The organism is Type-E symbiont of Plautia stali (assembly GCF_059731115.1).
Genome location: NZ_AP035906.1, coordinates 3,509,940 through 3,566,661, shown reverse-complemented (window position 1 = coordinate 3,566,661; position 56,722 = coordinate 3,509,940). Strand labels below are relative to the sequence as shown.

Below are 56,722 nucleotides of genomic sequence, written 5' to 3'. Positions count from 1 at the left end.
ACGCAGCTGGCTCTTTTCGGCAATTATCCGCGCGTAGGCGAGGATGTTGGCGGCGCTCGGCGTGTTTTTGCTCAGCTCGGCGAGGTAAGCAAATCCACCACACTGATCGATGAGGTTGTGACGCTCCAGAAGTTCGCTGAGCGTGATCAGGTCGAACGGGCTGTTGGTTTTGGCCAGCTCGTCGATGCCTTTAAAAATCGAGCGATGCGGACCGGAGAAGAAGTCTTCGCGTTGAATCAGCGTAACCACATCATCCCAGCGATCGTTATCGAGCATTAGCGCGCCCAACACTGCCTGCTCAGCATCGATGGAATGCGGCAATTCGATTGGATAATTGTTGGACTTAGACATGATTCACCTCCTTCACTGAGCGTGAAAGTAGCGCACCAAACTGATTGCGCCATTCCGGGAACAATTCACACGCTAGGTTGTGCATGGTTTGCAGCGCCGAATCGCTTTTGCGGCGGGTCTGCGTTTCAAGCCGGTGCGCAGGCTCGCCAGCAAAGTGGCCCGCCTTATAGATGTCGAGATCGTAGATTTGAGTGTTCAGCAACGACACGGGGATCTCGTCAGCGTAGGGACTATATTTCCCTTCGCTGACAATCGTCTCCAGTTGCCCGAGTGTGGTTTTGGCCAGCGAGGTGTAATCCATGCAATTCACCAGAATGCGAATCGCCGGTAGCGCTATGCCGTAAGAGGAGAGTGAGCGTAGCTGTTCGAACATCGCGATAGCACCGCGCAGAAACTCGCGGATGTCGGGCAGCACCGGCTTCACTATGCCGATGGTTGTGTCAGTGGCGGCGAGCGCAATAAGCTCCAACATCACCGAACGCGCGCCCTGTGAATCAATGATGATGACGTCGTACTCATTGAACAGCGGATGCTGCAGCACGTTACGCATGCGTAACCGACCATCTGGGGCGTGCAGCATGGCAGTCAGCAAGTGGGCTTGCGGGTCGTTGGAGATGATGACGTCGAGATTAGGGATGAAACTGTTGGAAATTATGTTGGTTGAATCACCGAGATCTACCGACTGCATTAGCAGTTCATATATGCCGCACGGCGCTTCATAGGTGAGTTGATAGATGCTGCTGGCAGTGGGCTGGCCGAAGTCACCATCGATTAAAAGCGTCTTCAGTCCTGCATCAGCGAGGAAGCCACAGAGGTTTGCGGCTTGCGTAGATTTGCCTTCTCCACCTTTGGTGGAAATTACGGGAAGTATTTTCATTTTGCACATCCGAAGTAAGTTCGAATATGCATCTCGTCAATTCTGTAAAACCCGTTTAAAGACTCATTTTCCCGCAGGGAATCAACCTGAAATTCTCAGCAAGGGGATTGAAAATCCCCGTGTCCGTGGTTCGATTCCGCGTCCGGGCACCAACATTCTGAAAACCCAGCCTTTATGGCTGGGTTTTTGCTTTTGTGGGTTTCTAAAACACCTTTACGTCTTCAGCGCCATCAAAAGCATTAATCTTGATGCCTGCGCTTTAACGGTATGCTCAGCAGTAGCTCACCAGATACAGAGCGCTTGCCGGGTGCCGTTTCAAACGCGTTGATTTACGTGGCAGTAATCTCCACGGTGGATGGCCTCGCATGTCGTCACCACGTGTCTTACCTTGATCCAGCAGCAGCACTCGCAAAGCCAGCGTTAAGCTGTAGGACGTTCGTTCCACGCATCGGCGTATTGAATGTTGCCATCCACAATGCGCCAGGTGATTTTCTCATACTGCATGCTGACGCTTTCCGAGTGATTCATCTTGTCGTTACCAGACAATTTCACATTGGGTACGCCACAATGAACGCTGGTGATCTTCACGTTTTCCAGCAGAACCGTGTAATAGCAGACCTCTTGCCCAGCATCGCTAATATTGTAAAAACGAATTTCAGCACTTTTCAGCGTCTGCCCGGTAGCTGAAGCTTTATAAAGATAGGGCGTTGAACTATCAACTTCCTTTTCAATACGCATTGATGAGTGCTGGCGTGTGCCGGTTATTTTTCCAGCGGCGGTATCAACCGGAAGGCTAATACCGTGGCTTAATCCGATGATTTCAATACTACCTTCACGGTCATGCACATCAACAGAGCCTCTAATATCTGCGCCGCCATCGTCTTTGAGCCACATGTACGGAGGGATTGGCATTTAACTACTCCTTATTTTTCGTAGTAACTTCATTGTTAAAATATAAATTGCCGTAGTGATAGAAAATACTGAGAACACGGAGATGTAGAAATATAAATCATAAAAGTTGTCTGCTCCAATCTCACCATCTCCGTAAAAAAAATGTGCAATACGGGTTGCCCATGCATAATTAAACCATATTTCAGGACTACCTAATGTTCGCCCGACGATCAACGATAAAGCGAAATAGAAGATGACTTTACATATCTTACGGGCAAGTGTTGTTATTGCCACTGGCAATTACCTCAATCCAACCGCGTGCCATCAATGATTTCATGCAGGGAACGCGTATTGGTGAAGTCTGCATTAATGCATTACGGATTAATGCATAATCGGAGTTATGAACTAAAGTGATGCATCCTTCCGATACACGCCCCGGATGTAGCCTGAATAATCCACGTTTGACCCCATCAATCCAGCTGTGATCATCAATAGTCCAGTCATCTCTGAACAAAGCAAACCATTCATCACGGTCAAACTCAGCACCTTCGTACATTCTGTTATAGAAATCCTGGGACTTTGCTTTTAACCTTGATAAGAGGCCGCCACTGCCACGCTCTACAATCCAGTACTTACCCGGTGGTATTGGACCTTCATTCGGAATTGCACCACATGCAGCGTTGTTCATGTAAACGCCTTTGCCTGAGAACGGCATAAAAACGCCAACGCCGTAAAGATTGAAAGGCACATAATCTGCGCCATTTAGAATCAATGTTCCCTGAAGTGCCATTACCTGTCCCTAATTAACAATCATGTAATAACTGTGGGTTATGTTACGTAGGATGAATTTTCAGGGCTAGTAATAATAATGGCATGCTTTCAATTTTGCGTAGTTGCCCACATTATATGATGGCCTGGGGGCTATATTCCTTCTGGATGCCAGTCTTTCTTGAATGACCAAATGGGTCGATTAAACACCTTCGTGACCGTTTGTCTAATGTGGTAATTAATTCTTTAAATGATAATTAAGGTTGTCATTCTGAAAGATACCCTGACATTTATAAAACCTGTAAGGCTTTCACTACAAAAATTTAATCTAATAATGATAATAAACAGATAATTCGTAATGTTGTCTTTAGTTATGTTTTTAATTAATAATTTATCGCATAAGCGCTGTAAGGTACTTATGTTCTGCTAAGTGCTATTCTCTGTGATTTATTAATTTGTTAAGTGCACGAGAACAGCAATTAAACATCTTCAAAAACACTTTTAACAAATGGATGCGTTATTATGAATAAGCTCATTAAGTTTTCAATTGCCGCTGCGGTAGTGGCTCTGCTGTCTGGATGTACTGGAAGCGTGTATAACAAAGAAAAAAACTGTGATTACGATTATTTGCTTCATCCGGCTGTTTCTATCTCGAAAATTATTGGCGGTTGTGGACCAGTAGATAAATAGTCTGCATTGATGATTAGCGGCCAGTCACGGCAGTTAACTGGCCGCAACACCTCTAAAACCCCTGAAAAATCCGAAAGATAAAATTACATCGTGTTGTTTTAAATGGTTTTTATTTAATGTTGAGAGTGTTAATCCTAAGAATGGAAAGTTTATTTTTCTTTTGTCTTGCAATGTTGCATTAGACATGCGTAAATGACCTCCAGTCTGATTTGCAGACAGTTTCAAAGTTAGTTCACAGTTTATCTCTCATCTACGTCAGTGCCGAAAATAAGCCTTTCTCTTTGAGTTTTATCTCAGTCCTGATTTTTCTCTGCGATTCAGTTCACTCAGCCTCACGGCAAAAGAAAAGGTATTAATTATGTCTAATAAAATTCTCGGTACAGTAAAGTGGTTTAATTCTGAAAAAGGTTTCGGTTTTATTACCCCTGAAAATGGCAGCAAAGATGTCTTCGTACATTTCTCTGCTATCACCGGTAGTGATTTCCGCTCCCTTGAAGAGGGTCAGCATGTTGAATTCTCAGTACAAGATGGACCGAAAGGCCCTTCAGCAACCAATGTTACAGGTCTCTAATATTAATTTGTTCACTACTTTTATGAAATGCCCTCAGTGTCAGGGTTCTCAATATCGCAAGTCGGTATTTGATGTCAGCCAAAAAAATCCGCATGGTGCGACCTGCATTTTCTGCAAGTCCATGATGATTGAGAATAAAAATATCGCTGCATAAACGCAGGTTTGCACTACTTTTCGTGTAACGTCCTTACGCTGTATCTGAACGACAATCCCGCGTTATAACTCGAGCTGAATCGGCTCGATATCGCCATTCTGCTGTGCCGGCTGCGCACAGCAGATTAATATCTCCCCCTCTGCCACACTGGCACTCGGCGCAGTCGGGTAGGTTACCGCTCCCTTTAAAATCCTCGTTTTGCACGATCCGCAATGTCCTTCACGACAGCTGTATTCCGGGCTAAGACCGCGTGCTTCGGCCAGTTCCAGCAGCGATCCGCTATTCGGCGTCCAGCGCGCCTCTTTGGCTGAGTTCATGAACATCACGGGTATGGATTGCGTCGAAATCGGGAGTAAGCTTTGTTCTGTTTGCTGCACATCCATGCTGCGCTGCAGCGAGGACGGGCCAAAGGCTTCGGCGTGAATGCGTTTATCGGCGATATTGTAGCTGCGCAGCCCGTCATATAACGCCTGCGTAAACTGCGGCGGGCCACACAGGTAAAAGTCGTAGTCGTTAAATGGCAGCACCTGTGAAAGCAGCGCCATATCGATGCGTCCGGAGACATCGTAATCGAATCCCTGTTCGGCACCGTCCGGCTGGCTCAACACGCGCACCAGTTTGAATGCGCCTTGTGAGGCCGCCAGCAATGCATCCAGTTCACGTACAAACGGGCGTTCCGCTTTGTTGCGCGCGGACTGGATAAAGTAAGTAGGGCGCATACGCTGTTTGCGGCGTCCTTCATAAACCAGATGGCGCAGCATCGCCAGCATCGGGGTGATGCCGACGCCCGCCGCAATTAAAACCGCTGGGCGTGTCTCTTGCGCATTGATAGTGAAATCACCGGCTGGCGCTCGCGTTTCAAGACTGTCGCCAACCTGTAGATGATCGTGCAGATAGCGCGAGACCACGCCATCGCGTTTGACGCTGATGCGATAAAAACCGTCCGACGGCGCAACCGACAGGGTGTAGTGACGAATCAGCGGTTTGTCTGTACCAGGCAACTGCACGCGAATCGGCAAGTGCTGTCCTGCCTGATACGCCAGCAAACCGGCGCCATCATCTGGCATCAGATGAAACGAGCGAATCGATGCGCTCTCATCGACAATCTTCGTCACCCTAAAAGGCCGCCAGCGTCGCGCCAGTTCGTTAGCGCGCAGGCGTTCGGCAGCCGATTGCCAGTCACCCGTCATTTCTGACGCCAGTGAGATACCGCCTGCTTCCGTTTCCCAGCGCAAGGCGAGAGCGGCATGACGTCGCACGATGCGGCGCGGGCGGAATGTCCACAGCCGTTCGGCGCCCTGGAATGCAGCGATCTCCGGCGAGTCGAGGATCACGCTGGCATCGCCGGTCATTTGCAGCGTATCGCCGCTGCGGTAATCGACAAACAGCAGCCCGGATTTCCCGTTCTGGTGGATGTTGCCGAGCGTGGAAAAGAAGAGGTTGCCGTTAAAATCGGGAATGGTCAGCAGGCCATCGTCATCCACACGCACAAAACCGGGTTTGCCGCCGCGATGCGAAGCATCAACCTGATGCTCGGCATAAGTCGCGACATAAAACGTATCGGCGGTGGCGATGGTGTTGCGGGCCGCCTCATCGAGCGTGCTGAGCACTTCAACCTCACCAATAGCCGGCTCATCGGGCGAACGAGCAAAGCGGAAATCGCGCAGCTGGATATAGCGCGGGCAGTTGCCGAAACTCTGCTCCACCTGCACCCGAAAGCCGCCACCAATGGCGCTCAGCACGCCATTCATACGGTTGCGGCGACGGGTGTGTAACTCAATGCCGAGCAGGCCAACCGATGCGCCGTCAGTGAACCCGGCAGCAGCGGGATCGCGGGGATCCGGCTGGGCGGCAATATCCAGCGTGGTGGCATTGGGCGAGAAGATAAAACCGGGTTGGCCTTCCAGCAGCGTGGCCCAGGCATCGCCTTGCCCATCCACGCTGCCCACTACGATAAACGGTAGCTGTGCGTAGAAGTCACGGTGCTGATCGGGCATGTAGTCGCGAATCACGCGCTGGCCGACTTCCGCCATGCGTTCGGCTACGCCCGCCTGTTGTTGCAGGGCTATTTCACCTGCATGCCATACCGGAAGTTTCTCGCCCATGATAGTTAACTCACGCGATGCTGCGCAGACCGGCAGCGGTTTGCGGGAAGGGAACAAAGCCCGGCAACGCTTCAATACGGCGTAACAGCGCATTGACCGCCGGATAGCCAGAGAGATCCACATTGCCTTCCGGCGCGCCGATCAGGTAGCTGTACTGCGCGATATCCGCGATGGTCGGGCGATCGCCGACCAGCCATTCACGCCCGGTAAGATGTTTATCCATTAACGCCAAAATGGTGTGCGCACGGGCGATCACTTCGTCAGAGTTGAACGGGCGGCCAAACACGGTAATCAAGCGTGCCGCACAAGGGCCATAAGCCAGTTCACCTGCCGCGACAGACAACCAGCGCTGCACCTGCGCCGCACCCAGTGCATCTTCAGGCAACCACTCACTGCGACCTGATTTTTTCGCCAGATAAATTAGGATGGCGTTGGAGTCGGAGATATACACGCCGTCATCCTCCAGCACCGGCACTTGGCCGAATGGATTGATGGCGAGAAACGCCGGGGTTTTGTGCTCGCCGTTGGCGAGGTCCACATCAATTACCTCGTGCGGCAGGTCGAGCAGTGACAGGAACAGACGAGCACGATGCGCATGGCCAGAAAGCGGGAAGTGGTAGAGTTTCATCATTAGTGTCCTTTAGTGGTGGCCGGGATGATCCCGAACCCTGTCTAAAGGTTGGCACAGCCTGGGGTGCGGCAGAATAGCCGGGTTTGCGAAGTCATTATTGCGGAAAATGGAAGAATGGGGGCGGGGTTGATGTACGGCGGTCCTGCAAAAGCGTTGAAACTCTTTTGCAGCGCCGCCGCGCATGGGTTAGCCGGGAACTATGAAACCACTGCACTTCCTGTCACAGCCTGAGCTTGCTGCTCGCTTTGCTGCTCTTCGCGATGTTTCAAGCGATCCCAGATGCGGAAGAACGGATAGTAAATCACCATCGAGATCGCCAGGTTAACCACCTGTAACACCGTGCCGGAAATGTGCCCCCCAGTTGCCAGATAGCCGCTGACAAATATCGGCGTGGTAAACGGTAATGCGATCCCGGCGGGCGGCGCGACGAATCCGGTCGTCATGGCCGCCCAGGAGACAATCACCAGCACCACCGGGGTGAGAATAAACGGCAGGAACAGGTACGGGTTCATCACCAGCGGAATGCCAAACACCAACGGCTCGCTGATGTTGAACAGCGCGGCAGGTCCGGCAATCTTACCCAGCTGTTTCATCTGGCGGCTGCGAGAGCGGATCAGCATAAAGATCACCAGACCCAGCAAAGCACCGGTGCCGCCAGGCGCTATCCACAGATCATAAAACTGCTGCGTAAAGATGTGCGGGATCGGCTGGTTATGCTGGAACGCTTCGAGGTTTTCACTCATGTTGGAGAGCCAGACCGGCTGGATGAACACCAGTACAATGGCATCGCCGTGCAACCCCAGCGTCCAGAGAATGCCAATCAGTAGCACCGAGAAGATCATGCCCGGCAGCGTGCCGCCGACGTGGTGCATCGGCAATCCAATCACGGTGGCGATCAGGTTGTTGATGTCGCCAAACGGCGAGGCTTCCACTGCCAGACGGATGATCAGCACCACCGCCAGCACGCAGAAGCCCGGCACCAGTGCGAGGAAGGATTTTGCCACCGCAGGCGGCACGCCTTCCGGCATCTTGATCACCAGATTGCGGCTATGGACGAAGCGATAAATCTCCGTCGACATCAGCGCAATCACAATGGCCACGAACAAGCCCTGGCTGCCAATCATCGAGATCGGCAGGACGCCGGTTACCAGCTGTGCGGGTGCATTTTCGACTGGGGCAAACAGGGTCTGCTGCGGAATGGTCATCACAAAAGCCACTAACGCCATGGCGCCGCTGGTAAGCGGATCCAGCGTGCGGTATTTCTCCGCCAGACGATAGGCGATGCCGAAGCTGGAGATCAGCGCCATGATGTCGTAGGTGGCGCGCACCGGATAGAGCAGTTTGTTGCGCCAGGTGTCGCCAAACAGATCCGCCATCAAATGGCCCCACGCCGGAATCGGCAGGTAGGCGAAGATCAGGAAGAAACTGCCAATCAGCATAAACGGCATGTTGAGAATGATGCCGTCACGCACCGAGAGCACATGCTTTTGTCCGGCGACTTTCAGCGCTGCGGGCAACACATAACGTTCAATAAGAGTACGGTTGGACACAGGGCCTCCTCAGGCTCAATGGCGCAACAAAATGATAATAAGCGGTCCATTTGCACCAACGCTAGCGGCGGATAATTCGCGCTGTTAGCGTTGGTGCAGGTGACCTGACATTGCCAGATGCCCTCAATTGCGCAGCGGCACGGTTTATCGGGCATATCTGGAGCCGCATTCTCGCGATTGCACCGTTACGGCGCTATTGAGCCGATGAGAACTGCGGCAACCACGGCTTGTTCAGCGTTAACACTTCTTCCAACAGGGCTTCTGCTGTCGCGACATCGCCGACCAGCGGATTGCCCAGCAGCGCCAGCAATGCCTGATTACGATCGCCGTGTACCGCAGCTTCGATGGTTAAGCGCTCGAAAGCTTTAATCTGCTGTGTCAGGCCGTTCATCAACGGTGGCAACTCGCCAAACACTAACGGGTGCGCGCCCTGAGCATCTACCAGGCAGTTCACTTCCACCACCGCGTCATCGGGCAGGCCGTGAATCGCGCCGTTATTGCGGCAGTTCACCACCAGATTCTTGCCACTGTTGTTGTGAATCGCGCTGATCAGCTCGACCGCCACTTCAGAGTAATAGGCGCCACCGCGGAAACTCAGTTGCTCCGGTTTGTGCGCCAGATGCGGATCGGCATACAGCGCGAACAGCTCCGCTTCAACCTTCATCACTTGCTCAGCGCGGGTGCCTTCATGACCGTTTTTAGCTTTCTCCTGCTCTTCGGCCAGCATCTGCGGCGTCTGCCAGTAATAGCGATGATACGGGCAGGGAATGGCGTTGAGCGCACGCAGGAACTGCGGAGACCATGGCATATCTTTGATGTTGTTCATGGTTAGCGACTGGCCATCGCACAGCTGTTCAATCACCTGTTTGGTGACATCTTCGCCACGGCAAGTCACCTGATGCACCCACACCAGATGATTGAGCCCGGCAAAGCGCAACTGCACATCATCCCATGGCGCGTCGAGCATACCGGCAATCATATGATGCATATTCACCGGCACGTTACACAGGCCGATGATTTTGGCGTTGCTGTAACGCGATACCGCTTCAGTGACGATCCCGGCGGGATTGGTGAAGTTAATGATAAAGGCATCGGGCGCCAGTTCTTCCACTTTACGCGCCACGTTCAGCATCACCGGAATGGTGCGCAGCGCTTTGGCAAAACCGCCGACGCCGGTGGTTTCCTGGCCGAGACGACCGTATTTCAGGCCAAGGCGTTCATCGGCTGCGCGCGCCGCCAGTTGGCCGACACGTAGCTGGGTTAGCACAAAGCTGGCACCACGGATGGCATCATCCAGCTCAAAGTGCACGCTGACTTTGACCTGTTCTAAGCCATTCTGCTGCAGCATACGGCGGGTGAGATCGGCAATGACATTCACTTTCTCACGACCCGATTCCACATCCACCAGGGCCAGTTCAGTCACCGGCAACTGCGCGTAACGGTTGATAATCCCTTCGACCAGTTCCGGTGAGTAGCTGCTGCCACCACCAATAATGGCTATCTTAAGCATCGGTTCCTCCTGCCGCAGTGCGGCGGTAGAGTTCAATGATTTCGCCCGCCAGATCCTGCACCAGCATGGCGTTCATCAGGTGATCCTGGGCATGTACCAAAATCAGGGTGACGGGCAGTTTGCCGCTGCCTTCATCGAGACTGATCAATGCCGTTTGCTGCTGATGAGCGCCATTGACGCTCTCTTTGGCAGCCATAAGCTGTTGCTCGGCAGCAGCAAACTGGCCTTCACGCGCTAATCGCAGGGCGCTCAGTGCTGCACTGCGAGCGGCACCGGCCTGTACCAGCAGCAGCATGATTTGTTCTTCAAACTCGATAACCACTTCTTCGGACATGCAGAATCCCCCACAGCACAAGGCCGTGTTTATTTCGGTCAGTTTGGGTAAAACGGAGGTATTACGAGGTGTGCAACGCTAGGGCGGTATCCAGCACCTGTTCGCCACGCATCATGCCGTAATCCATCATGTCGATGACGGCGACAGCTTTGCCTTGTGGCGCGGCGATGGCAGTCAGGCGGGCGGCTTCAAACTTCACTTGTGGACCGAGCAACACCACGTCGGCATCCGGCAGGATGCGTTCGAATTCCGCTACCGGCACCGCTTTGATATCAATGGTCAGCCCGCGCCCCTGAGCAGCGCTTTGCATTTTGTTGACCAGCATGCTGGTGGACATCCCTGCAGCACAGCAAAGTACGATACGCATATGATTTCCTCCTGTGATTTGTCGGGGCCATTTAAGACCTGTGTTGTAGGTGGTGTAAATACCCTCCGGACAGACGATTTTCTGATGAATGGATAATTAAATATTTTAAATCAATTGGTTATACTGTGTTGTTTGTGAAAATATTTTTCATGACTGTGATCGGTGCTGTAATTTATCGTTAACATAAGTGGTTTTTGACGTCGCTAGCGCTGAAATCGCTGAAAAAAAACTCACACTGAAAAATATTTTCATGCATGATGGGCGTTCGCAACGAGAGGATGTGGTGAGCGGATGGATATTGTCTGGCAATTGCGGCAGCAGTCGGCACGCGCGGATGCGCCGGAATCTAAGCTGGCGCGTTTTATTCTGGAAAACCTGCATGTCAGCGCGCAGGCGACAATGGAAAGTCTGGCAACGCAGGCAGGGGTGAGTCCTGAAGTCCTGCGCCGCTTTGCGGTATCGGCAGGCTGTCGCGATCTGGATGATTTCCTGCATCAGGTGCGCAAAGCAGGACAGCAGGAAGGGACATTTCTCGATGTCATCCGGCAGCGCCAGTCATCGCTGAGCCAGCAGGAAAATCGTGTGGCGCTGGCAATTCTTAACGATATCGCGTTTGCCGCCTCGGCCACCATCGAGCAATTAGCCGGGCGCGCCGAAGTCAGTGCGGCCACCATTACCCGCTTTGCCCGTTCTGTGGGTTGTGAAGATATTCGCGAATTGCGTATGCGGTTGGCCAGGGCCAGTTCGGTGCCTTCAACCCCAACCGCCCAGGGTATTCCGCAGCTGGAGGCGATTCATCAGGCGCTAGCCCAGCAGTGGACACTGGCTGAAACCGAGACCTGGGAGCGGGCGGCGCGAATGCTAGTTAAAGCTCGCAGCGTGCTGTTAATTGGTGCGGCAGGGCAGACCACGCCACTGGTGGCTGAAGTACACCAACGATTAACGGCGACAGGTCTGGCGCTGGCATGGATCCAGGACGATAACCTGTTGCGTATGACGTTAAGCCGATTGCAGCCGGATGATTTACTGCTGATCCTCGCGCCGGATGCGGTGAACAGCAGCGTGCTCAGCGCTGTGCATCATGCGCATATCCAAAAAACGCCGGTGATTGCCATCTGCCCGACTAAGCTGGATCTGGCGAGTCAGGCTGATATTTGGTTACCGTTGCCGGATGAACAGCAGGCGCGCAGCTATGGCATTCTCTGCGCGCTGGATCGGCTGGAAATGGCGCTTAGGTCATTTTAGCGCGTAGATTTCTGATATCAGGGTGCTGCCATCTTGCAGCATCACTTCAACTGGCACACGCTGATAGCCTTCGCCCTCAAACTCATCAAGCATCGACCAGTGCGCGGAAAGGTTATCCGAACTGAAGACAAAGCCGTTAACCTGCGTGCCTTCGGCAGTGAGTTCAATGCCGGGAAAACCCATCGCTGCGCCCCAGCCCGCTTCATGCAGATTGCCCAGCACATAACCTTGCTGCCAGCTTCCGCCAATATTTTCCATGATATGCGCATTAGGACGGCCTGGACCGAGCGTGCCGTAAACGAAAAGACTGTGCATTAACTACCTCAGTAATAAGGGAAAGGCTTTGAATTTAGCGCGAGAGGTGAGGTTAGCCAATGGTGATGATTGAGATGAAAAGTAGTGTCTAAGTAAACTGGACGTTACAGAAGCAGGGGTTAATTAAACATTAGAGAAATGCCCTAATGTGCTAGCAGCGGCCAATAAGTTTTTTAACCGCTGCTATTTTTAACGTTAAAGAACATCCAAAATAACGGTAGAGCTGCCGGTAAAATCACCTAATGATGGTGTGCCACTTAAAGTGGCATCCACTGTGACCGAATTGTTACCTGCTCTCATGTAGAAATTGCTGCCTTGTGAAACGCCATTGAATTTTAATGTTGCGCTCGTTCCATTATTCAGTGAAACATTATTACCTGATCTGAAGCGGATTGTGGCTGCGCCAGAACAATAAATATTAATCGAGGTGTTTTTTCCAACACCACTGTATTTATCTTGCTGAAGGCTGCCAAAATCAATAGTGCCGGCACTTCCGGAGCAAGTTGGAGGAGGTGGTGGTGGGCGAACTGGGGTTGAAAGACACTGCGACTCCACAAATCCTCCTCCAAGTCGTCTATACCCAAAACAAAGTACAGGGTCAGACCCTCCTGCCGGCAAAGTTATTCTGACTGGCACACTACTCCCATATCTTCTTAGCCAGGCTTGTCGAGCATCTTCTGAGGTTTTATAAGGAGTGACTAACCCAGATGCTGCGATTGCAGTCCTTACGCCACCATAATAGTAGAACAATGCCACGCCATAATCGCAGCTGAAATATCCCCCCATGCCATTATCGCCACAGTTACTGGCTGCAGAATAGGGAATACCATTATCCTGTGCAGTTCCTGATATGCTACTTCCAATTTGGGTGAAGTTTTGCACTAATATGACAGCGCTGGCTGGACAGGTAAATAATCCAGCCAGTATTAATAAGGGTTTAATTTTGATAATTTTTTTAATCATAAGTAATCCAGAATAAAAGTGGTAGTGGCCGTAAATTGACCATGACCAATGCGTCTGTTAATTAATGCATCTGGCTCACCCTGAACATAGGCTTGGAACCCGAGTGCCATATCGCCCGCTTGTAATGCCACCGTTGGGCTTGCCACATTAACTTTTAGCGGGCTGCCATCCTGATTTTCCAGGCCCACAGCCACGCCTTTTGCCATACTTCCGGCATCAAGCTTCAACATGCCGGGTAGTGCTGTATTTTCAATGCCTTGAAACGTCACCTTCACCCCTTTGAACACGCTGATATCACAATCTTCGAGATGAATACGTAGCGGTCGGCTGGGTGTACGTTTGTAGCGATAAAGGAATTTGTCGATCACCTCTTCAAAATCCAGTTTAATCAGGTCATCACCAGGGCGAATAAAACAAGGTGCTGCCACTAATGTACCACGCATAATTAAGTTTTCTGCTGCTTTGGCCGGCAGTGTAAAAAACAAAAGGCCAGCAAGCATAACTATATATCCCAAGGGAAGTATTCTGTATTTCATTACGCTCGCCTATTGGTAATCCGATATGATGGTGGCCCGGGCAACAAAAGCACCCTCATCCGGAAGTGAAGCGGGATTCGCCACAGGAACCACGGTTAATGTGGGCGGTCGGGTTAAATTGATGGGAATGAACTGGTTCAACCGCATTGGTGTACCATTTTGTTCAATGCGTATGCCTAATCCACTTTTATTAGTTACCACGGCAGTATTATCAAAGCTAACGGCCGTGGCTTGTATACTGAGCCTGACACTACCCGTACCGCTGCAATGAACAGAATAGGGCACTGGGCGGCGATATTTATCACCGTCAATTCCTCTAATAATCACGTTGTCAAAATCGACTTCGATCAATCCACCGCTATTGATTTCACAAGGGATAGACTCAACCAATCTCCCCTGGAAGTTAACATTTACTGCTGAAGCAGCAGGCAGGTTTAACCAGAGATAGCATAGATTTATCGCTAAATATTTAAGTGTTGGTGTCCTTTTCTTCATTTCCAACCTCTCACTGATATTCAACTAATAAAGTCGAGGTCGCAGTGAAGTTACCTCCCGTTACCGTACCGCTACCATTTTTCACCAACATAGCGCTTAGAGCAGGTCGGGCAGGGTTGGTGAAATTTTTCCAGCTATTCAAGGTTAATTTTCCACCATCACTCTTTAGCATTATGCCCAGATTAGATTTACTCGTGCTTAATAGCGTGCCATCAAATGAGGCTCCCGTACCTCTAAGCTGCATTTTCAGCGCGTTGGACGTTGCCGCTGAACAATCTAAGACATATGGAATTGGCTTTTCGTAAATCTGACTGTCGATTCGTCCTATAATAATGTCGCTGCCGAAATCTATTGGAATGTCTCGCTTACCGTTAATGATACAAGGTGGAGCGAATACTTTACCTTTTACTGTGATACCAACAGAAAACGCCCGGGCTGAATGGTTAACACACATCATTGCAATGAATACAGCCACGCACTTCCAGGTGAAACCTGGTCTTGGATAATTCAATGCGTTTTTATTAATCATAATTCAACCTGAAGTTGACGTTAGCCCAATAACTTCCCGCACGCAGCGCGTCGCGGGTACGTTCAGCGGCAATGTAATAAATCACGACATTGTTGGCCGGGGTTAATAAAAGCGGCTTTCCTTTTTGTCCCAGCACAACGTTGTTGCGGTGCGCGTCTTTTAAACGCAGCCCCATACCCTCAACACCCTGAGCTTTAATTAATTGCGGATTCACGGGATCTTCAATCGCGGTGAAGGTGAATGACACCGCAGGCTGACTGGCACTCCATGCAAGATTGCCTCTGACATCGTGATTTGCAGAAGAAGTGCGTAAACAGTCATGTAAGTACAGCGCAACAGGGATCAAATTGCCGTTATCACCTGAACGCTGTAAGTCACCCGTGGCGACATTGCCTAAAGAAACAGATTGGTCAGCCGACCGCATATCCAACCGACATGCACTTTCAGTTAACGTCCCATGAGCACGGATAACGCCGTAATTGCCATCCACCAGACCATCAGTAAATCCTGCCTGTGCCAGAGATGAGAATAACAGTGTGCCAGTCAGGAGCACTGGGCCTTGTAACTTCCTGATTACCGAAGTTGTGCGCGCCCTAAAAACTATTTTTTTCATGAGTTCATTTCCTGATTATTTTGGCGTTGCGCGCTTGCTGGTATCGACACTGCAAACATTGCCGCTGCATTTAAAGGTCAGTGCTGTCTGGCCGCCGTAATCATTGACGTAGACCAATACTGGCGTAGCACCCAGTGCTGCTGCGCTGCCGCCCAATAAAGCCTGGTTTTTAGGTAAAATCATCAGTGCATCAAATCCTTTAATGACATCACCCTCTTTTTTGGCGCTGGCACCAATCAACGTGATGTAATAAGGCGTGGGGTTGATGACGGTATATTTATCACCGCTTTTACTCAGCGTAATTTTCTCCTGAAAAGGCAACGCATGCTGTGCAGCCGCTGCCTCTGCTAGTGAGGCCGGGCGATAAAAAAGTTTGATGCGTGTTTGTAGTGCAATCTGTAACACATTCGGCTTATCGCTTTTAGGCGGAATTTCGCGCAGATTAAAATAAAACAGTGATTCCCGATCTTGTGGCAATTTTTTAAATGCGTCAGAGGATGATAGTGCCTGAACTTTTACCTGGCTTTCGGCTTTAGGTTCGATGCGTTGTACCGGCGGCACAACCGTGAGCGGGCTATTCGCATTCAGCTTTTCACCTTGTTCGTCTTCAAGCCAGCCTTGTGCTAAATAAGGCAATTCAGTGTTCTGATTACTCACTGTTAAACTGACGGACTTCTCTGATCCGGGGAATATCACGCGTGTCCTGTCCAGTGAAATAGCCGCAGAGACGGAATGAGCAACAAGAGTCAATGTAGTTGCAGTTATAATGTTAAACCATTTTTTTGCTTTCATTTTTTTTCCGATAAGTAATTTTGCTGGCGCATACGTGTTTATGATCGCGATATTTTTTCGCAAGGAAGTAAAATATTGTTCATCATGTTTGAGGGCAGAATTTCAGGTAAAGATATCTTGCACTGCTCTTCATCATTCCAGCGCACCATCATTGTTTCACCTGAGTTGATTCCACTTAGGTAGACATTGCCATCGTCATTGACGATACCCGCTTCCTGATTCTTCATATTTAAAACGGTGGCGCCGAAAGGCGGAGCGGAACCATCGGACAGCCGTATCATTGCCATTGCTTTCTCACCAGCAATGACATTGAATTTTCGATAACCAATTGCCCCTTCAGTTAACGTTCCCTGAACCACGGATTGTGGAACTTCTACGTTATCCGCCAACTTATCGACATTAATGCGCACACTGTTGCGATAATAGCTGCTGATATCGCTCACCACGGCTTTGCCAGAATTATTGGTATAGACGGGATTGCTGTATCCGCCGACAGGCACGCCTGCAATTCCATCGGTATCAACCAGCATACGAGTCCCTCCTAAAATACCGCCGCGATGGAGTGCACCACCTTGTGGGGTAAGTGTGGCACCACCCTGAACTGAAACCCCGAGTGCGCTGTATTGGCCCTCGCGATAGCTCGCCGAGCCATTCATTTGTGCGAGAGTGCCGTTATGGGTGTAATAGCCGCTCAGATCGGCACCCTGGCGTGCAACACCTGTACTCACCTGATAAGAATCGGCCTCGCCCACACGGCTGTAATAACTGACACTCTGACGGTTATCGCCTTTGGCATACGACCCGTTGTAACTCACTGTGCCAGACTCACCCCACGGCAGTGACAGCGACATATACATACCGTCGTCATTGGTGTTATTAAATTTGTTACGGTACGCCGTCAGTGAAAGGCTGAGATTTCGAAATCGGCCCAGATCGAAATAGCGTGAGAGTGACAGGTCATAACGATCGTTAGCAGCCTGATTCCAATAGGTCTGATGGTTGTAATTCAAATACGCTGTAAGATTCAGCGATTCAAATTGCTGGTTAAGCGAGATGGTGTACATCTCTTTGCTGCGGCCAGCACTGATTTCGCCGTCCAGGGAATCCAGATATTCGGCCATTGAGCGAAAACCACTGTCTGAGAAACGGTAGCCGGCAAATGTGACCTGGCTGCCTGTATTTTCGAAGCGTTTGGCATAACTCAGGCGATAAGAACCACCACGTTGAACGTCCTGATTAGGGGCTTTAGCCCGCGACATCGTGACATCCGTTGACAGCGCGCCTAATGACAGGAGATCTCGACCAATCCCCATCGATAGCGCGTTATATTCCTCGCCACCCATTCCTCCGCCATAAAGCGACCAGCCGTTGCTGATCCCCCAGGAAAATTCTCCGGCAGCGAACAGAGGGCCTTCCACTCGGTGCTTCCAGTCGCTGGGTTTTCCGATGGTTGTTTTGTAGCGTATCTGGCCAGGGCGGGTCAGATAGGGGATGGTTGCGGTACTCACCTGATACTGTGTGATGCTGCCATCCTGCTCTTCCACACGAACATCAAGAGTGCCGGAAACGGCGCTATCAAGATCCTGAATACGATAGGGACCGGCCGCGACCTGCACTTCTTTAATGATGCGGCCCAGCTGGCTGATGATGATCTTCGCATTGCTTTTTGCCACACCGCTGACTTCTGGAGCATAGCCGCGCAGATTGGGTGGCAACATATTGTCATCTGATACCAGACTTAGACCTGTGTAACGGAAGCTATCGAAAAGAGAAGAGCTGAGATAATCTTCACCCAAACTGAATTTCGCGCCGATTTTACTCAGGGCGCGATAGGCATAGAAGCGGCTCCAGTCCCAGTTATGGGTATCTGCCTCATGATTCTTGCCGCTGCGACGGTCATAACGCGCCTGCCAATCTGCGCGCAAACGCCATGCCTCGAAATTCGCACCGCTGGTACCGTTGCCTGACAAATTGGTGCCACTTCCACCGCCCGCGCCGTTTTGTTGCAAGCTTTGCAGGTTGAGGTTGTAGTCAAACAGGGCACCGGAAATCCCCTCTTCCCAGCGAGCGGGGGGATCCCAATAAGGGCTGCTGTACTCGAGGTAAGCTTGCGGAATGCTTATGAACAGCGTCGATTTGCCTAAATCACCGCGCACCTCCATCCCTGGAATGCTTTCCAGCGCAAGGCACTGTCCATCCCGCCACCATGTGAGTTTGGCTAAAGAAGATTCCTTGAGTCCAAATTGCGGCAACATTTCGGGGGTCACACAGGCAACCGTTTCATTGGCATCCTGTTCGGAAGGATAGAAATGAATTTGTCTCTCGGAAAGAGGGATGGCATTCAGGTTGATAGACAGGGAATAAGTTCCAGGCAGAATAAAACCTTTACGTGAAAACTGGCTGAGATCGATATTGCTGCGATCTTTAAGATCGAGAACATCCGTATTGAACTGCACTTCGCTAGCTGCATTCGATGATGTCAGTTTTCCAATGAATAAGAGCGTCCCAACGGCGGTAAGACAAAAGAGTGAAGCCGCTTGACGCGGAAGGCATAACAGCATGATCGCGAGCCTCATTAGTTATAATCTATTCTGAATCGAATCGTTAATTGGTGATCGCCAGCTTGTAATATTTCCTGATTGCCGACTAAGTTCAGTGTGTATTTAAGGTGCATGTTATCTGCCATGAGATCTCTTTCAGGCAGATGTACGCCCGGGGATGCTATGTTGCCCACATGGTCACTGATTCTTACCGCGACACCGCTGGCCATGCCTGAAGTTTTGAAATGGCCTTTATCTTCCTCACCATCGAACATGACTTTAAAATTTTTCCAGTCGGGTTTACTGGGGTCTAATTGGGTGAGGGTGCAACCAAATAAACGAATGGAAAATTCTTTCTTTGGTCCTTGTCCTTCCCGAATGATTTTGCTGACAGGATGGTTTCCCATAAAAAGGGTCTGGTCACGATCGCCGACTTCAATTGCGCATGGTGTCTCAACTATTGAACCTGTCATGTTCACGCGACCCAATCCTTCAGTGTTTGCAACTGATATTTTTGTTATTAGCAAAACACCTAAAAATAAAAAAAAGGCGGCCGAATATCGTGAAAGTAATGACTTAAAAAACATCGACGCACTCCGGAATAGAGGAGAGAAAAAACCTGCGGCAGATAAACCGCAGGTTAGTAAAAGCGTTATTGATTAGTTGTAGTTCAGTACGAAGTTCGCTGGCACCTGGAAGGTACCCGGCACGATGGTCGCTGCTGCACCACCGCCCTGAACGCGAGCAGCGAAGGTCAGGGTGTTATTGCCGTTGATAACGGTCTGGCCAGTGGACGCAGTGTTCAGTTTGACTTTCACACCATCACCATCAGTCAGGACGATAGATGCACCACTGGCATCACCACCGACCAGAGCAAGGCTATCAGAGTCGTGTGGAGAGGCAGCTCCGGTAAAGGTGACGCTGACTTTATCTTTGGTACCTGGTGTGGTGATGACGCAATCTTCCAATTCAATATGGAAAGACTTGGGACTGGATGAACCGGTATTTCCGTTCGCGGCCAGTGCCACATTGGAAATGGCACCCAGCGGAACGGTTTGATCTAATGAACCCGGTGCAATAGAGCAAGGTGCATCAATAATAGAACCAGTGAAGGTCACTTTACCGGTGCCACCTGCAGCGTAGACAGAGGATGCGGTAAACAGGCTTAATACAGACAGGGCGATAATACACTTTTTCATTTAATATCTTCCATTTGGTTTGTACCCATATTTCTTCTTTTGTAAGAAATATGCTTAAAATGAAATCCCACCAGGCGTTAAAGTAATTAATTTCGCCTCTGATCTGAAGAGATTTCATTATTTACACACTGCTATCAGGTGCTCCTGGAATATGCAGGTTCAAAACTGCATGATTCATTATCGCTTCGCCTTTTGATTCTTTTTATTAGCGTTGTTGGGAAACATTATGAATACCGAGCGGTTTTATGAAAATAAGATTTGTTTTCTGATGGTGTAGTGAGTGAATGGGCTGTTTGTCAGGGATGCATTACAAAGGAAGTGATAAGAGGTAGGGGGGGCAGGTTGTCAACGATTTAATCTAAATGACCTATTATTCCAATTGATAAAAACTATAACATCGCAAGATAACGGTTAATGTGAGCCGCGTTGGAAATATTACGAGAACAGTTAACAATATTTATTAATAATCTATGACTCTCATGACCAGCTAGCCATGAATAAAGTCGCCCACGCCATTATCCGCGCGGACAGTTTTATTGTTATCGGTTCAGCACCTGCGCACCGGCATTTTTTTCCAGCCGGCATACATCAAACAGCGACATCAACACCAATAAAGCCACACCCGCAAATGCGATGTGAATGTCATTCTGTTCAATGGCGGCATGTTCGTGCCACAGCATTGCTCCGCGCAAGAACAGGGCGGCCAGCGCAATACCGGCACTCATGCTGAACTGGAAGAAGATACTGAACACCACGGAGGCATCACTCATTTTGGTCTGTGGTACATCGGCAAAACCTAAACTGTTGTAGCAGCTGAACTGCAGCGACCGCGACAATCCGCCAATAAACAGAATGGCGGCAATCGCGAAGTAGCCGAGTGAAGGGCTGAGCAGCAAGCACCCTAACATTGCTGCCAGGCTGATGACGCCGTTCACCATCAATACTCGTCGGAAGCCAAAGCGTTTCATCAACCAGGTAGTCGCGGGTTTCATTGCCAGATTGCCGGCAAATACCCACAGCACCATGGCACCTGCCTGCGCAGCACTCCAGCCAAAGCCAAGTTGGAATAGCAGAGGAAGCAGAAATGGCACGGCGTTTATCGAAGCACGAAACAGTGAACCGCCGACAACAGCATTTCGGAAGGTATTAATGGTCATCGCACTGAACGGCAGCAGCGGTTGTGGATGGCTGAAGCTATGGCGATAGGCCAGAACGCTGCACAGAACTCCAGGTAACAGTAATGGAATGCCAAGGCTAAGATGCATTTGTCCGAGCGCTTCCAGGGAGATAATCAGTGCGGTGCAGGCGGTAGCGGTTAGCACAAACCCGCGCACATCAAATCGACGTGTTTGCTCAGCTTTGAACTGGGGTACCAAATAAACGGTGGCGATAATGGCGATAATCCCGAGCGGGATATTGAGCCAGAAGATCCATGGCCAGTGGCCGTAAGTGACAATCAAACCTCCAAGCGGCGGACCAAGCACGGGCGCGATCAAACCCGGCCAGGTAATAAAGGCGATGGTTTTCACCATGTCTTTTTTTTCGGTCACACGTAACACCACCATGCGGCCCACCGGGACCATCATGGCACCGCCAATGCCCTGCAATACCCGACTTAACGCAAACATCGGTAGAGTATCGCTGAGCCCACATAGTATTGATGCGACAGTAAAAATCAGGATGGCACAGGCAAACACGTTGCGCGCACCGTAGCGCTCCGCTAGCCAGCCGCTCATGGGAATGCCTACCGCCACGGCTAACAAATAAGCGCTGACACCCACGTTAAGCGCCACCGGGCTGGCGGCGAAATCGTGTGCCATTTGGGGAATGGCGGTGGTGATGACGGTGGCGTCGAGATTTTCCATAAAGAAGGTAACTGCGACCAGCAGTGCGAGCAGCAAAGTGCGGTTGCCTGAGATGCCATTTTGCGTCATAGCGCCATTCCTTTCTCTTCCGTGCGAATCAGGATTAGGGAGAGAATAGTTTCGGGCGCAATCGTTTTCTATGCAAGTTTAGCCTTATAAAATCCAGTCGTTACGGATTTGATATTACTGTCTCCGCAGTAGCGAATTAGGCAGACTCTCTCTATGATGGATTTTTTCCCGGATGATTGTCGGGAACGATCAATGACTTAGGAAAGAAACCACGCGATGACTCTGTTAAACGACCTCGATCTGCGTCAGCTGGAAGCCTTCTCGGCAGTGATTTCAGCCGGCAGCGTGACGGCGGCCGCCAAAGCGCTCAATCGCTCGCAGCCCGCCGTCTCCCGCCTGATTCAGGAGCTGGAGCAGTCGCTGGGTTATCCGCTGTTTATCCGCAATGGTCCGCGTATTCATCCCTCGGAAGAAGCGCTGCAGCTGCATCAGTATGTGCAGAAAGCGCTGCTGTCGCTGCAACAGATTCGACTGCGCGCACAAGAGATCGCGCATCAGCAGCATCGCCCGCTAAGCATTGCCGCCACGCCTGCGCTGGCCGCCGGATTATTGCCGCAGGCACTGGCCGCACTCAATTTACAGAACAAAGTGCAAATCATCAGTGAGTCCGCCGTGCAGACGGCACATGCAGTGATCACCGCTGAAGCAGACATCGGTTTGTGCAGCTTGCCGCTGGAGCATCATGCGGTGGAGTTGCACTGGATTGGGCAATCACAGTGCGTAATTGCGCTGCCGGAAGAGGATGAGCTGGCGGCACATAGCGCGCTATCGCTGAGCCAGCTGGCAGGCCGCCGTTTAATCGCGCCATGGAGTCCGCAACGTCTGCGCGGCCGCTATGAAAAAGCATTGAAGAAGGTCAAAGCGCCGCTGCTGGAAACCATTGAAACTAACTCATCGGCAAATATTCTGGGCTGCGTGCGTGCCGGATTGGGCGTGGCGATCCTCGAACCGGTCACCGGCTGGGGCATGCCGCTGGCCGGTGTGGCGATTCGTCCGATTCAGGAAGACATCCCTTACTTCTTTGGCGTGATCACGCCGCAAGGCCGGCAGATTTCCAGCGCCGCCCAGGCACTGGTGGAAGCGCTGGCAGACGCCGCTGCTCAGCTGCTGCCAGGGTTTGAACGTCTGCCTGCCAGTGAACATCCGCGCATCATGCGAGTGATAAACCAGGAGTCATAGCGGGGCAATTGAGTTCATCCAACAGCATTAGCGCTTCAATTAGAAATGAAGCGCATCGCTACGCATCTGAACCGAATGCATTAAGGCACGCAATAGCCCTATTACGCTACAGCGGCAGGATATAGCACAGCGGCTTCCTTATTTATCAGGCGCGGCGAATCCCTTCATTTTCAACGCTTATAACTTTTTCGGCATAAGATATAAGAAATCCATTGGTCAAATCCTGAGCGCAATTCTTGACTCCGATTTAGGGCAAGAGGATTATGCGAAAACTTAGCTCTTATTATGCGTATTGATGATTGTTAGCTACCTATTATGCGTTTTATAGATAATTAAAAAGGTAGAGTCATCGGCGTGTTTTAACCGTTTTCGCTCGCTCTTAAAGCGATCGCTGACACCAGGGAAATCTCTCTATGACGTATGCCGCCAACGGTCTTGCCGCACTGGAAGCTCAGCTTCAGCAGGATCTGGAATATCTGGAACTGCCCGCCAAATCCTGGGTACCGGAACGCACCTTTCAGAGTGCGCCGGTACGCGATGTGGTGGTGATTGGTGCGGGCATGTGCGGTCTGGCGGCACTGGCCAAATTACAATTCACCGGCATCCGCAATGTGGTGGCTTATGACGCCGCACCCGCTGGGCTGGAGGGGCCGTGGATCACTTTTGCGCGTATGGAAACCCTGCGCTCACCAAAAACGCTGCACGGCCCGGCTCTTGGCCTCGCGCAACTGACCTTCCGCGCCTGGTTCACGGCGCAGTGGGGCAAAGAGGCGTGGCAGGCGCTGGACAAAATCCCTAAAGCGCAGTGGATGGATTACCTGATTTGGTACCGCAAGGTGCTGAATCTGCCGGTGCACAACAACGTGCGTGTCACCAGCATTGCACAGGCCGGGGATTTGATTGCGCTGGATTTGGAGGGTGCCGAAACCGAGCGTGTTTATACGCGCCGTTTGGTGCTGGCCACCGGACGTTCTGGCCTCGGTGGCTTCGCCTTGCCGGATTTCCTGCAGGGCATTGATCGCAAGTTCTGGGCACACTCCGCTGATGACATCGATTTCGCCGCCTTACAAGGCAAGCGCATTGCGGTGATTGGTGCCGGCGCCTCGTCGATGGATAACGCGGCTACTGCGCTGGAGCAGGGCGCGGGTGCAGTGGATCTACTGATTCGTCGCAAAGAAATGCCACGCATCAACAAGATGACCGGCATTGGCAGCCAGGGTGTGGTGCACGGTATGCATCAACTGCCGGACGCGTGGAAGTGGAAGTTCGTCGATTACACCGCCGCAACCCAAACCCCACCGCCGCGCTCTTCCACTCTGCGCGTATCACGTCATGAGAACGCGCGCTTCTTCCTCGATTGCGGTATTAACGCCGTTAAACAGGAAGAAGACGGCTTGCTGATTGAAACTACCCAAGGCGCACTGCACTACGACTTTTTGATCGCCGCGACGGGCTTCACCAATGATTTCCACGGCCGCCCGGAGTTTGCCGCTATCGCGCCACATATTCGCAGCTGGTCCGATGGTCGCTATCAGCCTGAGATGGGCAATCCGCGCCACAGCCTGCTGGAAGCGCCAGATCTCGGTCCTTCATTTGAGTTCCGCGAACTGACGCCTGATGCCTGCCCGATGCTGGCACACATTCACTGCTTCAACGATGCCGCCATGCTGACGCACGGCAAAGTCTCCGGCGACATTCCTGCGGTGAGCGCGGGGGCCGATCGCCTGGTGCGCGGTATTACCGCCTCGCTGTTTGCCGAGGACGTCGAGCAGCACTACGCCAACTTACAAGCTTTTGACACCCCTGAATTACAGGGCGATGAATGGGTGGATTCAACCCCGTTACTAAAACAGGAGAACGCGTTGTGAGCGACGCTATTGATCAAGCAGCCGGATTAACACCAGAAGAGGCGCTGTATCAGACGCGCCGCCTGCGTCCCGAATTTGTTGAGGGTGCGGAAGCGTGCCGTGTGTCAGTACTTACGCCAGAAGACGATCAGGGTTTACCTGGAGATCTGCGTCTGGCACTGGCGCAGCGTATGGCGGTGTTGAACTACGATGCGCCGCTGCAACGTGATTACCAGGCGCAACTGGCGGCGTTAAACCCGTCTGAAGCGCTACTGGCGCTGGCATCGGGTTGTGCCGTGTCGGAAGAGCCGCTGGCTACTATTGCGCGCCATGCCGATATGGTCACGCAGCAGCCGATTCAGGCCACCGAGCAGCACATTCGCTTACTGGAGCAGGCTGGTTTGAGCAATCCGCAAATCGTCGCGCTCTCTGAGCTGATCGCTTTTGTTAACTTCCAGACGCGCGTCGCGGCTGGTTTACGTCTGATGAGGTCCGCATGATTCCGTCGGTTAATCTCAAGCCGCTGCACTGGCATCCGTATATCACGCCAGTGGATGTTGAACAGGCGACACCGGCGCAGCTCGATGCGATGAAAGTCACGCCGTCCAACAAGAAGATCTCCGAGTACGTGCGCACGCTGGTGCACGATCCCGAGAGTTACACCGCACGTACCGGGCTATTCAACGCCATTATGTATGTCGAAGGTGGCCTCGATCGCGCCGATCGTGAGCTGGGCGCATTAGGTGCTTCGATCGTCAACGGTTGCCGCTATTGTGCGGTGGTGCACGCGCGCCGTCATGCGCAGTTAGCTGACAGTGACGCCGTGGTCAGTGCCATCTATTTTGATAGAGCGGATGTGTTAGGTGAACGCGATGCGGCGATCTATCACTTCGCCCGCCGTTTGTCGGTCACGCCGTCTGAAGCCACGCCGGAAGATGTCGCGGCACTGCGCGCCGTCGGCATGAACGATCAGGAGATTATCGATCTGATCCACGCCATCGCCATCTTTGGCTGGGCCAACCGTCTGATGCATGTGCTCGGCCATGCTGACCTGAACAAATAAGGGCTGCACCGGATGTTAGAACTCAACAATATTACGCTCTCATACGGCAGCAATCCGATCCTGAAAGGGGTTGATTTGTCGGTAAAACGCGGCGATGTGGTATCGATCATCGGGCCAAGCGGCACCGGGAAAACTACGCTGCTGCGCTGCATCAACTATCTGGCGAAGCCATCAGCCGGGACCATTCAGCTGGATCAGATCCGCATGGATTATCAGTCACCGGATAAAGCGGCGATCCAGGCGATCCGCTTGCGCACCGCCATGGTGTTCCAGCAGTTTAACGTGTTCAAAAACATGACGGTGCTGGAAAACGTGATGGATCCGCTGATCGTCATCCAGCATAAAACCAAACAGCAAGCGCGCGACATCGCCGTGCAGGAGCTGGAGCGTGTGGGTCTGGGTGCCAGGCTTGATCACTATCCGTCGCAGCTGTCTGGCGGCCAGTTACAGCGTACCGGTATCGCCCGTGCTTTGGCGGTGCGTCCGGATGTGATGCTGTTTGATGAACCGACCTCATCGCTCGATCCGGAGCTGGTGGGTGAAGTGCTGAAAGTGATTAAAGACGTGGCGTCATCCGGTATTACCTCGCTGCTGGTGACGCATGAGATGCAGTTCGCGAAAAGCATTTCGAATCGCATCGTGTTTATGGATCAGGGTGTCGTGGCCGCGCAGGGCAGTCCGACAGAGATGTTTGATAACCCAACCCTGCCGCGCCTTGCACAGTTCCTCAGTTCAGAACGAGCATTCTAATAATTAAAGGAATCAGAGACATGCCTGCAATCAAAACCACATTACGTCGCCTGGCCGCGCCTGGCATCATCGCCCTGGCCCTGATCAGCGGTAACAGCTTTGCTGACGCGGTACGCACCATCAAAATCGCGACCGCAGCGGAATCCAAACCGCTGTCATGGGGCGCCATCGGCCACGAACCTGAGGGTTACGAGCCGGACGTGCTGAAAGCCATTAACGCGAAACTGCCGCAGTACAAGTTTGTGATGGAAGGCGCGGCGGATATCGCGCAGGAAACCGGCCTGGTGACCGGCAAATACGACATGGCGACTGGTGGTTACTACAAAGCGCCAGCACGCAGCAAGCAGTTCCTGATCCCGGATGCACCGATCGGTGCCAGCCTGATGAAGATCTACAGCCGCAGCGATAGCAATATCAACGGCATGAAGGATCTGGTCGGCAAGAATATCGTGCCTGTGACCGCAGGCGGCGGCGTGTATAAGTTCGTCACCCAGTGGCAACAGGACAACCCGAACGACAAAATCACCATCAAAGCGTCCAGCGCGGGCGTGCCTTACCCGGATCGCCTGAAAGAAGTGCAGAACGGGAAATACGATGCGCTGATCCTGCCTTCAAACCTCGGTGAGCAGACGGTGATCGACAACCAGAAGCTGGCGATCAAAGCCAGTGAGCCAGTGGTGATCAACAATACCTATGTACTGATCCACCGCTCTGCCGAAAACCAGGCCCTGAACGATGACGTGAACAAAGCGCTGAAAGAACTGAAAGACGACGGCACGCTGGATAAGCTGGCGCAGAAGTGGTTTGGCGAAGAAGTCACTAAGTACATGAAGTAATAGATTCACTGCGCCCGGTGCTGAGCCGGGCGCATGCTGTCCTTTTTAGCAGGAGTGTTTCACCGTGAATCTATCCTCCATGATTCCAGAACTGCTGTCGGCGCTGCCACTGACGCTCGGCATCATGTTTGTCGCGATGATTGCCGGGTTCTTTCTGGCGCTGATCGCCACCGTTTTTCGCGTGCGCCGTATTCCCGTGATCAGCCAGCTGGCCGATCTCTACGTTTCCTATGCGCGCAGCGTGCCCGTGGTGCTGCAGCTGTTTGTGGCCTTCTACGGCATGCCGCTGATCACCGATAATTTCGGCTTTGGTGACTTCTTTACCGCCAATGTGGCGGCGATGATCGGCCTGAGCCTGTATCACGGCGGCTATCTGTCGGAAGTGATGCGCCCGGCATACCTTGCGGTGGAACGGGGTCAGCACGATGCCACCGACAGCCTTGGCTACAGCTTCCGCCAGAAAATGCTGCGGGTGATTGGCCCGCAGGCGGTGCACTTTTCGCTGCCGGGTTACGGCAATGCGATTATCTATCTGATTCACAACGTGGCGCTGGTGATGTACATCGGTGCGGCAGATGTGATGGCGACCGCGCACCTGATTATGGAACGCGATTACAACCAGTATCAGTTCGGCACCTATCTGGTGTTGGCCGTACTCTATTCACTGCTGTGCGGTGTGGCGTGGCTGGTTATCCGCTTCTTTGAACAACGTCATGCGAAGTACAGCTCTAAGTCTGCACCGCGCGTGAAGTTCACCACCAGCGTCTGAGTCGGGGAGACAAACCATGTTTGATGCTGAGGTTTTGCTGCCGGACTTCTGGAGCATTCTCGATGCGGTACCGGTGACGCTGCTGATGGCGGTCACGGTATTTATCTGTTCGACGCTGTTGGGCGGGTTGTTTGCCTTTATCGAACATCGCCGCATTCCCGTGCTGCGCCAGCTGGTGATCACCTACAAAATCGCCTTCAAAGGCGTGCCGATGGTGGTGGTGATTTTTCTCGCCTATTACGGCTTGCCACCGGCGCTGCACTTTGTTGCCACGCTGTTTGGCGTCGAGGTGAATGCCCATTCACTGCCGAACTGGGTGATCATCATTGTGGCACTGAGTGCCTGTGTCGCGGCATTCCAGGCCGAAGTGTGGAAAGGCGCGCTGAACTCGTTCGACAGTGGACAATCCGATGCAGCCTTATCACTCGGCTACAGCGGTGGACAGCTTTTCCGTCGGGTGATGTTCCCGCAGATTATCGTGGCGGCGATCCCCGATCTGGCGAATGCGTTTATGGTGATCATGAAAGCCCTGTCGCTGGCATTTGCGATTGAAGTAGTGGATATCTTTGCCCAGGCGCAGTTGACGGCGGCGCTGAATTTCTACTACCTCGAAGCCTTCCTGATTGCGGTGGTGTTCTACATGGTGATTGCTTATGTGGTCACTAATATCGCCGACAAGATTGAGGCGGCGCTGCGCGTGCGCACCTAGAGATGGCTAAGTTGTGATGAAACGGCAGCCCAGTGTGGCTGCCGTTTTTTTTGGCAAATTTGCGCGATAAATCTTGCTGCTACAGGGCCCGCACGGGTTGGGTAGCGGCGCAATTCATTGCGCTTCACCATGAACACTCCTTGCTATCATTATGCAAGTCACTTGCAAAATGATAGTCACTCTGCAACAGTACTCCGCATTAGACACTGCCCGGAATACCCACCATGAAAAACGAACCGCTCTATCAAATGGCCTGCCCGATTGCGCGCAGCCTTGGCCGCGTCGGCGATGGCTGGAGCATGCTAATCATGCGCGATGCGCTGGCCGGTTTTACCCGTTTTGACGAATTCCAGAAAAACAGCGGCGTGGCGCCGAACATCCTGTCGCGCCGCCTGAAAGAGCTGGTGGAAGATGGTTTGCTGGAAAAGGTGTGTTACAGCACCACGCCGATGCGCTTCGAATATCACCTTACGCCCGCCGGACGTGATTTGCGTGGCGTTATCCTGGCGCTGGCCGAGTGGGGCAGCACCCACTTCTCGCCGGAAGGAAGGCAGATGCAGCTGGTGGAAACCGCCACCCAGCGTCCAGTGAAACCGCAGCTGGTCGATAGCGAAAACGGCCAACCACTCACCAGCGATAAATACCAAATGGTGCCCGGCCCGGCAGCGGCGCCGATCATGCACTATCGCCATGATTATTTGCAGAAAAAACGCGCGGGTGACAGCACGCTGAAATTCTCTCCGCCTGTTACAGAGAAACAGCCATGACCCGCACGCGTAAAAAATACGCTCTGCTGCTGGCACTGGCAATCGGCGGTTTAGCGGCGGCAGGTTATGGCTACTATTGGTGGCACACCGCGCGCTTTATGCCTTCGACCGATGATGCCTATGTTGGCGCAGATATCAGTGCCATCTCCGCCAAAGTGTCCGGTTACATTCACACGCTGGCGGTGCAGGACAACGCACAGGTGAAAAAAGGCGATCTGCTGGTGCAGTTGGATAACCGTGATTATCTGGCGGCGGTGGATCAGGCAACGGGCGAAGTGGCGGCACAGCAAGCCGCGTTAAGCGATATCGCCGCCACGCGCCAGCTGCAACTTGCCACTATTGCGGGCACGCACGCCTCTCTGCTGGCAGCGCAGGCGGTGACACTGAAAACCACCTCCGATCAGCGCCGTTACAGTGCGCTGGCCAGCAGCTCCGCGGTGTCACAGCAGATCCGCGATCATGCTCAGGCCGATTACCATCAGGCGATGGCGGAAGAGAGCAAAACCCGCGCCGACAAAACCGTTGCCGAGCGCCAGTTGCAGGTGCTGGATGCCCGTGAGCAGCAGGCCAAAGCCGCCTTAACTCAGGCACAAGCGGGGCTGGCGATGGCGAAGCTCAATCTTGAATACACTGAAATCCGCGCCCCCTTTGATGGTGTGGTGGGCAACCGTCGCGCCTGGTCAGGTTCTTATGTCAGCAGCGGCACGCAGCTACTGTCGCTGGTGCCTGTTCAAGGGCTGTGGATCGATGCCAACTTCAAAGAGAGCCAGCTAGCCAATATGAAGCCGGGGCAGGTGGCTCGCATCGTCGCGGACGTGTTACCCGGTCGCACCTTTAATGGCCATGTTGGCAGCCTGTCGCCAGCCACCGGTTCACGCTTCAGCATTCTTCCGGCAGAAAATGCCACTGGCAACTTCACCAAAATTGTCCAACGCGTGCCGGTGCGCATTGTGCTGGACGGCGACGCGGCGGTGCTGGGTCTGTTACGCCCTGGTCTTTCCGTCACGGTGACGGTGGATGAGAGAAGCGCGCGATGAGCAGTGTGGCCGCACCGCTGATGGCACCGGCGGAGATGCCAGTGAACAAGAAGGTGTTTGCCTTTGCCACCATGTGCATCGGCATGTTTATCGCCTTGCTGGATATCCAGATTGTCTCCGCCTCATTGCGGGATATCGGCGGAGGGCTATCGGCGGGTGACGACGAAACCGTGTGGGTACAAACCAGCTATCTGATCGCGGAAATCATCATTATCCCGCTTTCCGGCTGGCTGGCGAGCGTGATGTCCACACGCTGGCTGTTTGCCGTCTCCGCCTGCGGATTTACGGTAATGAGCTTGCTGTGCGCCTGGGCGTGGAATATTCAGAGCATGATCGCCTTTCGCGCCTTGCAGGGATTGGCGGGCGGCTCGATGATTCCGCTGGTGTTCACTACCGCCTTTGCCTTTTTCCAGGGCAAGCAGCGGGTGATTGCGGCCGCCACCGTGGGTGCGCTGGCCTCATTAGCCCCGACGCTAGGGCCCACGGTCGGCGGTTGGATTACCGATAACTTCAGCTGGCACTGGCTGTTTTACATCAACATCATCCCCGGTATCTACATCACCATTGCGGTGCCGCTGCTGGTCAGGATCGACTCGCCGAATCCCGAGTTACTGCGCGGTGCGGATTACTTCAGCATTGTCTTGTTGGCGCTATCATTGGGCTGTCTGGATTACACCCTGGAAGAGGGGCCGCGCTGGGGTTGGTTTGACGATAGCACCATCACCACCACGGGCTGGATCGCATTGCTGTGTGGCGTGCTGTTTATCTTCCGCACGCTAAACCACGCCAAGCCGATCATGGATCTGCGCGCGTTAAAAGATCCGTGCTTTAGCCTCGGCTGTTATTTCTCGTTTATGGCTGGCGTGGGGATCTTCGCCACCATCTATCTCACGCCGCTGTTTCTTAGCCAGGTGCGCGGCTTTAGTGCGCTGGAGATTGGGTTGGCGATCTTCTCCACCGGCATTTTTCAGATCCTGTCGATCCCGTTTTATGCCTGGCTGGCGAATCGCGTTGATCTGCGCATTTTGCTGGCGTTTGGCCTGATGAGTTTTGGTGTATCGATGTTTTTCTTTGTGCCGATTACCCATGACTGGGGCGCCAAAGAGCTGCTGTTCCCGCAGGCGTTTCGCGGCATGGCGCAGCAGTTTGCGGTGGCGCCCACCGTGACGCTGACGCTCGGCAGCTTGCCACCCGCGCGACTAAAATTAGCCTCAGGACTGTTTAATCTGATGCGTAATCTCGGTGGTGCCATCGGCATTGCGCTGTGCGGCACCGTGCTGAATGACCGCACCAATTTGCACTTCAGCCGCCTGGCCGATCACCTCAACAGCGGCAGTTTGTCGCTCGGCGACTATCTGCAATCGCGCACCGCAGCCCTGATTTTCAATGGATTAAGCCCGGATGCGGCGCACACAGCGGCGCTGCAATCGCTGGCTTCACTCACCCTGCGCGAGGCGCGCACGCAGGCTTTTTCGGACGCATTCTGGCTGATCATGGTCGGATTTTGTATCGCTGCGCTGCTGGTTCCTTTGATGAAAAAGCCCGCAGCTTAAGGAGTTATCGATGAAACGTATTGTGATTACTGGTATGGGGATGGTTTCCCCGCTCGGCTGCGGTACAGAAGCGGTGTGGCAGTCATTGCTCGCGGGAAAATCGGGGATCAGCGCCTTACCGGACGAGATGGTACAGGACATCAGCTGCAAAATTCCCGGGCAGGTGCCTACGCTGGATCAAGATCCGCAGCATGGCTTCGATCCCGAGCGCGTGATCGCGCCAAAAGATCGCAAGAAAATGGATCGCTTTATTGAGTTTGCGCTGGTGGCGGCGCATGAAGCGCTGACGCAAGCCAACTGGTTCCCGCAGGATGAGGCAGATCGCCAGCGCACCGCGACGGTGATTGCTACTGGCATTGGTGGTTTCAACGAGATCGCCAACGCGGTTGAAACCACCACCAATCGCGGCCCGCGTCGTTTATCGCCGTTTACCATTCCCTCTTTCCTCGCCAATCTGGCGGCAGGGCATGTGTCGATTGCCCACGGTTTTCGCGGCCCGATTGGCGCCCCTGTCACGGCGTGCGCGGCGGGCGCGCAGGCGATTGGCGATGCGGCGCGAATGATTCGCAGTGGCGAGGCGGATGTCGCGCTGTGCGGCGGCACCGAGGCGGCGATCCATCGCGTCAGTCTGGCGGGCTTTGCGGCTGCGAAAGCGATGTCAGGCGGATTTAACGATCACCCTGAGCAGGCGTCTCGTCCGTTTGACCGTGACCGCGATGGCTTTGTGATGGGAGAGGGCGCGGGCCTGCTGGTGATTGAGTCACTGGAACATGCACAGGCACGCGGTGCGACACCGCTGGCGGAGCTGGTCGGCTACGGCACCAGCGCCGATGCGTACCATCTCACCGCTGGACCGGAAAGCGGCGAAGGTGCGCGCCGCGCGATGGAAACCGCGCTGGCGCAGGCGGGCATCGGCCCGGCAGATGTGCAGCATATCAATGCTCACGCCACCTCGACGCCAGTGGGTGATAAGGGCGAGCTGGCGGCAATCCGCACGCTGTTTGCCGGCAGCGATGTGGCGATTACCTCGACCAAATCCGCCACCGGGCATCTGATGGGCGCGGCGGGCGGCGTGGAGGCGATCTTCTCGGTCCTGGCACTGCGCGACCAAATTGCACCACCAACGCTCAATCTGCTGCATCTCGATGAAGCCGCTGCCGGGCTGAATGTGGTGGCGCTGAAACCCCTGCCGATGGCGATGCAGTATGTGCTGTCGAACGGCTTTGGCTTCGGCGGCGTAAATGCCAGCTTGCTGTTTAAGGGTTGGGATGAGGTTTTCCGTTAACGTGCTGGGAAGACTGACGGCAATAAAAAAGGCCGCTGTTTACAGCGGCCTGGAGGGCGGGGTGAATTAGCGCTTTTCCAGCGCTTCCCACAGACCCATAAGGTAAGTGGTGCCGAGTGCGCGGTCATACAGACCGTAGCCCGGACGTCCGGTTTCGCCCCAGATAAAGCGGCCATGATCGGAACGAATGTAGCCATCGAAGCCGTTGTCGTGCATCGATTGCAGCACCTTGTACATATCCAGCGAGCCATACTCAGTAGGATGTGCGCACTCGTAGAAATCTTTGTCCTGAATAATCTTGATGTTACGCACGTGCGCAAACGGAATACGTTTACGGCGTGAGAACTCGGCCAGAATACCGTACACATCATTCTGCGGATCTTCCGCAATCGATCCGGTACACAGCGTGATGCCGTTAGCCTCTGAATCCACCACGTTACAGATCCAATCGAGGTCTTCGCGATTCTTCACAATGCGTGGCAGACCGAAGATCGAGTACGGTGGATCGTCAGGATGGATCGCCATCTTCACGCCCACTTCTTCACATACCGGGATCACCGCTTTCAGGAAGTAAGCGAGGTTTTCACGCAGCTTGTTGTCGTCAACGTCTTTGTATTGCGCAAACAGATCCTGCACTTTCGCCAGACGCTCTGGCTCCCAGCCTGGCAACGCGAAACCGTTTGAGTTGCCCAACACTTCCTGCACCACTTCGTCGAGGCTCTTATCGATGCCTTTCTTCTCGAACGCCATGGTGAGTGAGCCGTCTGGCAGCACGTAGTTCATGTCGGTCTTCATCCAGTCAAATACCGGCATGAAGTTGTAGCAGATCACTTTCACGCCGACTTCAGCGAGGTGACGAATGCTCTGCTTGTAGTTCTCAATATATTGATCGCGGCTCGGCAGGCCGATCTTGATGTCGTCATGAATGTTGACGCTCTCGATCACTTCCACCGTCAGACCGGCGGCATGTACCTGATCAACCAGTGCTTTAATCTTATCTTTCGGCCAGGTTTCCCCGACCGGCACGTCATACAGCGCGCCGACTACGCCACGTACACCCGGCACCTGGCGTATATATTCCAGCGAAACTTTATCTTCTTTGGGACCAAACCAACGCATTGTCAGTTGCATAATCTCATCCACCGTCATCGTGTTGCTGCGATAACTGTTAAACTACCATTCTAGTAAACATGATCACAGCATCGACTAACGAATATCTCTTGATCCGCGTCACAGAACACAATTTCTTCGGAAAAGCAGGCGGTGTGGCGGATTTACGCGGCCTAAATTTAGTTCGGGTGCTAACGCAACGAGAACGGAAAGAAGAGGTACGCCTTTTCCCAGGCGCGTTTTCTACTGCCTTGCAGGAATAAAGAAAGTTTTGTTAGCTGAAATAACCTCAATGCTTCGCCGTTCCCTCTGAGCTTGATGCAATTTTCCGCTACTGATCGGCTTTTCATTTGTTTTATTTATCAGAAACTTCCTGGCAGGCAGAATAACCCTTATTTCCTCTCCGTCAGCCATCATGTCCGAAGAAGCGCTGCGTCAGCAGATTCAGAACCTGAAAAAGCATAATGCGCGCTTGAAGCGCATAGCGCATGACGCGCGAAACAAGCTGAATGCGGCGCTGGACGGAACCGGTTTATGTTTGTGGCAGCTGGATATTCCCAGCGGCAAGCTGGTGATTTTCAATCGACGCTGGGGTTCGATGCTGGGTTTCCAGCCGAAAGAGACTAAAGCGCAGTTTGAAGTCTGGCGCGAACGCCTGCACCCCGATGACGCCGATGAAGTGCTCAAGGCGTTTTACGATCATATCGAAGGGCGTGCGCCTTACTATGAGGCGCTGCATCGCATGCTGGGTAAGAACGATAAAATTACCTGGGTGCTGGATCGTGGGCGTGTGACCGAGTGGGACGAAGAAGGCAATCCGCTTAAAGTCACCGGCACGCACATCGATATGACCAAAGAGAAGCAGTATGAAGCGCAACTCTCTTCATTGGCGCATCACGATCCGCTGACCGGCCTGACCAACCGCCACGCGCTGCAAACGTATTTCAGCAAAATGAAAGCGCAGGGGCCGCTGTGCGTGGCATTTATCGATCTCGATAACTTTAAGCATGTTAACGACACGCTCGGCCATCGCAGTGGCGACGAAGTGTTGATTCAGCTCAGCCAGCGCATTCTTGACCAGGTGCCACCGAACGTGGTGGTGGGCCGTCTGGGCGGGGATGAGTTTGTGCTGCTGATGCCGTTCCTGATCGATTTCCCCAAAGTGCGCATCATGATGCAGGCGGTGCTGGATGCCGCACTGACGCCGTTTGATGTTGATAACGGCCATGCGCAGATTGGTGCTTCCATTGGCGTGGCGACGGTGCAGCCGCACTTTAGTTTTGATGAGGCGCTGACGCGTGCCGATGAAGCGATGTACCAGATTAAGAAGAACGGCAAGCAAGGGTTTGGCCTGGCGGGGTAATCTTTTGTGGTTGCGGAAACAGACGCGCGCCACCGCCAAAGTCTGTGTCCCCATTTGCAGCAAAGCCCTCTCACCTGGAGAGGGCCATAAACCGCCTTTAACTCAAAACGCGAAGCACGAACAGCCCAGCGCACCCCAGAAGGCATGGTTATCCGACACCGGTACCGAAGACTGGCGTGCCACATCGTGTGAGTGGCTGTGTACCCCACAAGGGCCGCTGCACTGGTGCACTTTCGGCATCATCGCCGCACGACCAATGGCTTGCGGTGGCGCGCTACGGTAGTGGCCCGGCACGGTGACCACCGGAGACCACTCTGGCAACACTGGCACCGGTGGTGGTGACAGCGGCGTAAACCCACCTGCGGCATACACCACTTCGCCATCGACCAGCGTCAACACGGATTCAATCCCTTTAATCTCCTCTTCCGGCACGCTAAAGAAATCTTTCGACAGCAGCACCAGATCCGCCAACTGACCGACTTTGATTTCCCCTTTGGCATTCTGCTCGCTGGAGAACCAGGCGCTGCCTTTGGTCCACAGCATCAGCGCGGTTTCGCGGTCAATACGCGCATTGTCATCGTACAACTGCATGCCGCCGACGGTGCGGCCAGAAACCAGCCAGTAGAGCGCGGTCCATGGGTTATAGCTGGCGACGCGCGTGGCATCGGTGCCCAAACCAACTGGCACGCCTGCATCCAACATGCGTGCTACCGGCGGTGTCTGTTTGGCGGCTTCTTTACCGTAGCGATCGACAAAGTATTCGCCCTGGAATGCCATACGATGCTGCACTGCCAGCCCGCCACCCAGCGCTTTGACGCGCTCAATGTTGGCTTCGGTGATGGTCTCGGCGTGGTCAAAGAACCAGTGCAGGCCGTTAAACGGAATATCGCGGTTTACTTTTTCAAACACGTCCAGCATGCGGCTGATCGATTCGTTGTAGGTGGCATGCAGACGGAACGGCCAGCGATGCTCAACCAGATGGCGCACCACGCGCTCCAGTTCATCTTCCATGCCGGGGGCCAGGTCGGGGCGCGGTTCGAGGAAGTCTTCGAAATCTGCCGCCGAGAACACCAGCATCTCGCCCGCTCCATTGTGACGCAGGAAATTGGTGCCCTGGCCCGGCTTCAGCATGTCGGTCCACTTCTCGAAATCTTCCAGTTCATGGCCGGGACGCTGAGTAAACAGGTTGTAGGCAATGCGCACCGTCAGCTGCTTTTTGGCGTGCAGTTCCGAAATCACATCGTAATCATCGGGATAGTTCTGGAAGCCGCCGCCCGCATCAATGGCGCTGGTCAGGCCGAGGCGGTTCAGCTCACGCATAAACTGACGTGTGGAGTTAACCTGCTGTTCCAGCGGCAGCTTCGGTCCTTTCGCCAGCGTGGCGTACAGCAGCATGGCGTTAGGGCGCGCAATTAGCATGCCGGTCGGGTTACCGTTGCTGTCACGCTGGATTTCACCGCCCGGTGGGTTCGGCGTGTCTTTGGTGTAACCGACCACGCGCAGCGCAGCGCGGTTCAGCAGGGCACGGTCATACAGGTGCAGGATGAACACTGGCGTATCCGGCGCGGCGGCGTTGATCTCATCCAGCGTCGGCATGCGGCGTTCAGCAAACTGGAATTCACTCCAGCCGCCGACGACGCGCACCCACTGCGGTGAAGGGGTGCGCAGCGCCTGTTCACGCAGCATACGCAGCGCATCGGCCAGTGACGGCACGCCTTCCCAGCGCAGTTCAAGGTTGTAGTTAAGGCCACCGCGAATCAGGTGCAGGTGTGAGTCGTTAAGGCCAGGAATACCGGTGTGGCCTTTGGCATCAATAATCTGCGTGTCGTTACCAGTAAAGCGCATCACTTCCGCTTCGCTGCCTACCGCGAGAAACTTGCCGTCTTTGATCGCCACCGCAGTGGCGAACGGGTTGGCGCGATCCACCGTGTGGAATTTGCCGTTGGTAAAAATCAGTGTGGCCGTTGTCATCATCTCTTCTCCAGTTAGATTACGCGTTGCGGCCAATAAGCCACTGTTTTAAAACACGGGTAACGATCGGCATCCACAGGAACACCACCAGTGCCACCACGCTGGCATCATTTAGCAAGTGGCCCCACAGCGTGCCGTGCGCGGCGGGCAACACCTGATTCCAGAACCACGGCACCAGGTTGGTAGAGGGAAAAATCACCCCCAGCGTCAGTAAGTATTGTTTCCATTTCGCCGGTTTGACCTGGCCTTTTTGCGTCGGGGTAAACCAGAACGCGGCGCCGGGGCGCACTTCAATGTGTTCTGGCTGTGCCAGCATCGCTGGCAGGTTCTGGATTAACGTTTTGCGCTGATCCGATTTCAGCCAGGCGTACAGCTCATCCAATCCGGTAAAACGAATCAGCACGGTGTAAGCATTGTCGCCGTGCACCGGGCGCAGCACGTTGACGCCAAGATGGCCAGGAAAGCTCGCAGCCTGCGGCATGATGGTGTCGAGCCACTGCTCATAATGGGCCTGCTGTTCTGGCAGGATGCTGTGGGTAATCACCAGCGTCACATGGTTGGCTTGTTGTGAGTAATTCATCGTAAGTTCCTGAGTTTCCGCTGGTGAAAGTGCTTGCGTCGTTGAGTAAAAAAATACGAAATGAGAGCGTTTATTGATAACGGATAGATTTTGGGTTGTTGTTCAACAATTTTTGGGGAGGCATGGGGTATGCGTTTAAACCTTGAGGCGCTGCTGATTTTGGATGCGTTGGATCGCCACGGCACCTTTGCCGCTGCGGCTGCGCGCTTGTTTAAAACCGCGTCGGCGTTGAGCTACACCGTGCAGAAGATGGAGAGCGATCTCAAGATCACGCTGCTCGATCGCTCCGGCCATCGCGCCACCTTCACCCCGACCGGGCGTTTGATGCTGGAAAAAGGACGCACCCTGCTGCGCGCGGTGAATGAGTTAGAGCAACAGGCGCGCTACGTCGAAAGCGGCTGGGAAAGCCAGTTGGTGATCAGCGTCGATGCCTCACTGCCGTTTCGCATTCTCACGCCGCTGATTGATCAGTTTTATCAGGAGCACCCGCATACTCAGCTGCAATTCCGTCAGGACGTGCTGGCTGGCTGCTGGGAAGCGCTCAACTATGGCGAAGCGGACATTGTCTTTGGCGCGGTGCAGGAACCCGCCACGCGCAAAGAGATTGTCTGCCAACCGCTCGGCTGGCTGGATTATGTGTTTGCTGTCGCGCCGGAGCATCCTCTCGCTTCCGCACCTGAACCACTGCTGCGCGAGCAGATTCGTCAGTACCGCGCGGTGACGGTTCACGACTCGTCTCGTCACGGTGCAGGTATCGATTTACGCGTGCTGGATGAGCAGAAGACGCTGAGCGTGCATGACTTCCCGGCGAAACTGCAGGCGCAACTGGATGGCTTGGGCTGTGGTTACCTGCCGCTATACCTGGCGAGGCCGCATCTGGAGAGTGGCGCGCTGGTGGCGCGCCAGCTGGATAGCGAATGCCGCCGCGATATGGCGTATCTGGCGTGGAATGAAACCGCGACCGGCAATGCGGCCACCTGGTGGCGTGAGCACCTGCTCACGCTTCCTGGATTACAGGAGATTTATTCTCCCGCGTAAAGGCTGTTATATCGCAATGTGGTGACTGACCTGCGGGGCTTCTTCACCCTGGTGATATTGCAGAACGGCCTGCTGAAGTTCGGCATCGGCGTGCGACACACGCTGGTGCTGACGCATATGCTCCTGCCAGGACTCCACCATAAACCACTCCAGCAATGCTGTCGGATCGTCGGTTTGCTCCATGAGTCCCCATGAATAGGCGCCATCACGGCGGCGAGACTGCGCCAATTTGTGAATCGCCTTTTTGAACGCGGCGCGATCTTCCTGCGGCACGCGGTAGCGAATCTGAATCAACACCGGACCATGACGCACATCGACATCATCGTGCACCACCGGCATGGCCCAATGCTCCGCGGGTTGCAGATCCGCTTCACCTGCAGGCAGTGTCAGACGTTTCAGCAGTACGCCAGAGATCACCAGACCGGCCCCGGCAATCATCAGCGTGGAAGCCAGGCCGAGCTGTTGCGCGATTAAACCCCAGGCCAGACTGCCACCGGCTAATGTGCCGTTAAACACCATCAGATACACCGCCAGACCGCGACCGCGCACCCAATCCGGCAGCACCGCCTGCGCTACGCCGTTCAGTGTGGTCAGCGCAATAATCCAGCCGACGCCCAGCACCAGCATCAACAACAGCGCCAGCCACTGCGGCGGGCTCATCGCTAATGCCAGCATGACCAGCGCACTCAGCACCGCTGAGAGCAGCATCAATCCATCGTTACTGAGTTTGCTGCGCAGACGCGGCAACAGCAGCGCACCGGCAATCGCACCGCCGCCCACTGCGCCCAGCAGCAAACCATAAAAACCGGCGGTACCGTGCAGCATGGTGCGTGCTACCAGCGGCAGCAGCGCCCAGATGGCACTGGCAAAGGCGAAATACATCGCAGCGCGGAACAACACGCGATGCAGTTCACGGCTGGCTTTGACATAGCGCAGGCCCGCGCGGAAGGCACCAAAGAAGTGTTCGTTGAGTTCGGTTTTGGCTTTCGCCGGACGTTTCCAGTACAGCAGGGCAGCAATAACGAAAAAATAACTCGCCACATCGGCACCGTAGGCCGCCATGGCGCCTAAACTTGCCAGCAGCAAACCGCCAGTGGCAGGACCGATGGCGCGGGCAATATTGATGCCTAGCGAGTTGAGCGCCACGGCGTTTTTCAGCTCATGGCGTGGCACCAGTTCGGGCACAATCGCCTGCCAGGCCGGGCCAAACAGCGCGGCACCAATGCCACCGACAAAGGTCAGGCCGATTAGCCATTCCACGGTGAGCCAGTGATTGTGCGACAGCACCAGCAGAGTGCCGCTGACGCTGGCCATCAGGATTTGCACCACGATTAGCAGACGGCGGCGATCGACGATATCGGAGAGCACGCCCGCTGGCAGTGCCAACAGAAACACCGGCAGGGTGGCAGCGGTTTGCATTAAAGCCACGGCGGTTGGGTTATCGGATAAGCCGGTAACTAACCAGGCGCTGGCGACATCGCGAATAAAGCTGCCGGTGTTGCCGAGCACTGAGGCGGTCCAGATCAGGGCGAACAGCCCGTAGGCGAAGGGAGAAAAAGCACCGCCGCGTGGCGTCATTGGGTTTTGCTGGCTCATCATCGTGTTCCTGTAAATGTGCGATGTATGCACCTTACGAATCCCGCCAGACGCTTGATAGCGGAAAAAATCGGCCAACTTGTTCAGGCTTTTTTGACAGCTTCACAGGGCAAAAATCTTTGAACAAGTTGTCAAAATCTCTGCTTTAGGTTTTTGCAGCAACCGAATGTAGTTTGATTAGCAGACACAACATCACTCACTTAACGGAGCAAAAAAACATGAGCACATTCAAAGCGAAAGACGGCGTTAACCTGTATTACAAAGATTGGGGCAAAGGTCAGCCAGTTCTGTTCAGCCACGGCTGGCCGCTGGATGCCGATATGTGGGATAGCCAACTAAATTTCCTCGCTGAACGCGGCTATCGTGCGATTGCGTTTGACCGTCGCGGCTTCGGTCGCTCTGAGCAGCCGTGGGAAGGTTATGATTACGATACCTTCGCCGATGATATTCATGCGCTGATTGAGCATCTGCAACTGGATGACATCACGCTGGTGGGCTTCTCAATGGGCGGTGGTGATGTCTCACGTTATATCGGTCGCTACGGTACGGCGAAAGTGAAAGGGCTGGTACTACTGGGCGCGGTGACGCCAATCTTCGGCAAAACCGATGACCATCCGGAAGGTGTTGAAAAAGCAGTGTTTGATGGTATCAAAGACGGCTTGCGTAAAGATCGTGCGCAGTTTATCAAAGACTTCGCCACGCCGTTTTATGGGGCCAACGCGGGCCAGACTATTTCAGATGGCGTAATGACGCAGACGCTGAATATTGCGCTGCTGGCCTCACTGAAAGGCACAATTGATTGTGTCACGGCTTTTGCGGAGACCGATTTCCGCGCCGATATCGCCAAAGTGGATGTGCCGACGCTGGTGATCCACGGCAGCAACGACCAGATTGTACCCTTTGAAGCCACCGGTAAGTTGGTACACGAGATTATCGAAGGCTCGGAGCTGAAAGTGTATGAAAACGGCCCGCACGGTTTTGCGGTGACGCATCAGGATCGGTTGAACGACGACTTACTGGCATTCTTGCAGGGAAATAAATAAGCGCAGGTTGCGTAGCGGCGCAATTTATCGCGCGAATCCAGGGCTGCATCGCCGCTTACAGATGCGCAATAAGCCGCTGCGATAATGACCACCAAAAAGAAAGGGCGCTGATGCGCCCTTTCTGTTTTAATCCGCCAGCAGATGCCCGTACATCGACATTAGCCTGCGGGTCACACCGTTGGTCCAGCCAAATCCATCCTGCAGTGGATATTCACCGCCGCCACCCGGACGGGCACGATCGCCGCTGATGTCATACTTCTCCACCAGCTTGTGATGCAGCGAATAGAAGTTCTTCACCGTGGTCAGCCAGTTAACAGCAATCTCTGTCGCCAGCGTCTCTTCGCCGTAATGATTCAGACCCACTACCGCCATCCATTGTAATGGTGCCCAGCCGTTGGGTTTATCCCACTGTTCACCGCTCTCTACCATCGATGTCACCAGACCGCCCTGCGTCAGCAGCAACTGGCGCAGCGCCACCGCCTGCAGATGCGCTTGCTCCGGCGTGGCCAGGCCGAGGAACAGCGGCACCACAGCCGCTGCCGTGAAGGCACCAAAGCGTTCGTCGCGCCAGTTGTAATCACGGTACACGCCTGCGGTGTCATCCCACAGGTAACGATGAATGGCCTGCTTACGCGTATCGGCTTTTTTCTGCCACGCCAGCGCCGTTAGCTCTTCACCTTTGGCGTGTGACAGGGTGGAGATCATCAGCTCCAGCTTGTAGAGAAACGCATTCAGGTCCACAGGGATAAACTGGGTAGTGCGAATACTGGCCAGACGCTGCGGATCGCGCAACCAGCGTGAGGAGTAATCCCAGCCCGATGCGGCACCGGCACGCAAATCGCGGTACACCTCATTAGCCGGTCGGCTCGATTTGCTGGCAGTTTCCACGTCTTCCATCCACGACTCATCGCGCGGGGTGTCGCGGTCATCCCAGTAGCGGTTGAGCAGCGAGCCATCCGGCATACGCACCACGTGACGATACGCCTGATGTGGCATCAGCTCGCCCGCGCCATCCATCCAGAACTGATACTCTTTCATCAGCTGGTCGAGATAACGCTTGGCACCGCGAATCCCATCCTCTTCAAACAGCTCCACCATCAGGGCAAACACCGGTGGCTGTGAGCGGCTGAGATAATAAGTCCGGTTGCCGTTTGGCACGTGGCCGTAATTATCGATTAGCCATGCGAAGTTATCTGCCATGTCGCGCAGCAAATCGTCACGCCCGGCATCGGCAAGGCCGAGCATGCTGAAATAGGAGTCCCAATAATAGGTCTCACCAAAACGCCCGCCTGGCACCACATAAGGTTTTGGCAGCGGCAGCAGCGATGAGTGCGGTAAATGCTGCTGCGGCATTTTGGTTAACACCGGCCACAACTCGTCAATATGTTCCGTCAGCGATTTATCCGGATTGGAAACATAAAAACTTTCATTCACCTGCGGCAAATAAAAATGGTCGTGCACGAATTTTTCGAGATCGAATTCGGCCGAGCGACGGGTGCGACGATAGCGGATTAATATATCCAGCGGATCATATTTTGGCGCGCAGTCCGGGAATGTTTTTCCATCCGGAAATATGCGCGACATCTGCACGTGCTCGAACAGTTCAAGATAGCGATCGGCAGGGGTGAGCGCATCTGGCGCGGGCAGACCCTGGATCAGCTCCGGTTCCGGCTCGGAATCCTCCATGCCTTCGCGGATAAATTCGTGAGGATCGTATTGATACCCCAGATCAGCATGGGCTTCGTGTTCCCCGAAAGCTTGACGTTGCTGGTGGTTAGTATTAATAGCGGCCTCCTGAAATTGCCTGGTTGCTCAAAGCACAAATTATAGAGCTTTGAATAGCTGAGACAACAATGCGAAATATCTATGAACGTAATAAATCTTGTCGATTGATCCGGCTTTTTAGTGAATTTACAGCGATTACAACAAGCTATATTTCAGGAAGTGAAAGCAATGTTTTAAATGGTGGTTCAAATCAGTGCACAGAATTATCTGTAAATAAGAAAATCGCCATTATTTGGCTTAAATACTGCGTTTGGCTTTGATCATTTGGTGGCATACGAGACGGGAATCAGGCCAGCTTTCGCTGGCCTGAACAGGCATTATTTTGCCAGTGTGGCTTTAATCACCTCGGCATAAGGCGTGGTCGGGCGACCAATCAGTTTGCTCAGCGCTCGGCTGTCATCAAACAGCCCGCCTTGTGCGGCACCGGCATCGGAGTCCGCCAGCAGTTCTGCCAGCGCATCCGGCAAACCGGCGCCTTTCAATGCTGCCTCAAACTCAGCAGGCGGCAGGTTGATGTAATCCACTTGCTCGCCAGACTGTTTAGCAATCTCGGCGCTGAACTCGGCCAGCGTATAGCTCTCATCGCCAGCGAGCTCATACACTTTACCTGCCTGATCGTCACGACTGATCACTTCAGCGGCGGCGGCGGCATAGTCTACACGAGCGGCCGATGAGATGCGGCCTTCACCCACCGCGCCAATAAAGGCGTGATGCGCCAGCGCTGGGGCAATGCTGGCGGCATAGTTTTCGGTGTACCAGCCATTACGCAGCAGGGCATAGGGCACGCCTGAGGCCTTCAGCATCGCTTCTGTGGCGCGATGCTCGACGCCCAGACCCAGCGTGGTGGTGTCCGCATGCAACAGGCTGGTGTAAGCGATAAATTTCACGCCCGCCGCTTTTGCCGCATCAATCACCGCCTGGTGCTGCGCTTCACGCTGCCCCACTTCGCTGGAAGAGATCAGCAGCAGTTTGTCGACGCCGCTGAACGCGCTTTTCAGCGTGTCTGGCTTGCTGTAATCCGCCGCGCGCAACGTCACGCCCAGCGCTTTCAAATCGTCTGCTTTCTCAGGTGAACGCACTGCCGCAATCACTTCGCTGGCAGGGACTTTCTTCAGTAACTCGTTAATCACCAAACGGCCCAGTTGGCCTGTGGCACCGGTAATCGCAATCATGATGTTCTCCTTCAGTTTGAGCTGGAATGAAATCAGCCTAAGGGATAAACTAACTTTTAGTAAGTACTTACAGATTTGTTAGTTTGGAAGAGGCAGCATAAATGTCTGAAAAATTGAGTAATAAATTTATCCGTGGCGAGCTGCTCAATGTAAATTGCCCTTCACGCGACGTGCTCAAGCGCATCACCAGCCGCTGGAGCGTATTGGTATTATTAGCGCTGCGCGAAGAAACGCTGCGTTTTAGCGAACTGCGCCGCAAGATCGGTGGCGTCAGTGAACGCATGCTGGCGCAAACGCTGCGCTATATGGAAGAAGATGGGTTTATCGAACGTATCGCCTATGAAGTGGTGCCACCGCATGTGGAATATCGCCTGACGCCGCTCGGACGTGAAGTTGAAGGGCATGTGATTGGCCTGGCCGACTGGCTGGAAAGCAATGTGCATCGCATTGTGAAGGATGCGCAATCTGCCTGAATCGCGAGGTCGGCGCGCGGCGCTGACCTGACCTTTTTTCACTTCGATCATCATCACATTTTTTCCTGATCTTCCCCTGAATCTCTCGATCCTTCTCACACTTTATGACCAAAAAACAGCGGTTACCCGTAACCCCGCTGGCGCGCTCTCCAGCCTGTATCTACGTTGTATACAATCCGCATCCAACTTGAATTTGATGCGTTACGGGGCCAAAAACACCACGGCCAAGAGGTTAATGCTGTCGTCATGAGGTACGTCATGCCACAGGGACAATCTAAATCGATAACGCTGGATAAGGCGATCAGTGCACGCAGAACGAACGTGCGCTGGCTGGTGGTCGCCGTGCTGTTTTTTGTCACGCTGATTAACTATGCCGATCGCGCCTCGATCTCGCTGGCGGGGCCGGGGATGGCAAAAGATCTTGGGCTCAATGCCGTAGACATGGGTGTGATCTTTTCGGCATTTGGCTGGGCCTATGTACTGTTTCAGCTTCCGGGCGGTTGGTTGCTGGATCGCTACGGTTCGAAACTGATCTACAGCCTGAGTATCTTTTTCTGGTCGCTGTTCACCCTGATGACCGGCCTCGCGGGCTTTGTCACTGGCGCGGCGGCGGTCGTGGTGGTGTTTTGTCTGCGATTTTTAGTCGGTGCGGCGGAATCACCGTCATTTCCGGCGAACAGTCGCCTGGTGGCGGCCTGGTTCCCGGCTTCTGAGCGCGGCACGGCGGCGGCGATCTTTGCCTCCGCGCAATACGGTGCCACCGTATTTTTTGCCCCGCTGATGGGCTGGCTGGCACATACCTACGGCTGGCACTCGGTGTTTACCGTGCTGGGTCTGATCGGCATCGCCTTCCTGCCGCTATTCCGCAAACTGGTGCACGACCCCTTGTCCCATCCGATGACGAACCAGGCTGAGTTGGATCATATGCAGCAGGGTGGGGCGCTGGTGAATATGGATGGCGATAAGCACAAGCCGCGCCTCAGCTGGCTGAAACAACTACTCAGCAGCCGCATGATGCTGGGCATCTACCTTGCGCAATATTGCTTAAACGCGATTGGCTTCTTCTTCATCACCTGGTTTCCGGTTTACCTGGTGCAGGAAAAGCACATGACCATCATGAAAGCGGGGTTTGTCGCTGCCATTCCGGCAGTATGCGGATTCCTTGGCGGCATTATGGGCGGCTTCCTGTCAGATGTGCTGATTCGTCGCGGGATGTCGCTGTCACTGGCGCGCAAACTGCCGATTGTCTGCGGCATGCTGCTGTGTTGCGTAATGGTGCTGTGTAATTACACCGACTCAGAAACTGCCGTTATCGCGATTATGGCGGCCTCTTTCCTCGGCAAAGGCATAGGCGGCATGGGCTGGACGGTCAACGCTGACACCGCGCCAAAAGAGATCGCAGGTTTATCCGGCAGCGTGCTTAACACCTTCAGCAATGCGTCGAGCATCACCACGCCGATCATCATCGGCTTCATCCTGCAACTCACCGGATCTTTCAACGGCGTGTTGTGGTTCGTGATCGCGCATGCGGTGGCAGTGATCCTTTTCTATCTGTTCATGGTCGGCAAGATCAAACGTTTTGAACTGCGCGATGTTGGGGAGGAAGCGTAATGGAGAGTCCTGGCTACAAGCCTTCGCTCAGCGAAATAGCGTATCGGCGTATTAAAGAGATGATTTTGTCACTGACGCTGGCTCCGGGTAGCTCATTGACAGAGATGGGATTGATTGATCAGTTGGGCATGAGTCGCACGCCGATACGTGAAGCGCTGTATCGCCTGCAGCAGGAACGCTTTGTGGAGTTAACGCCACGCAAAGGCTGGTTCGTCAGCGAAATCAAATTGCAGGATATTCAACAGCTGTTTGTCATTCGTGAGGCTCTGGAAGGGATTGCCACGCGGCAGGCGACGCAGCGAACGCCCGATCATGAGCTGGCAGTAATGGCGGATAAGCTGGCCGCGCTGGAGCAAGGTCTGCGTGACGATGAACTGAATGCTACCGATGCTGGTGATGAGATCCATACGCTGATCTTTGCGCACGCCGACAATCCCTATATCAGCAGCATCATGACGCTTTATCTGGATCGTCTTCAGCTTTTTCACGTTATCGCGATGAATCTGCCAGGCCGTAAATGGCAATCCTGGCTCGAGCATTGTCAGATTTTAGCGGCCATGCAATCGCGCGATGCCGATGCGGCCGAACAGGCGATGCGACTCCACATCCGCAGTAGCCTGCAAAGTATTCTGGAAGGGCTGATGCAGCAGCCTGGCTTCCCCTCTCCCGGCGTGCGACTCACGCCCTCTCTTTGACAGGAGTTACGATGCGCAAGGCGATTATTTTTGGCGTTGACGGCCTGACCATGCCGCTGCTGAAACGCTATGTGGCACAGGGCGCGCTGCCCCACATTGCCCGCATGTTACAGCAGGGTTCTGCAGCGGAGTTGCTGCCCTTTATCTCGGCATGGGGCGATGTGAACTGGGTGACCTTTCTGACCGGGCAGAGTCCCGGCACCAGCTGGATTGGTCAGGGATTGCCGCCCGACAATCAGCAAAGCCACAACTTGCTGGCAACCCTGCAAGAGGCTGGACAGCGTGCGGCACTGGTGCATTTTCCGGAAAGCGTTAAAGCCGATGGCGACCACTTCAGCTTTGCGCCCTATTGGGGACGTGCGCAGGCGTGGCCGGGCGAGATATTCCGGCCAATGGGACACACCACGCGCCTCAGCGAGCGTTTAGGCCAGGGCGGTGCAAAGCAACAAACGCTGGGCTGGCCCCCGAAAAGTGCGCTGGCGTATCACAATAAAGGCGCGTGGCAGGCGCTTGAGGTGAGCGAAGAGGGTTATATCCTGAGGTTACGCGGCGGGCAGGGCGATGAGCTGGCGTTAACGCTGCAGGTTGAGCAGGGACAGCCCTCCCTGCTGCTCGGTGAACAGCGAGTTGTCCTGCCGATCGGAGAGTGGTCTCCCTGGCTGTCGCTTGCCGCCGATGGCATTCCTGGCAGCGTGCGTTTTTACTGCGGTGAATGCGATACGCAGGGCAATATCGAAATTTTGCAAAGCCAGGTAACGCGTACCGATGCCCTAAGCAGTGATGCGCGTTATTTACAGCAGCAAACGCCTTTCTTCAGCAAATGGGTGGCGAAAGCGGCGCCGCATACCCCTTATCTGGCGGCAACCTGGCAGGAGGGCGATGAGCAGTCACAGTGGCTGGTGGATAGCGCGCTGGAATTAACGCAACGCCAGGGGTTTGCATTGTGGGCCACGGTGCACCGACTGGTGGACGAATCGCACCACAACTGCCTTGGGCAGACCGATCCAGACTCTCCGTTCTTTGATGCACAGCAGGCAGAACAATACGACGCGGTGATGCGTCGCAGTTACCAAATCCTTGATCACAGCATTGGCCGCTTACTGGATGAAACGGACGAGGAAACGCTGGTGATGCTCGCCTCCGATCACGGCGCTGTGCCCAACAGTTATATGTGCGACATCTATCGTTATCTGCAAAAGCAGGCGCTGGCCGTGCTGGACGCGCAAGGCTTGCCAGATATGGCTCGTTCGCCGCTCTATCTCAAAGCAGAGCGTGGCGGCCTGGAAATCTTCGTGAATCATGACATCGTCGCGCCACAGCAGGTTGACGATCTCTGCGCGCGCACCCTGCAGGCGCTGAGCGGCTGGCAGGTGCAGGAGGGCGATGGCGTGCATAACGCGGTGAGTATCGCGCTGCGACGTGACGATGCAGTGGCTCTGGGATTCTGGGGCGACTGCGCAGGCGACATTGTCTTTGCCTACAACACCGGTTTCGTTTGGGGCGTTAGCCAGACGGGTGAAGATATTTGTGCTGTGGAGGAGCCTGGCGCAAATCATGGCCCGCAGAAACCCACCGCAGAAACCGCGCTTGGCTCCAACTATGGCGTGATGCTGGCGTGGGGCAAAGGTATTCGACAAGGCTACTATCATCCGCGCCAGCAGCGTGGGCCTTACCGCATGACCGATCCGGCGGCAACGCTGGCGCACTGGCTTGGTCTTAGCACACGCGATCTTGATGGACGCATCATGAGTGAAATTTTTGACACCCCGCAGGAGCCACAATCATGAAAATCACCGCGGTTAATACGCATCTGCTGAGTGCCAAACTTAGCCAACCGTTCGCCTATTCACGTGCCCGTTATGATACCCGCACCGCGATGCTGGTGGAGATAGTGACCGATCAGGGGCTGGTTGGCTGGGGAGAGTGCTACGGTCCGGCGCGCATCACCAAAGCGGTGGTGGAGGAACTCGGGCAGATGTTGATTGGCGAAGATGCATTGCGCAGCGAGTTTCTCTGGCAGGAACTTTACGCCAGACTGCGCGACCACGGCCAAAAAGGCGTGGTGATTCAGGGATTGAGCGGCATTGATATCGCGCTGTGGGATCTGCGCGGCAAATATTTTGGCGTCCCGACTTATCAACTGCTGGGTGGCGCCACGCGAACCGAAGTGCAGGCCTATGCCACCGGATTGTATCGGCGTGACAGTGGGGATCCGCTGCACTATTTGTGCGAAGAAGCGGCGGGTTACATAGAGCAGGGATTCCAGGCAATGAAGCTCAAAGTGGGATTTGGCGTGCGCGAGGATGCGACCGTGACGCGGGCCATTCGAGACACCATTGGCGAAGACGCGGCGCTAATGATTGATGCCAATCATGCCTATGATGCGGTAGCCGCCATTCGGCTTGGCCGGGAAGTGGAAGAGCTGGATATTGGCTGGTTTGAAGAGCCAGTGCCGCCGGAAGATTTAGCCGGCTACCGTGCAGTGAAAGCCGCGATTGATATCCCGGTAGCCGGTGGCGAGTGCGAATTCACCCGCTATGGTTTCCGCGAAGTGCTGACACAGCAGGCGATGGATATTATCCAACCCGATATTTGTGCGGCCGGTGGTTTATCAGAGTGCAAGAAGATTGCTGATATGGCGCAGGCGTTTGGTGTGCGCGTCAATCCGCATGTCTGGGGCAGCGGCATTGGTATTGCAGCTTCGTTGCAATGGATGGCGACAGTGCCCACGCATACGCCCACGTCGTTACAGCCGGTTCAGCCGCTGCTTGAATTCGATCAAACCGAGCATCCGATTCGACAGGCCATCATTGCTGAGCCCATTGTGCAGCAAAAAGGGTGGGTGCAAATCCCGAACGGGCCGGGATTAGGCATTGAAATCAATCGTGAAGCATTGCGACATTTCGCACTGTAACCGTGAGAAGAGGGCGGCCCCGGGGCCGTCCTCGTTGCGCGTCCCGCCGCCGGGTGCTGGCATTATCCGTGCAAATATTTCTCAAACCACCCCAATGTTCGGCTCCACGCTAACTCTGCTGCCGCTTTGTCATAACGCGGGGTCGAGTCGTTGTGGAAGCCATGATTTACGCCGGGATAGATATAGGCTTCATAGGTTTTATGGTTAGCTTTCAGCGCCTCTTCATACGCTGGCCAGCCTTCGTTGATGCCTTTGTCTAACGCGGCATAGTGCAGCAGTAGCGGGGCGTTGATGCGCGGCACGTCTTCCGCTTTGGGCTGGCGACCATAAAATGGCACCGAACAAGCCAGTTCCGGGAAGGCCACTGCAGCAGCATTCGCCACGCCGCCGCCGTAACAGAAGCCAGTGATCCCCACCTTGCCAGTGCCTTCCTCGTGGTGCATCAGGAAATCGACGGCAGCAAAAAAGTCGTTCATCAACTTAGTGGGATCGACTTTGGCCTGCATTGCACGACCCTCTTCATCATTGCCCGGATAACCGCCCATTGAGCTCAGGCCATCCGGTGCCAGCGCGATATATCCGGCTTTGGCCACGCGACGTGCGACATCTTCAATGTATGGATTCAGTCCGCGATTCTCATGCACCACCACCACCGCGCCCACTTTGCCGGTTGCCTTGGCTGGACGCACCAGATAGCCGCGCACCTCGCCATGGCCTTGCGGAGAGGGATAGTGGATGTATTCGGGTTTGATCTCGGGGTCGGTGAATTCAACTTGCTGCGCCAGTGCATAGTTGGGGCTCATGGCGGTAAGCAGGGTGGCACCGGTCATACCGGCGATGGTGAATTTGGCGGCCAGGGTGATGAACTCACGTTTACTGATCCTGCCGTGCGCGTAATAGTCATATAACTCAAGCAGTTCCTGGGGAAAATCCTGTGCGGTAAGACGGGTCATAACCTCTCCTTCGCTGATTAACCGATGGCTTTGCTGCTCTAAAAAAGCACAGCGGGTTAATGCTTGCAAACGCTATGCCGCAAAGCGTTAAGAGTGAAGAGAGCGCGATGCGCTGAGTGCAGGTCTGGAAAAATATATCGTTTGGTATTAAAAACAGGCCATTTTAATTAACAATCGGGATAACACCATATTGTCTGGAATTATTGACACGCCATTTAGCGAGAAAGTTAATTAACCTTTCTGTAGTCTGTATATAATAATAATCAAATGAAGTGCTTACCTGTTAACGCTGAAGTTCTGCCTTATGGATCAATAACAATATCGTCACAATAAGTGAGAATTGTTAACCTTTGGGCAGTCATATCAATCAATTAGTCTCTGATCGAGACAATGATCGCCATCAAAAAACACTGTTATAGTTTTACAGACTTCCTCTGTTTATTTTCGTTATGGCGTCTTCCCTTTACATTAGTGCGACCTTTCATTCGATAAGACGAAATAACTCCCCGCACGCTGTTGTTCATTATAAGTAAAAATTCCAGTGCACTTTGTGGCAATGAGGTAAGCAATGTTTGGATTAGATGCTTTTCACCTGGCAAGGATACAGTTCGCCTTTACTGTCTCCTTCCATATTATTTTTCCAGCCATCACCATCGGCCTCGCCAGTTTCCTGGCGGTGCTCGAAGGGATGTGGCTGAAAACCCGCAACGAGACCTATCGCGATCTCTATCATTTTTGGTCCAAAGCCTTTGCCGTTAACTTCGGTATGGGCGTGGTCTCCGGGCTGGTAATGGCCTACCAGTTCGGTACTAACTGGAGTGGTTTCTCGCAGTTTGCCGGCAGTATCACCGGGCCACTGCTCACCTATGAAGTGTTAACCGCCTTCTTCCTGGAAGCGGGTTTCCTCGGTGTGATGCTGTTTGGCTGGAATCGCGTCGGTCCTGGTCTGCACTTCTTCGCTACCTGCATGGTGGCGTTAGGCACCATTTTCTCAACGTTCTGGATTCTGGCCAGTAACAGCTGGATGCACACCCCACAGGGTTACATCATCGAAAACGGCGTTGTGGTGCCGCAGGACTGGCTCAGGATCATCTTTAACCCTTCATTCCCGTTCCGATTGCTACATATGTCCACCGCGGCTTTCCTCGCCAGTGCCTTCTTTGTCGGCGCTTCAGCGGCCTGGCATCTGCTGCGAGGCAATGACAACCCTGCCGTGCGCAAGATGTTTTCGATGGCGCTGTGGATGGCACTGATCGTCTCACCGATTCAGGCGTTTCTCGGCGATGCGCATGGCCTGAACACGCTGGAATATCAGCCAGCCAAAATCGCGGCGATAGAAGGGCACTGGGAAAACAAGCCGGGTGAAGCCACGCCACTGATTCTGTTCGGTGTGCCGGATATGGAGCAGGAGCGCACCAAATATGCGCTGGAGATTCCCTATCTCGGTAGCCTGATTCTGACGCACAGCCTCGAGAAGCAGATCCCGGCACTGAAAACCTTCCCGAAAGAGGATCGCCCAAACTCCACCGTGATTTTCTGGTCGTTCCGCGTGATGGTAGCGCTCGGTTTGTTGATGATCGGTATGGGAGTGATCAGCCTGTGGCTGCGGGTGAAGAAGCGCCTGTATCAGTCACGGCCGTTTTTGTGGTTCTGCTTGCTGATGGGGCCATCGGGGCTGATCGCCATTCTGGCGGGATGGATCACCACCGAAATGGGTCGCCAGCCGTGGGTAGTATATGGCGTGCAGCGCACCATTGATGCGGTCTCCGCCCATGGCAATCTGCATATGAGCATCAGCCTGATGGCGTTCATCGTGGTCTACTGCTCGGTGTTTGGTGTCGGCTATCACTACATGATGCGCCTGATTAAACAAGGTCCAGTGACCGGTGAAGGTAGAGAAGTGGCGCACGGTGGCCCGGGCGAGCAACACACACCGGCTCGTCCGCTGTCAGCGGCCAATACCCATAAACGTGGGGAGCAATAATTATGATCGACTTTTCTATTATCTGGTTCGCCATCATCGTGTTTGGCACCCTGATGTATATCGTGATGGATGGCTTCGATTTGGGTATTGGTCTATTGCTGCCGTTCAACAAAGATCCGATCGAGCGCGACATGATGGTCAACACCGTGGCGCCAGTGTGGGACGGTAACGAAACCTGGCTGGTACTGGGTGGCGCAGCGCTGTATGGCGCATTCCCGCTAGCCTATTCGGTGCTGCTGGATGCGCTATCGATCCCATTAACCGCGATGCTCATCGGTTTGATTTTTCGCGGCGTGGCGTTTGAGTTCCGTTTTAAAGCCACCGAAGAGCATCGTCCGTTTTGGGATAAATCGTTCATCGCCGGATCGCTGCTGGCGACTTTCAGTCAGGGCGTGGCCGTGGGCGCCATTCTTAATGGTTTCCCGGTGTCTGGCCGTGAATATGTCGGTTCAGCAATGAGTTGGCTGGCGCCGTTCCCGCTGTTCTGCGGTATTGGCTTAGTGATTGCTTATGCACTGCTGGGCTGCACCTGGCTGATTATGAAAACCGAGCACGACCTGCACCGCAAAATGTCAGCGCTGGCCACGCCACTTACCCTGACGCTGCTGTTGGTGGTCGGCATTATCAGTGTCTGGACGCCGCTCACCCACGCGGATATCGCGCAACGCTGGTTCTCACGCCCCAACCTGTTCTGGTTCCTGCCGGTTCCGCTCCTGGTGGTGCTGTGCTCGTGGGGGATTGTGCGCGCCATCAAGCGTGAGGCGCATTACTCACCGTTCCTTTTGACGCTGGCGCTGATTTTCCTCGGTTTTTCCGGTCTGGGCATTAGCATCTGGCCAAACATCGTACCGCCGTCGATCACTATCTGGCAGGCCGCGTCTCCAGCCAGCAGCCAGGCGTTTATGTTGGTGGGCGCTTTACTGATTATTCCGGTGATTCTGGGTTACACCTTCTGGAGTTACTACGTGTTCCGCGGAAAAATCAAAGCCGATGAGGGGTACCATTGATATGCCAATCCAGGTCAGCAAGATGAAAGACAGGGTAACGCCGTCGCCATGGTGGAAGCGGGTGATGTGGCTGGTCATTATTTATGGCGCAAGCGTGCTGGCACTGGGTGTGGTGGCATCACTGTTTCGTATGATGATGAACGCGGCAGGCATGCATACGCACTGAGTCTTCACAGAGACCGGTTTCGCAACAGTGTGCACCCCGTTACAAATATCGCGTGAAGGTCGCTGGTAATAGCGACCTTATTCACATTATCGCAGTGCAAAAATTGACCCTAAAACGTTAGTAACCTAAGCAATTAATGCTTTTCCCGCCTCGCTGCCTTTACTCTTCCTTACGTAAGTAATACGTTTTTGTTATATTTATGTGACTAATCGCGCAAATTCATTACCTTCACACTTATCACTCGATTGAAAAAATCATGCTCAGCCTGAATCTTAAAAAACAGTACATCAACGATCTGGTGGACTGGATAGAGGCGAATCTGACCGATGAGCTCAATATCGATCTGATTACCCTGAAATCTGGTTACTCCAAGTGGCACATGCAGCGCATGTTCAAAGAGATGACCGGCCAAACGCTGGCCTCGTATACGCGCAAGCGTCGCCTGACCATGTCAGCGATGGCGCTGCGTTTGACCAGCATGCCGCTGATCGATATTGCCGTGCGCTTTGGCTTCGATAACCAGCAGAATTTCACGAGGGTATTCAAAAGCCACTTCTCCATGACGCCCGGCGCCTATCGTCGTATCCCGGACATGCTGATGAAGGATTTCCACAGTCGTATTTCCACGCAGCGTTCGTGGGTCAACGCGCGTCTGGCCGAGAAGCCGGAGTTGCAGCTGTGTGGTGAAGTGATTGAGTGGGAATGCCGCTTTGGCGAATACATCGATCATCATAATCAGGTGGTCGCGCAGCATACCCGCGATTTTGTCCGCTTTGCCGGTAAACATGTCAGCCGTGGCTGGCTGGGCTTCCAGTTCAGTCCGGGAGTGAATTCTGCCGATCAGCAGCACATTAGCTTGTTCCAGGCGCTGGAAAGTCAGTATGCCGATGTGCTGCCGCGCAACGTGCAGAACTGGACCGGCGAGAGTGGTTTATATGCGGAAATTGACTGGCACGGTACGCCGGAAGAGATTAACGCGTTTACCGCCGAAATTTACTACAACCACTTGCCTGCACTGGGTGTGGCGCGCCGGGCCGGTAAAGACCTGCTCAAGCTGGATCTGAAATACAGCACGCCCGATTTGCTGCAGGGCACTTTCTACATTCCGGTCTCCACCTGCTAATGCATAAATCGTGCGGTTATCTGTGACTAACCGCACGATTTTATAAAATATTCGCCGTAACTGGCGTAAAATCCTCCATCGAAACCTGATTGGCCGCGTAAAACACCAGCCGCCACACATCAGGCTGGATAATCACCTGCATTCCTGGTCCGCTCTGGACCGCTAAAGTGAAAAAGAAAAAATTATGCGACTTTTACCGTTGTTCCTCATGACAGCGCTTGTGGCGTTTTCCTCGCTGGCAAGTGCACAGATGGCTGAGCCTTTCTCTCCGCCGGGCGGCCTGCATCCTCACCAGACTCACTGCCAGCAGCATGAAATTGTGGGTGATAACCCGCTGCCGCAGCACAGCCAGGAGGACAATAGCTTCGTCAACTGCAGTAACC

General features: G+C 53.8%; 58 protein-coding genes (2 of these 58 only partly in view). 29 read left to right on the top strand and 29 right to left on the bottom strand.

Annotated elements, in window-relative coordinates:
* From dnaB-PI to AC6I8L_RS16295, 4 genes are all read right to left on the bottom strand, one after another.
* Positions 1-351, bottom strand: partial view of an SPI-7-type island replicative DNA helicase gene (dnaB-PI, locus tag AC6I8L_RS16310; protein WP_058959273.1) — the 5' portion only. Its footprint begins 1,029 nt before the window's first position; only the first 351 of its 1,380 coding nucleotides appear in the window; its start codon is at positions 349-351; its stop codon lies off the left edge, out of view.
* The gene (locus AC6I8L_RS16305; RefSeq protein ID WP_058959274.1) at positions 344-1,228 is read right to left on the bottom strand and encodes a ParA family protein; all 885 of its coding nucleotides are present in this window, start codon (positions 1,226-1,228) and stop codon (positions 344-346) included. Before AC6I8L_RS16305 ends, dnaB-PI begins: the two co-directional genes overlap by 8 nt.
* A gap of 420 nt (positions 1,229-1,648) precedes the next feature.
* Positions 1,649-2,140, bottom strand: coding sequence for an Hcp family type VI secretion system effector (locus AC6I8L_RS16300; protein ID WP_034823348.1), 492 nt, complete (start codon positions 2,138-2,140; stop codon positions 1,649-1,651).
* Positions 2,141-2,387: 247 nt separating this feature from the next.
* Positions 2,388-2,909 carry a DUF2778 domain-containing protein gene (locus tag AC6I8L_RS16295; RefSeq protein ID WP_058959275.1) on the bottom strand — a complete coding sequence of 174 codons (522 nt, stop codon included), beginning with the start codon at positions 2,907-2,909 and terminating at the stop codon, positions 2,388-2,390.
* Between the two features lie 500 nt (positions 2,910-3,409).
* Here AC6I8L_RS16295 and AC6I8L_RS16290 point away from each other — a divergent pair, with 500 nt between their 5' ends.
* The gene (locus AC6I8L_RS16290; protein WP_064511320.1) at positions 3,410-3,577 is read left to right on the top strand and encodes a YhfL family protein; all 168 of its coding nucleotides are present in this window, start codon (positions 3,410-3,412) and stop codon (positions 3,575-3,577) included.
* A gap of 33 nt (positions 3,578-3,610) precedes the next feature.
* Here the strand turns inward: AC6I8L_RS16290 and AC6I8L_RS16285 are convergent, their stop codons facing one another.
* A complete protein-coding gene (locus tag AC6I8L_RS16285; RefSeq protein ID WP_167347091.1) occupies positions 3,611-3,763 on the bottom strand; it encodes a hypothetical protein in 153 nt (50 codons plus the stop codon).
* Between the two features lie 172 nt (positions 3,764-3,935).
* Here AC6I8L_RS16285 and cspE point away from each other — a divergent pair, with 172 nt between their 5' ends.
* Positions 3,936-4,148, top strand: a complete 213-nt coding sequence (gene cspE / locus AC6I8L_RS16280) for a transcription antiterminator/RNA stability regulator CspE (RefSeq protein WP_072226484.1) — start codon at positions 3,936-3,938, stop codon at positions 4,146-4,148.
* Positions 4,084-4,302 carry a cold shock small protein YmcF gene (ymcF, locus tag AC6I8L_RS16275; protein WP_058959276.1) on the top strand — a complete coding sequence of 73 codons (219 nt, stop codon included), beginning with the start codon at positions 4,084-4,086 and terminating at the stop codon, positions 4,300-4,302. Before cspE ends, ymcF begins: the two co-directional genes overlap by 65 nt.
* A gap of 62 nt (positions 4,303-4,364) precedes the next feature.
* Here the strand turns inward: ymcF and AC6I8L_RS16270 are convergent, their stop codons facing one another.
* The 6 genes from AC6I8L_RS16270 to AC6I8L_RS16245 all read right to left on the bottom strand — a co-directional run bounded on the left by AC6I8L_RS16270 (position 4,365) and on the right by AC6I8L_RS16245 (position 10,799).
* Positions 4,365-6,407 (bottom strand): FAD-binding oxidoreductase, encoded by a 2,043-nt coding sequence (locus AC6I8L_RS16270; protein WP_058959277.1) that lies wholly within the window; start codon positions 6,405-6,407, stop codon positions 4,365-4,367.
* Between the two features lie 10 nt (positions 6,408-6,417).
* The gene (locus AC6I8L_RS16265) at positions 6,418-7,038 is read right to left on the bottom strand and encodes a glutathione S-transferase family protein (protein ID WP_236699713.1); all 621 of its coding nucleotides are present in this window, start codon (positions 7,036-7,038) and stop codon (positions 6,418-6,420) included.
* Positions 7,039-7,235: 197 nt separating this feature from the next.
* The gene (gene celB, locus AC6I8L_RS16260) at positions 7,236-8,588 is read right to left on the bottom strand and encodes a PTS cellobiose transporter subunit IIC (RefSeq protein WP_058959279.1); all 1,353 of its coding nucleotides are present in this window, start codon (positions 8,586-8,588) and stop codon (positions 7,236-7,238) included.
* Between the two features lie 193 nt (positions 8,589-8,781).
* A complete protein-coding gene (locus AC6I8L_RS16255; RefSeq protein ID WP_058959280.1) occupies positions 8,782-10,098 on the bottom strand; it encodes a 6-phospho-beta-glucosidase in 1,317 nt (438 codons plus the stop codon).
* On the bottom strand, positions 10,091-10,432 hold the full coding sequence (locus tag AC6I8L_RS16250; protein WP_034823342.1) for a PTS lactose/cellobiose transporter subunit IIA: 342 nt from the start codon (positions 10,430-10,432) through the stop codon (positions 10,091-10,093). Before AC6I8L_RS16250 ends, AC6I8L_RS16255 begins: the two co-directional genes overlap by 8 nt.
* Positions 10,433-10,493: 61 nt before the next feature.
* Complete coding sequence (locus AC6I8L_RS16245) at positions 10,494-10,799, bottom strand: PTS sugar transporter subunit IIB (protein WP_034823341.1); 306 nt, start codon at positions 10,797-10,799, stop codon at positions 10,494-10,496.
* Between the two features lie 291 nt (positions 10,800-11,090).
* On the opposite strand from AC6I8L_RS16245, the gene AC6I8L_RS16240 reads away from it, so the two are divergent.
* Complete coding sequence (locus AC6I8L_RS16240) at positions 11,091-12,044, top strand: MurR/RpiR family transcriptional regulator (protein WP_058959281.1); 954 nt, start codon at positions 11,091-11,093, stop codon at positions 12,042-12,044.
* Here AC6I8L_RS16240 and AC6I8L_RS16235 read toward each other — a convergent pair.
* The 11 genes from AC6I8L_RS16235 to AC6I8L_RS16185 all read right to left on the bottom strand — a co-directional run bounded on the left by AC6I8L_RS16235 (position 12,036) and on the right by AC6I8L_RS16185 (position 21,960).
* Positions 12,036-12,359 (bottom strand): gamma-glutamylcyclotransferase family protein, encoded by a 324-nt coding sequence (locus tag AC6I8L_RS16235; protein WP_058959282.1) that lies wholly within the window; start codon positions 12,357-12,359, stop codon positions 12,036-12,038. The genes AC6I8L_RS16240 and AC6I8L_RS16235 overlap by 9 nt on opposite strands.
* A 195-nt stretch (positions 12,360-12,554) precedes the next feature.
* A complete protein-coding gene (locus AC6I8L_RS16230; protein ID WP_153012253.1) occupies positions 12,555-13,322 on the bottom strand; it encodes an MrpH family fimbial adhesin in 768 nt (255 codons plus the stop codon).
* Positions 13,319-13,858: a fimbrial protein gene (locus tag AC6I8L_RS16225; protein ID WP_064511321.1), complete on the bottom strand. Its 540-nt coding sequence runs from the start codon at positions 13,856-13,858 to the stop codon at positions 13,319-13,321. Before AC6I8L_RS16225 ends, AC6I8L_RS16230 begins: the two co-directional genes overlap by 4 nt.
* Before the next feature lie 9 nt (positions 13,859-13,867).
* Positions 13,868-14,353 (bottom strand): fimbrial protein, encoded by a 486-nt coding sequence (locus AC6I8L_RS16220; protein ID WP_072226486.1) that lies wholly within the window; start codon positions 14,351-14,353, stop codon positions 13,868-13,870.
* A gap of 10 nt (positions 14,354-14,363) precedes the next feature.
* Positions 14,364-14,882 carry a fimbrial protein gene (locus AC6I8L_RS16215; protein ID WP_058959285.1) on the bottom strand — a complete coding sequence of 173 codons (519 nt, stop codon included), beginning with the start codon at positions 14,880-14,882 and terminating at the stop codon, positions 14,364-14,366.
* Positions 14,875-15,495 carry a fimbrial protein gene (locus tag AC6I8L_RS16210; protein ID WP_064511322.1) on the bottom strand — a complete coding sequence of 207 codons (621 nt, stop codon included), beginning with the start codon at positions 15,493-15,495 and terminating at the stop codon, positions 14,875-14,877. The genes AC6I8L_RS16215 and AC6I8L_RS16210 overlap by 8 nt, the downstream gene beginning before the upstream one ends.
* A gap of 15 nt (positions 15,496-15,510) precedes the next feature.
* A complete protein-coding gene (locus AC6I8L_RS16205) occupies positions 15,511-16,287 on the bottom strand; it encodes a fimbria/pilus periplasmic chaperone (RefSeq protein WP_058959287.1) in 777 nt (258 codons plus the stop codon).
* Between the two features lie 38 nt (positions 16,288-16,325).
* Positions 16,326-18,848, bottom strand: coding sequence for an outer membrane usher protein (locus AC6I8L_RS16200; RefSeq protein WP_058959288.1), 2,523 nt, complete (start codon positions 18,846-18,848; stop codon positions 16,326-16,328).
* A 14-nt stretch (positions 18,849-18,862) separates the two neighbouring features.
* Entirely contained in the window at positions 18,863-19,414 is a 552-nt protein-coding gene (locus AC6I8L_RS16195) for a fimbrial protein (protein ID WP_479399553.1), read from the bottom strand.
* 72 nt (positions 19,415-19,486) lie between these two features.
* On the bottom strand, positions 19,487-20,026 hold the full coding sequence (locus AC6I8L_RS16190) for a fimbrial protein (protein ID WP_058959290.1): 540 nt from the start codon (positions 20,024-20,026) through the stop codon (positions 19,487-19,489).
* A 539-nt stretch (positions 20,027-20,565) separates the two neighbouring features.
* A complete protein-coding gene (locus tag AC6I8L_RS16185) occupies positions 20,566-21,960 on the bottom strand; it encodes an MFS transporter (protein WP_058959291.1) in 1,395 nt (464 codons plus the stop codon).
* Between the two features lie 216 nt (positions 21,961-22,176).
* Here AC6I8L_RS16185 and AC6I8L_RS16180 point away from each other — a divergent pair, with 216 nt between their 5' ends.
* The 12 genes from AC6I8L_RS16180 to fabF all read left to right on the top strand — a co-directional run bounded on the left by AC6I8L_RS16180 (position 22,177) and on the right by fabF (position 33,755).
* Entirely contained in the window at positions 22,177-23,139 is a 963-nt protein-coding gene (locus AC6I8L_RS16180; protein WP_058959292.1) for a LysR family transcriptional regulator, read from the top strand.
* A gap of 413 nt (positions 23,140-23,552) precedes the next feature.
* Positions 23,553-25,007: an NAD(P)-binding domain-containing protein gene (locus tag AC6I8L_RS16175; protein ID WP_058959293.1), complete on the top strand. Its 1,455-nt coding sequence runs from the start codon at positions 23,553-23,555 to the stop codon at positions 25,005-25,007.
* On the top strand, positions 25,004-25,486 hold the full coding sequence (locus tag AC6I8L_RS16170; protein ID WP_058959294.1) for a CMD domain-containing protein: 483 nt from the start codon (positions 25,004-25,006) through the stop codon (positions 25,484-25,486). Before AC6I8L_RS16175 ends, AC6I8L_RS16170 begins: the two co-directional genes overlap by 4 nt.
* Positions 25,483-26,049, top strand: a complete 567-nt coding sequence (locus tag AC6I8L_RS16165; protein ID WP_058959295.1) for a peroxidase-related enzyme — start codon at positions 25,483-25,485, stop codon at positions 26,047-26,049. Before AC6I8L_RS16170 ends, AC6I8L_RS16165 begins: the two co-directional genes overlap by 4 nt.
* Before the next feature lie 12 nt (positions 26,050-26,061).
* The gene (locus AC6I8L_RS16160) at positions 26,062-26,799 is read left to right on the top strand and encodes an amino acid ABC transporter ATP-binding protein (protein ID WP_058959296.1); all 738 of its coding nucleotides are present in this window, start codon (positions 26,062-26,064) and stop codon (positions 26,797-26,799) included.
* A 20-nt stretch (positions 26,800-26,819) separates the two neighbouring features.
* Positions 26,820-27,635 (top strand): transporter substrate-binding domain-containing protein, encoded by an 816-nt coding sequence (locus AC6I8L_RS16155; protein ID WP_034823325.1) that lies wholly within the window; start codon positions 26,820-26,822, stop codon positions 27,633-27,635.
* 79 nt (positions 27,636-27,714) lie between these two features.
* Positions 27,715-28,404, top strand: coding sequence for an amino acid ABC transporter permease (locus tag AC6I8L_RS16150; RefSeq protein ID WP_201785659.1), 690 nt, complete (start codon positions 27,715-27,717; stop codon positions 28,402-28,404).
* Positions 28,405-28,420: 16 nt separating this feature from the next.
* Positions 28,421-29,113, top strand: a complete 693-nt coding sequence (locus tag AC6I8L_RS16145; protein ID WP_058959298.1) for an amino acid ABC transporter permease — start codon at positions 28,421-28,423, stop codon at positions 29,111-29,113.
* A gap of 224 nt (positions 29,114-29,337) precedes the next feature.
* The gene (locus AC6I8L_RS16140) at positions 29,338-29,880 is read left to right on the top strand and encodes a winged helix-turn-helix transcriptional regulator (protein WP_034823322.1); all 543 of its coding nucleotides are present in this window, start codon (positions 29,338-29,340) and stop codon (positions 29,878-29,880) included.
* The gene (locus tag AC6I8L_RS16135) at positions 29,877-30,917 is read left to right on the top strand and encodes an HlyD family secretion protein (protein WP_058959299.1); all 1,041 of its coding nucleotides are present in this window, start codon (positions 29,877-29,879) and stop codon (positions 30,915-30,917) included. Before AC6I8L_RS16140 ends, AC6I8L_RS16135 begins: the two co-directional genes overlap by 4 nt.
* Complete coding sequence (locus AC6I8L_RS16130; RefSeq protein ID WP_058959300.1) at positions 30,914-32,470, top strand: DHA2 family efflux MFS transporter permease subunit; 1,557 nt, start codon at positions 30,914-30,916, stop codon at positions 32,468-32,470. Before AC6I8L_RS16135 ends, AC6I8L_RS16130 begins: the two co-directional genes overlap by 4 nt.
* A 10-nt stretch (positions 32,471-32,480) precedes the next feature.
* Entirely contained in the window at positions 32,481-33,755 is a 1,275-nt protein-coding gene (gene fabF, locus AC6I8L_RS16125; protein WP_058959301.1) for a beta-ketoacyl-ACP synthase II, read from the top strand.
* Between the two features lie 66 nt (positions 33,756-33,821).
* On the opposite strand, the gene uxuA is transcribed toward fabF, so the two are convergent.
* The gene (uxuA, locus tag AC6I8L_RS16120) at positions 33,822-34,886 is read right to left on the bottom strand and encodes a mannonate dehydratase (protein ID WP_034823371.1); all 1,065 of its coding nucleotides are present in this window, start codon (positions 34,884-34,886) and stop codon (positions 33,822-33,824) included.
* A gap of 394 nt (positions 34,887-35,280) precedes the next feature.
* On the opposite strand from uxuA, the gene AC6I8L_RS16115 reads away from it, so the two are divergent.
* Positions 35,281-36,228 (top strand): sensor domain-containing diguanylate cyclase, encoded by a 948-nt coding sequence (locus AC6I8L_RS16115; RefSeq protein ID WP_058959302.1) that lies wholly within the window; start codon positions 35,281-35,283, stop codon positions 36,226-36,228.
* 102 nt (positions 36,229-36,330) lie between these two features.
* On the opposite strand, the gene AC6I8L_RS16110 is transcribed toward AC6I8L_RS16115, so the two are convergent.
* A complete protein-coding gene (locus AC6I8L_RS16110; RefSeq protein WP_374754030.1) occupies positions 36,331-38,199 on the bottom strand; it encodes an amidohydrolase in 1,869 nt (622 codons plus the stop codon).
* 19 nt (positions 38,200-38,218) lie between these two features.
* A complete protein-coding gene (locus tag AC6I8L_RS16105) occupies positions 38,219-38,779 on the bottom strand; it encodes an antibiotic biosynthesis monooxygenase (RefSeq protein WP_058959304.1) in 561 nt (186 codons plus the stop codon).
* Positions 38,780-38,908: 129 nt separating this feature from the next.
* On the opposite strand from AC6I8L_RS16105, the gene AC6I8L_RS16100 reads away from it, so the two are divergent.
* On the top strand, positions 38,909-39,817 hold the full coding sequence (locus tag AC6I8L_RS16100) for a LysR family transcriptional regulator (RefSeq protein ID WP_058959305.1): 909 nt from the start codon (positions 38,909-38,911) through the stop codon (positions 39,815-39,817).
* A gap of 6 nt (positions 39,818-39,823) precedes the next feature.
* Here the strand turns inward: AC6I8L_RS16100 and AC6I8L_RS16095 are convergent, their stop codons facing one another.
* The gene (locus AC6I8L_RS16095; protein ID WP_058959306.1) at positions 39,824-41,413 is read right to left on the bottom strand and encodes an MFS transporter; all 1,590 of its coding nucleotides are present in this window, start codon (positions 41,411-41,413) and stop codon (positions 39,824-39,826) included.
* 218 nt (positions 41,414-41,631) lie between these two features.
* Here AC6I8L_RS16095 and AC6I8L_RS16090 point away from each other — a divergent pair, with 218 nt between their 5' ends.
* On the top strand, positions 41,632-42,456 hold the full coding sequence (locus tag AC6I8L_RS16090; protein WP_058959307.1) for an alpha/beta fold hydrolase: 825 nt from the start codon (positions 41,632-41,634) through the stop codon (positions 42,454-42,456).
* A 126-nt stretch (positions 42,457-42,582) separates the two neighbouring features.
* On the opposite strand, the gene treF is transcribed toward AC6I8L_RS16090, so the two are convergent.
* Together treF and AC6I8L_RS16080 are read right to left on the bottom strand one after the other, a co-directional pair.
* Entirely contained in the window at positions 42,583-44,241 is a 1,659-nt protein-coding gene (treF, locus tag AC6I8L_RS16085; protein ID WP_052127430.1) for an alpha,alpha-trehalase TreF, read from the bottom strand.
* Positions 44,242-44,558: 317 nt separating this feature from the next.
* Positions 44,559-45,413, bottom strand: coding sequence for an SDR family oxidoreductase (locus AC6I8L_RS16080; protein WP_034823304.1), 855 nt, complete (start codon positions 45,411-45,413; stop codon positions 44,559-44,561).
* 101 nt (positions 45,414-45,514) lie between these two features.
* On the opposite strand from AC6I8L_RS16080, the gene AC6I8L_RS16075 reads away from it, so the two are divergent.
* From AC6I8L_RS16075 to AC6I8L_RS16055, 5 genes are all read left to right on the top strand, one after another.
* A complete protein-coding gene (locus AC6I8L_RS16075) occupies positions 45,515-45,886 on the top strand; it encodes a winged helix-turn-helix transcriptional regulator (protein WP_034823303.1) in 372 nt (123 codons plus the stop codon).
* A 258-nt stretch (positions 45,887-46,144) separates the two neighbouring features.
* Positions 46,145-47,497 carry an MFS transporter gene (locus tag AC6I8L_RS16070; RefSeq protein WP_153012255.1) on the top strand — a complete coding sequence of 451 codons (1,353 nt, stop codon included), beginning with the start codon at positions 46,145-46,147 and terminating at the stop codon, positions 47,495-47,497.
* On the top strand, positions 47,497-48,192 hold the full coding sequence (locus AC6I8L_RS16065) for a GntR family transcriptional regulator (protein ID WP_058959309.1): 696 nt from the start codon (positions 47,497-47,499) through the stop codon (positions 48,190-48,192). The genes AC6I8L_RS16070 and AC6I8L_RS16065 overlap by 1 nt, the downstream gene beginning before the upstream one ends.
* Positions 48,193-48,203: 11 nt before the next feature.
* A complete protein-coding gene (locus AC6I8L_RS16060) occupies positions 48,204-49,979 on the top strand; it encodes an alkaline phosphatase family protein (protein ID WP_058959310.1) in 1,776 nt (591 codons plus the stop codon).
* Positions 49,976-51,106, top strand: coding sequence for a mandelate racemase/muconate lactonizing enzyme family protein (locus AC6I8L_RS16055; protein ID WP_058959311.1), 1,131 nt, complete (start codon positions 49,976-49,978; stop codon positions 51,104-51,106). The genes AC6I8L_RS16060 and AC6I8L_RS16055 overlap by 4 nt, the downstream gene beginning before the upstream one ends.
* Before the next feature lie 62 nt (positions 51,107-51,168).
* Here AC6I8L_RS16055 and yghX read toward each other — a convergent pair whose 3' ends face one another.
* On the bottom strand, positions 51,169-52,059 hold the full coding sequence (gene yghX, locus AC6I8L_RS16050; protein ID WP_058959312.1) for a YghX family hydrolase: 891 nt from the start codon (positions 52,057-52,059) through the stop codon (positions 51,169-51,171).
* A gap of 568 nt (positions 52,060-52,627) precedes the next feature.
* Between yghX and AC6I8L_RS16045 the strand changes: the two genes are divergently transcribed.
* The 5 genes from AC6I8L_RS16045 to AC6I8L_RS16025 all read left to right on the top strand — a co-directional run.
* The gene (locus AC6I8L_RS16045) at positions 52,628-54,043 is read left to right on the top strand and encodes a cytochrome ubiquinol oxidase subunit I (RefSeq protein WP_058959313.1); all 1,416 of its coding nucleotides are present in this window, start codon (positions 52,628-52,630) and stop codon (positions 54,041-54,043) included.
* Positions 54,044-54,045: 2 nt separating this feature from the next.
* On the top strand, positions 54,046-55,050 hold the full coding sequence (gene cydB, locus AC6I8L_RS16040) for a cytochrome d ubiquinol oxidase subunit II (protein ID WP_058959314.1): 1,005 nt from the start codon (positions 54,046-54,048) through the stop codon (positions 55,048-55,050).
* 1 nt (position 55,051) lies between these two features.
* Positions 55,052-55,216 (top strand): DUF2474 domain-containing protein, encoded by a 165-nt coding sequence (locus tag AC6I8L_RS16035; protein ID WP_064511324.1) that lies wholly within the window; start codon positions 55,052-55,054, stop codon positions 55,214-55,216.
* Positions 55,217-55,472: 256 nt separating this feature from the next.
* Positions 55,473-56,339, top strand: a complete 867-nt coding sequence (locus AC6I8L_RS16030; protein ID WP_034823295.1) for a helix-turn-helix domain-containing protein — start codon at positions 55,473-55,475, stop codon at positions 56,337-56,339.
* A gap of 184 nt (positions 56,340-56,523) precedes the next feature.
* Positions 56,524-56,722: the 5' portion of a hypothetical protein gene (locus tag AC6I8L_RS16025; protein WP_058959315.1), read on the top strand. Its footprint extends 11 nt past the window's final position; only the first 199 of its 210 coding nucleotides appear in the window; its start codon is at positions 56,524-56,526; its stop codon lies off the right edge, out of view.

Bases quoted from the DNA above. Each gene is read 5' to 3' on its own strand.
- AC6I8L_RS16110 (WP_374754030.1), bottom strand. From the start codon at position 38,199: ATGACAACGGCCACACTGATTTTTACCAACGGCAAATTCCACACGGTG.
- AC6I8L_RS16305 (WP_058959274.1), bottom strand. From the start codon at position 1,228: ATGAAAATACTTCCCGTAATTTCCACCAAAGGTGGAGAAGGCAAATCT.
- AC6I8L_RS16045 (WP_058959313.1), top strand. From the start codon at position 52,628: ATGTTTGGATTAGATGCTTTTCACCTGGCAAGGATACAGTTCGCCTTT.
- AC6I8L_RS16030 (WP_034823295.1), top strand. From the start codon at position 55,473: ATGCTCAGCCTGAATCTTAAAAAACAGTACATCAACGATCTGGTGGAC.
- AC6I8L_RS16060 (WP_058959310.1), top strand. From the start codon at position 48,204: ATGCGCAAGGCGATTATTTTTGGCGTTGACGGCCTGACCATGCCGCTG.
- AC6I8L_RS16115 (WP_058959302.1), top strand. From the start codon at position 35,281: ATGTCCGAAGAAGCGCTGCGTCAGCAGATTCAGAACCTGAAAAAGCAT.
- AC6I8L_RS16265 (WP_236699713.1), bottom strand. From the start codon at position 7,038: ATGATGAAACTCTACCACTTCCCGCTTTCTGGCCATGCGCATCGTGCT.
- AC6I8L_RS16070 (WP_153012255.1), top strand. From the start codon at position 46,145: ATGCCACAGGGACAATCTAAATCGATAACGCTGGATAAGGCGATCAGT.
- AC6I8L_RS16105 (WP_058959304.1), bottom strand. From the start codon at position 38,779: ATGAATTACTCACAACAAGCCAACCATGTGACGCTGGTGATTACCCAC.
- AC6I8L_RS16195 (WP_479399553.1), bottom strand. From the start codon at position 19,414: ATGTTTTTTAAGTCATTACTTTCACGATATTCGGCCGCCTTTTTTTTA.
- AC6I8L_RS16150 (WP_201785659.1), top strand. From the start codon at position 27,715: ATGATTCCAGAACTGCTGTCGGCGCTGCCACTGACGCTCGGCATCATG.
- AC6I8L_RS16300 (WP_034823348.1), bottom strand. From the start codon at position 2,140: ATGCCAATCCCTCCGTACATGTGGCTCAAAGACGATGGCGGCGCAGAT.
- yghX (WP_058959312.1), bottom strand. From the start codon at position 52,059: ATGACCCGTCTTACCGCACAGGATTTTCCCCAGGAACTGCTTGAGTTA.
- uxuA (WP_034823371.1), bottom strand. From the start codon at position 34,886: ATGCAACTGACAATGCGTTGGTTTGGTCCCAAAGAAGATAAAGTTTCG.
- AC6I8L_RS16130 (WP_058959300.1), top strand. From the start codon at position 30,914: ATGAGCAGTGTGGCCGCACCGCTGATGGCACCGGCGGAGATGCCAGTG.
- AC6I8L_RS16090 (WP_058959307.1), top strand. From the start codon at position 41,632: ATGAGCACATTCAAAGCGAAAGACGGCGTTAACCTGTATTACAAAGAT.
- AC6I8L_RS16035 (WP_064511324.1), top strand. From the start codon at position 55,052: ATGCCAATCCAGGTCAGCAAGATGAAAGACAGGGTAACGCCGTCGCCA.
- AC6I8L_RS16135 (WP_058959299.1), top strand. From the start codon at position 29,877: ATGACCCGCACGCGTAAAAAATACGCTCTGCTGCTGGCACTGGCAATC.
- AC6I8L_RS16180 (WP_058959292.1), top strand. From the start codon at position 22,177: ATGACTCTGTTAAACGACCTCGATCTGCGTCAGCTGGAAGCCTTCTCG.
- AC6I8L_RS16225 (WP_064511321.1), bottom strand. From the start codon at position 13,858: ATGAAATACAGAATACTTCCCTTGGGATATATAGTTATGCTTGCTGGC.
- AC6I8L_RS16080 (WP_034823304.1), bottom strand. From the start codon at position 45,413: ATGATTGCGATTACCGGTGCCACAGGCCAACTGGGCCGTTTGGTGATT.
- AC6I8L_RS16100 (WP_058959305.1), top strand. From the start codon at position 38,909: ATGCGTTTAAACCTTGAGGCGCTGCTGATTTTGGATGCGTTGGATCGC.
- AC6I8L_RS16285 (WP_167347091.1), bottom strand. From the start codon at position 3,763: ATGTCTAATGCAACATTGCAAGACAAAAGAAAAATAAACTTTCCATTC.
- AC6I8L_RS16175 (WP_058959293.1), top strand. From the start codon at position 23,553: ATGACGTATGCCGCCAACGGTCTTGCCGCACTGGAAGCTCAGCTTCAG.
- AC6I8L_RS16205 (WP_058959287.1), bottom strand. From the start codon at position 16,287: ATGAAAGCAAAAAAATGGTTTAACATTATAACTGCAACTACATTGACT.
- AC6I8L_RS16160 (WP_058959296.1), top strand. From the start codon at position 26,062: ATGTTAGAACTCAACAATATTACGCTCTCATACGGCAGCAATCCGATC.
- cydB (WP_058959314.1), top strand. From the start codon at position 54,046: ATGATCGACTTTTCTATTATCTGGTTCGCCATCATCGTGTTTGGCACC.
- AC6I8L_RS16140 (WP_034823322.1), top strand. From the start codon at position 29,338: ATGAAAAACGAACCGCTCTATCAAATGGCCTGCCCGATTGCGCGCAGC.
- AC6I8L_RS16200 (WP_058959288.1), bottom strand. From the start codon at position 18,848: ATGCTGTTATGCCTTCCGCGTCAAGCGGCTTCACTCTTTTGTCTTACC.
- AC6I8L_RS16185 (WP_058959291.1), bottom strand. From the start codon at position 21,960: ATGACGCAAAATGGCATCTCAGGCAACCGCACTTTGCTGCTCGCACTG.
- AC6I8L_RS16295 (WP_058959275.1), bottom strand. From the start codon at position 2,909: ATGGCACTTCAGGGAACATTGATTCTAAATGGCGCAGATTATGTGCCT.
- AC6I8L_RS16255 (WP_058959280.1), bottom strand. From the start codon at position 10,098: ATGCTTAAGATAGCCATTATTGGTGGTGGCAGCAGCTACTCACCGGAA.
- AC6I8L_RS16065 (WP_058959309.1), top strand. From the start codon at position 47,497: ATGGAGAGTCCTGGCTACAAGCCTTCGCTCAGCGAAATAGCGTATCGG.
- AC6I8L_RS16245 (WP_034823341.1), bottom strand. From the start codon at position 10,799: ATGCGTATCGTACTTTGCTGTGCTGCAGGGATGTCCACCAGCATGCTG.
- AC6I8L_RS16235 (WP_058959282.1), bottom strand. From the start codon at position 12,359: ATGCACAGTCTTTTCGTTTACGGCACGCTCGGTCCAGGCCGTCCTAAT.
- cspE (WP_072226484.1), top strand. From the start codon at position 3,936: ATGTCTAATAAAATTCTCGGTACAGTAAAGTGGTTTAATTCTGAAAAA.
- AC6I8L_RS16220 (WP_072226486.1), bottom strand. From the start codon at position 14,353: ATGAAGAAAAGGACACCAACACTTAAATATTTAGCGATAAATCTATGC.
- AC6I8L_RS16190 (WP_058959290.1), bottom strand. From the start codon at position 20,026: ATGAAAAAGTGTATTATCGCCCTGTCTGTATTAAGCCTGTTTACCGCA.
- AC6I8L_RS16250 (WP_034823342.1), bottom strand. From the start codon at position 10,432: ATGTCCGAAGAAGTGGTTATCGAGTTTGAAGAACAAATCATGCTGCTG.
- AC6I8L_RS16215 (WP_058959285.1), bottom strand. From the start codon at position 14,882: ATGATTAATAAAAACGCATTGAATTATCCAAGACCAGGTTTCACCTGG.
- AC6I8L_RS16095 (WP_058959306.1), bottom strand. From the start codon at position 41,413: ATGAGCCAGCAAAACCCAATGACGCCACGCGGCGGTGCTTTTTCTCCC.
- AC6I8L_RS16155 (WP_034823325.1), top strand. From the start codon at position 26,820: ATGCCTGCAATCAAAACCACATTACGTCGCCTGGCCGCGCCTGGCATC.
- AC6I8L_RS16290 (WP_064511320.1), top strand. From the start codon at position 3,410: ATGAATAAGCTCATTAAGTTTTCAATTGCCGCTGCGGTAGTGGCTCTG.
- AC6I8L_RS16075 (WP_034823303.1), top strand. From the start codon at position 45,515: ATGTCTGAAAAATTGAGTAATAAATTTATCCGTGGCGAGCTGCTCAAT.
- AC6I8L_RS16210 (WP_064511322.1), bottom strand. From the start codon at position 15,495: ATGAAAAAAATAGTTTTTAGGGCGCGCACAACTTCGGTAATCAGGAAG.
- AC6I8L_RS16145 (WP_058959298.1), top strand. From the start codon at position 28,421: ATGTTTGATGCTGAGGTTTTGCTGCCGGACTTCTGGAGCATTCTCGAT.
- AC6I8L_RS16270 (WP_058959277.1), bottom strand. From the start codon at position 6,407: ATGGGCGAGAAACTTCCGGTATGGCATGCAGGTGAAATAGCCCTGCAA.
- AC6I8L_RS16230 (WP_153012253.1), bottom strand. From the start codon at position 13,322: ATGATTAAAAAAATTATCAAAATTAAACCCTTATTAATACTGGCTGGA.
- ymcF (WP_058959276.1), top strand. From the start codon at position 4,084: ATGTTGAATTCTCAGTACAAGATGGACCGAAAGGCCCTTCAGCAACCA.
- fabF (WP_058959301.1), top strand. From the start codon at position 32,481: ATGAAACGTATTGTGATTACTGGTATGGGGATGGTTTCCCCGCTCGGC.
- AC6I8L_RS16240 (WP_058959281.1), top strand. From the start codon at position 11,091: ATGGATATTGTCTGGCAATTGCGGCAGCAGTCGGCACGCGCGGATGCG.
- AC6I8L_RS16055 (WP_058959311.1), top strand. From the start codon at position 49,976: ATGAAAATCACCGCGGTTAATACGCATCTGCTGAGTGCCAAACTTAGC.
- AC6I8L_RS16165 (WP_058959295.1), top strand. From the start codon at position 25,483: ATGATTCCGTCGGTTAATCTCAAGCCGCTGCACTGGCATCCGTATATC.